The organism is Bacillus cereus group sp. BfR-BA-01522 (assembly GCF_022662635.1).
Classification (GTDB): Bacteria; Bacillota; Bacilli; order Bacillales; family Bacillaceae_G; genus Bacillus_A; species Bacillus_A cytotoxicus.
The window spans coordinates 57672-115342 of the sequence record NZ_JAKUDY010000008.1 but is presented as its reverse complement, the minus strand read 5'-3'; the positions used below and the strand labels follow the sequence as shown (position 1 = coordinate 115342).

Here is a 57671-nt window from a genome sequence, read left to right as displayed (position 1 = left end):
ATGCTAATTTTACGCGGGGTACAATCAGCAGCACTTGTGAACTTAGTAACGACAATTGCGAAATTAGTGCCTGTATTTGTATTTATTATGGTAGGAATTTTCGTTTTTCATTTTGATATTTTCTTAGACGGCTTTTGGGGACAAGCTGGTTCTTTTTCTTGGGGAGCGGTAGGTAGCCAAGTGAAGAGTACAATGCTTGTCACACTTTGGGTATTTATTGGTGTTGAAGGAGCTGTTGTTCTATCAAGCCGCGCTAAAAATAGAAGTGATGTTGGAAAAGCGACAGTTATTGGATTAATTGGTACATTGATTATTTATATTTTAATTACATTGTTATCCCTAGGACTCATGAAACAAGCAGATGTAGCAAATTTGAGAAATCCAGCTATGGCATATTTATTTGAAAGTATAGTTGGAAAATGGGGGGCAGTCTTTATTAATTTAGGTTTAGTCATTTCTGTATTGGGTGCTTGGTTAGGTTGGACATTACTTGCATCCGAAATTCCATACTTAGCTGCCAAAGATGGAGTATTTCCGAAATGGTTTGCAAAAGAGAATAAAAACAAAGCTCCTGTGAACTCATTATGGATAACAAATGGGCTCATTCAAATTTTCTTATTAACATTTGTTGTTTCAGATCAAGCATATAACTTTGCTTTCTCTCTTGCATCCTCAGCTATTTTAATTCCGTATGCTTTTTCAGCATTTTATCAACTTAAATATAGTTTGAAATCTAAAGAAAATGATCGTATAAAAAATATAATCATTGGTTTGGTTGCAAGTATTTATGGAGTTTGGTTAGTCTATGCTGCGGGACTAGAATACTTGTTATTAACCATGACTTTATATGCACCTGGTATTTTCATTTTTTACAATGTTCAAAAGCAAACACATCAAAAACAAATATTTACTCGTATAGAGTTAGCATCATCTGTAGCAATTGGTGCATTAGCATTATTTGCAATTTATGGATTAATTACAGGTAGTATTACGTTATAAAAAATGAAATGGAGGGCTGAAATATGAAAAGAAGAAAAATCGTAGTTGCATTAGGAGGAAATGCAATACAATCTGGAAATGCTACTGCTGAGGCTCAGCAGAAAGCACTAGAAAGAACAGCAGAACAACTTGTTAAAATTATGGGAAATAACATTGATATTGTAATTGCACATGGGAATGGTCCACAAGTGGGGAATATTTTATTACAACAAAAAGTAGCAGAAACAGAGAAAACACCGGCGATGCCATTGGATACTTGCGGTGCAATGAGCCAAGGAATGATTGGGTATTGGATGGAAAATGCAATTGAAAAAGCGCTGAAAAAACAAAATATAAAAAAAGAAGTAGCAACAGTAATAACTCGTGTGATTGTTGATGAGAAAGATGAAGCATTTCAAAACCCTACAAAACCAATAGGACCCTTTTATACGGAAGAGGAAGCAAGACACTTAATGAAGGAAACAAAAGCTGTATTTAAGGAAGATGCCGGAAGAGGATGGAGACGAGTTGTTCCGTCACCAAAGCCTGTGAGCATTCATGAACATAAAGTAATCAATTCATTAGTAGAAGCTGGGAATATCGTAATCGCTGTTGGTGGTGGTGGGATCCCAGTAATTGAATCTGAAGAAGGATTGAGAGGAACGGAGGCTGTTATTGATAAGGATTTTGCTGCTCAAAAGCTAGCTGAACTAGTAGGTGCGGACACTCTCATCATTTTAACCGCAGTTGATTATGTATACATAAATTATAATCAACCAAATCAGAAGAGACTAGAATCGATTGGAGTGGATGAATTAAAAAAATATATAGAGGAACAGCAATTTGCACCAGGAAGTATGCTTCCGAAAATTGAAGCAGCTATTCATTTTGTTAATGCAGGCCCAGGACGAAAAACAATTATTACTTCTTTAGACAAAATATATGAAGCATTGGAAGAGAAAGCAGGTACTATTATTTCTCAACAAGAAGCATGTGTATGTGTAAGGTAGCTTATTTAAGATAAGACTGCAAATACCATACGAATTTCGTATTAACCGTAGGAACTGCGGGGGTAGCCTACTGAATAACCGATGGGTACATCGGTGTTCGTAGGAATCCTCCACTTCAAGCGTTAGCTAAGTGGGGGAGTTCAAAGCTAGTAAGTAAAAAGAATGAAGCGGTTCGCTTCATTCTTTTTACTTACTAATAATCTTTCGTAATCAATGTTCATAAAGTATTCATTATGAAATTAAGAGATGTGGATGGGTTATGATAAAATTTACTTGAATGCGCTTTCTTGATGTTTTAATACCATGTATAGCAAGAAAGAGGGATTTCTTATGAATAGGCGGAATGTGGTTAAAGATTTAAAGCAGTTTGAATTATTTTCTCATGTAACAGACAAAAAGTTAAAAGGTTTAACGGAATTTATTTATTGGCGCACCTATAAGAAAGGACAATTTTTATTTTTAGAAGGAGATTCAAGAGAACGAATTTACCTTATGTTAGATGGTTTTGTAAAGTTAGAACGAGTAAATCAAAGTGGAAATTTATTATATGAAGACTATGTAAAGAGATATTCTATTTTTCCTTATAGTGGTATGTTTACTGATAAAGGATACAGCTATACGGCAGAAGCTATAACTGATGTCGATGTGTATTATATTCCGACAGTAATTTTTGAAGATATGGTGAAGGCAAATCGAACACAATTAATGCACATTGTTCAGCAGTTATCCTCAATATTAAAGTTGAATGAAAATCGTGTGCAAAACATTACGATTCCTAATGCACAAGATCGTGTTATTCAAACATTAAATTATTTAATGCATGACTTAGGCGAACCAAACGGTGAAGAAATTGTAATCCCTTGTCCACTGACAACAATTGAAATTTCTAAAATATCTGGAACATCTCGAGAGACAGTTAGCAGCGTATTAAAACAATTGAAAAATGACCGTATTGTTACCGTGTTAGGTAAAAAAATTACAATACATAATCCTACTTATTTTGAAGAAAGCGCTATGTGAAAAATACAATAATGAATGTGAGAGAAAAGAAGCATTGAGACATAAAGATGTATCAATGCTTTTATCATTTTAATTGTACATGAATGAATATATATTTATGAGGCATTTCTATAAAAAGATTGTATATTCCGATAATATTGGCTAAAATCGATAATAAAAACAAAGGAGAAGAAAGAATGATCCGTATTGAATATGATCGATTGCTTGCTATATTTTATAGTGTCGGGGTATTACTAGTGTTAAAATTTCCAAACGATAACGAACTAGTAGGAGAGAAATTATTTCATTCATATGGACTTCCAGTAGATACATATATTTATATGAATTATAAAATTTCAAATGTATGGGTTACATCTTGTGTATTACAAGGGCTTTCTTTTTTACTTTTTATGAAGTGGATGGAAAAGAATCATTCTAACTGGTTAAAAAGATTTCATAAAATGAAAAGTGGATGTATAGGAGTAATAATGTGTATATTGCCATTCACATTTAATCAACTCATTCAAACTCTTGATAAAACTTGGTACTATGCGGGGAAAACAGGGTTAGAGGCAATTGAATATAAAAAGGAAGATAGTGAATGCAAGATAGAGAAAAGAGGAGAGAAACGAGAGAAAAATTGTGTAGTTACTTTAAAGAATTATCGCAATTATGCACAAGCATTACAACTTGTGTTGCATCAAGATACAGAACAAAATATCGAAGGTTATCACGTACCAACACCTATTTATTTACAGCGGCATGAAACAAAACAATTTAAATTTCAAATTCCAGTTTCATTAGATGAAAATGTAGTGGGAAATACAATACCAAATATCGAATTGAAGTTATTACATGACAAAAAGACAGCACATAATTGACAGAATGAGTAGAAGAAATGAGAAGAAGAGGTAGTCATCCAAAATGTTGAGAGAAATCAAACATAAATTGGATGGCTTTTTTTATTTAGTGAGAACAAAAGGAGATAGATAAGGGATAGCCTGTAAATTTGCAAAAAAAAATAGGCAAAAATAAAAGGGTATTGTTTTTGAGAGAAAAGAGGATATTGAATAGTAAGATGAAAATTATCGTTGCAAACTTGATATATTTTGTTATGATAGTGTTACGAAAACGTTTGCATAAAAAAAGAGGGATATAGAAGGAGAGCGCTATTATGAATAAAATATGGTGGAAAGAAGCTGTCGCTTATCAAATTTACCCACGTAGCTTTATGGATTCAAATGGTGATGGTATTGGAGATTTACAAGGTATTATAGCAAAGCTTGATTATTTAAAAGATTTAGGGATAGATGTTATTTGGATTTGTCCAATGTATAAATCACCAAACGATGATAATGGTTATGATATTAGTGACTATCGCGAAATTATGGATGAGTTCGGTACAATGGCAGACTTTGATGCATTACTAGAAGAAGTGCATAAGCGCGGTATGAAATTAATTATTGATTTGGTTATTAATCATACAAGTGATGAACATCCTTGGTTTATTGAATCGCGATCATCTAAGGATAATCCAAAACGCGATTGGTATATTTGGCGTGATGGTAAGGATGGAAAAGAGCCGAATAACTGGGAAAGTATTTTTAATGGTTCTGCTTGGGAATATGATGAGACAACAGACCAATATTACTTACACATATTCTCACGGAAACAGCCGGATTTAAATTGGGAGAATAAAGAGGTTCGCGAAGCTTTATATGAGACAGTGAACTGGTGGTTAGATAAGGGAATAGATGGATTTCGTGTTGATGCGATTAGTCATATTAAGAAAGAAGAAGGACTAAAAGACATGCCAAATCCCAAAGGGTTACCTTATGTATCTTCTTTTGATAAACATATGAATGTGAATGGTATTCAGCCGTTATTAGAGGAACTAAAAGAGAATACATTTGCAAAATACGATATTATGACTGTTGGAGAAGCGAATGGTGTCAAAATTGAAGATGCAGATCTTTGGGTTGGAGAGGAAAACGGTAAATTCAATATGGTATTTCAATTTGAACATTTAAGTTTATGGGATGCTGAAAAGAAAAAAGAACTTGATGTTGTAGAGTTGAAGAAAGTGTTAACAAAATGGCAAAAAGGTTTAGAAAATAAAGGGTGGAACGCACTTTATATTGAAAACCATGATAAGCCACGTATTGTATCGACTTGGGGAGACGATCAGCAATATTGGCGTGAAAGTGCAACAGCTTTAGGAGCGATGTATTTCTTTATGCATGGAACGCCATTTATTTATCAAGGGCAAGAGATTGGGATGACAAATGTTCAGTTTCCTAATATCGATGATTATGACGATGTAGCTATTAAAAATTTATACCGTGAGAAAATTGCACAAGGTGTATCGCATCAAGAAATGATGGAAATTATATGGGCATCTTGTCGCGATAATTCGCGTACACCTATGCAGTGGAGTAGCGAAGAAAATGCAGGTTTTACAACAGGAACACCTTGGTTTGGAATCAATCCAAATTATAAAGAAATCAATGTCCAAAAGCAGCAAGAAGAACCCAATTCTATTTTGAATTTTTATAAGAAAATGATTGCTCTAAAAAAGGCACATGCTGTTTTCAATTACGGTACGTATGATTTATTATTAGAGGATGATCCGCAAATTTATGCATACACGCGTACATTACAAGATGAAAAAATAATTGTGATTACCAATCTGTCAAGCAAGGAAGCTATCTATCATAAGAATTCATACACGTTAGAAAGCAATCGATTGCTTTTAAGTAACTATGAAATTTCTGAAGATGAAGGAAATAAGAAAATCATCTTAAATCCTTATGAAGCAAGAATTTATCGTATTTCTTAAAAAAATGGTGCTCTCGTAGCATCTTTTTTTGTTTAGAAAAAACTTTTTATTGCAATGCGAAAGCGCTTTTATTAAAATTAATTTATGAAAACGTTTGCGTCAATTCTCTGTTTGGAATTGTTTTCATATATGTAGAGAAATTCTATGTTGTCTTATTAGGAAACTGGTAAACAAAGGGAGGAAAAAACAGATGAAAATTACGTCTTTTGATTTTTGGCAGAAGTTTGGGAAAGCGTTGTTAGTTGTTGTAGCAGTTATGCCAGCTGCAGGTTTAATGATTTCTATTGGTAAGCTAATCGGTATGGCTGCTGGAGATGTAAATGCTGTACATATGATTGCTAGAGTTATGGAAGACATTGGTTGGGCGATTATTACAAACTTGCATATTTTATTTGCAGTAGCAATTGGGGGATCGTGGGCAAAGGACCGCGCAGGCGGTGCGTTTGCAGCGCTGTTAGCATTTGTGTTAACAAACCGGATTACGGGAGCTATATTTGGTGTTAACACTGAAATGTTAGCGGATTCAAAAGCGGAAGTTTCTTCATTATTAGCTGGAGATTTACTTGTAAAAGATTATTTCACTTCTATACTTGGTGCACCAGCGCTCAATATGGGAGTATTCGTAGGGATTATTACAGGGTTTTTAGGTGCCACTTTATATAATAAATATTATAACTATAATAAATTACCACAGGCATTAGCATTTTTTAATGGGAAACGTTTTGTACCATTTGTTGTAATTGTTTGGTCTACCATTACGGCAATTGTTTTATCACTTTTATGGCCGTTCATCCAAAGTGGATTAAATGAGTTCGGACGCTGGATTGCGGCATCGAAAGACAGTGCACCAGTTGTCGCGCCATTCGTATACGGGACATTAGAGCGTCTGTTATTGCCGTTTGGATTACATCATATGTTAACGATTCCGATGAACTATACAGAACTTGGTGGGACATATACAATGTTAACGGGTTCGAAAGTTGGTCAAGTGGTTGCAGGACAAGACCCGCTATGGTTGGCATGGGTTACAGATTTAAATAATTTATTAACAAATGGGGATACAAAAGCATATAACGATTTGTTAAATAATGTAGTGCCAGCTCGTTTTAAAGTAGGACAAGTAATTGGATCGACAGCATCACTAATTGGGATTGCATTTGCAATGTTTTACAATGTTGATAAAGACAAACGTGCAAAATATAAGCCGATGTTCTTTTCAGCAGCATTAGCGGTATTTTTAACAGGTGTTACAGAGCCGATTGAATTTATGTTTATGTTCATCGCTCCATTATTATATATAGTGTATGCAATTACAACAGGTCTTGCATTTGCATTGGCAGATCTTATTAATTTACGAGTACATGCATTTGGATTTATTGAATTAATGACTCGTACACCAATGATGGTTCATGCAGGGTTAACAAGAGACTTAATTCATTTTGTGATTGTTTCAGTAATGTTCTTTATTTTAAACTTTACCGTATTTCATTTCTTAATTAAAAAGTTTAATTTACCAACTCCAGGGCGTGCGGGTAATTATATTGATAATGAAGATGATTCTTCAGAACAAATAGCAAATGGAAAAGAAGGGTCTTTAGCAACAAAAGTTATTGACCTTCTAGGTGGAAAGGATAATATTGCAGATGTAGATGCTTGTATGACACGTTTACGTGTGACAGTGAAAGATTTAAGTGTCGTTGCACCAGAAACAGATTGGAAACAAAATGGGGCATTAGGGCTTATTGTAAAAGATAAAGGTGTGCAAGCTGTATACGGTCCAAAAGCAGATGTATTAAAATCAGATATTCAAGACATGTTAGGTGCATAAGAAATGAAAGTATTAACTTTAAATTGTCATTCTTGGCAAGAAGAGAATCAATTAGAAAAAATAAAATACCTTGCTAAGACGATTCAAGAAGAAAATTACGATGTAATTGCTTTACAAGAGGTAAGCCAATCTATAAAAGCTCAAAGTGTATATGGTAACAAAAAGAAGGATAACTTTGGTCTTATATTGCTTGCAGAGCTTAAACAGTTAGGTTTAGAAAATTACAGTATGGTTTGGGACTTCGCGCATATTGGCTATGACATATATGAAGAAGGTTCAGCCATTATAACGAAGCATCCGATTATAAAACGAGGTTCTTTCTTCGTATCAGAAAGTAAGGATACAACGTATTGGAAAACACGTAAGATTGTTTATGCAACAATTTTTTATCAAGGGAAAAACATAACCTTTTATTCTTGTCACCTTGGTTGGTGGAATGATGAGGAAGAACCATTCCGAGAACAAGTGAATCGTTTCATGGAGCACATTGATGATCATGAGCTTTCATTCTTAATGGGTGATTTTAATAATAATGCTCATTTAAGAGGAGAAGGATATGATTATATGATACAAAATAATTTTTACGATACATACGCATTAGCGATGGAGAAAGATGAAGGAACAACCGTACAAGGGAAAATTGCTGGCTGGGACGAAAATAAGCAAAACTTGCGGATTGATCTAGTGTTAAGTAACAAACCAGTAAAGGTTTTTTCTTCAAAAGTTATTTTTAATGGTATGAATCGGAAGATCATTTCAGATCATTTTGGAGTAGAAGTTCAATTGAACGTATAATAGAAGAAATCCTCATAGTGCTGCAGAAGCTATGAGGATGTTTTTGAAAAATACAAGTATTTCCAAGAGAAAATACTTGTATTTTTTATGACATTTCCTATATATTTGTTATTAATGAATGTAAAACCAATTTGGTCATTTTGTATGTATTCTTTTGCTTACTTCGTTATATAATGAAGTAAGCAAAAGAATAGATTGGAAAAATCGAGTATTTTCGTTTAATTCGGGTGGTGGAAAATGATATAATTGCAAAATGCATGTATCGTTTTTGGAATAAGGAAAAATATATAATTAGGTGATTGCTTATATGAAACAAATATGGCGTATTTATACGACAGATGTACGGAATGTAGCTAAACATTGGGCTGCGATTGTTATTGTACTAGGATTAATGATTTTGCCATCGTTATATGCATGGTTTAACATTAAGGCTTCTTGGGATCCATACGGGAATACAAACGAGGTGCCAATTGCAGTTTCTAACCAAGATGCTGGTTCGAATATAAGGGGGAAAGATATTAACATCGGGGACGAAATTGTCAATTCACTCAAGAAAAACAAAAATCTAGGTTGGAAGTTTGTTGATGAGAAACAAGCAATCTACGGGGTTGAACATGGAGATTACTATGCAAGTATTACAATTCCAAAAGATTTCTCTGAAAAAATTGCGACGGTTATTAGTGATAATCCGCAAAAACCAGAACTAGATTATTTCGTAAACGAAAAAGTAAATGCGATTGCACCGAAAATTACAGCAAAAGGTGCATCAGGTATTACAGAAGAAATTAGTAAGAACTTTGTTAAAACAGCAAACGGAGAGATTTTTAAAATTTTCAATAGCCTTGGAATCGATTTAGAAACAAACTTGCCAAGTATTGAAAAAGTAAAAGATCTTGTATTTAAGTTAGAAGCGCAATTTCCAAAAATGAATAAACTTATGGATACAGCACTAGATGATGCAACTAGAGCGCAAGATATTGTAAAAGTAGCGCAAGAGGATCTGCCAGTTGTACAGAGCGTTATTAATGATGGGCAGGAAACTTTGAACAACTTAGATAAATTCTTTGCACGAAATGATGAGACATTACAGAATGCACCAGGAACAATAAAGAGAGATTTAACGGCTCTAAAAAGCGGAATGGATGGTGCAGCGGCTATAACAGATTTCTTAATGGGACCTGGGGCGAATTTGAATATTCCTGATATTTCTCAGTTACCTACGCTGCCGGACCTTCCAAAAATTAATGATGAAGGTTACAAAAATATAGCAAGAAACATTAATCAAACAGTGAATAGTGTTTTAAACTCAGCACGTACAGGTACTGCATATGCACAGAGTGTGATGGATGGGTTACAAAATGGAAGTATTGATCCTGAAATAGCAAAGAAAAATATCACTACTATTTCTAATAATCTCCAGACTCATATAGACAATCTTTCTTCAATCATTACCATGATGTCTACACTTCAGCAGAATGCAACAACTGATTTTGGTAAGAAGTTTTTCGGTGATAGAGTAGCACATTTAACAGCTATTCGAGAAGGACAGCAAGATTTGAACAATCGATTTAAACGTCTTAATGACTTAATTAGTTCAGGACAAGAAGTAAAACAAGATGTGAGAGATGCAATTAATCAAAAATTAGACGCAACAAACGCTTTAATTGATCAAGCGGAAAAGGATTATAATGAAACGTTTGTAGCGGATTATAAAAAAGCAGTCAGTACTTTGGAGCAGACTAGTGATAAAGTGAATGAAGAGTATAATAAGGTAAGACAGCAATATGAACAAACTAAATCTATCCTTCAAAAAGCAAAAGAAGACTTTGAAAATAAAGGGATTAATGGATTAGATTCAACAAAAGTAGCTTTAAATAGTTTAAACAGTCAATTCCAAGCAGCTTCAAATATGATTACTGATATGATACCTGTCTTAGAGAGTGCGAATAAAGTTTTTGCTGATGTCAATAGTGATAAAAACTTTAATAATCAAATTGCGAAGCTGAAAAAAGCACAAAGTCTTCTACAAAAAGGTATAAAATTAACTGATAAAGGAATTGAAGCGATTAATAAAGGACAACAACCTGCGAAAGATATTATTGAAAGTATTAATGAAGTATCCAAAAATACTTCAGCACAATTAGGTGATATTTTAGCAAGGTACGATTCCGAAATCGTTCCAAACTTCAATGCAGCAATTGCACGTACAAAAGAGATGTCAAAAAATACATCTAAAATTTTAAGTGATGCGAATAAAAAGCTTCCAGATGTGAAGAAGTTGCTAGAAGACTCCTCAAAAGGATTGGTAGAAGGCACAAAGAAACTGAAAGATATTAAAGCGCAGATGCCAGCTACTCAGCAAAAAATAAAGGAACTAGCAGATAAAATTCGTCAGTTTGAATCGGAAGAGGATATAAAAGATATTATTCGTTTATTGAAAAATGATGTTGAAAAGCAAAGTGATTTCTTTGCAAATCCTGTGAAATTAAAAGAAAATAAATTATTTGCAATGCCAAACTATGGCTCAGCAATGTCACCGTTTTATACAGTGCTTGCATTATGGGTAGGAGCATTGTTAATGGTTTCATTATTAACAGTAGAAGTGCATGAACCGGGGACGGAATATAAGAGTCATGAAATTTATTTTGGACGCTTCTTAACGTTTTTAACGATAGGGCTTGCACAAGCGTTTATTGTATCGATGGGAGATATGTTCTTACTTGGTACGTACGTAGTTGATAAATTCTGGTTTGTGGTATTCAGTTTATTTAGCAGTGCAGTCTTTGTTTGCATCGTATACTCTCTCGTTTCTGTTTTCGGAAACGTTGGGAAATCAATGGCAATCATTTTACTCGTACTACAAGTAGCTGGGTCGGGAGGAACGTTCCCAATTCAAATGTTACCGAAATTCTTCCAAGCAATGTATCCATTCTTGCCGTTCACATATGCGATTAGTGCAATTCGTGAAACAGTAGGTGGAATGCTTTGGGATATTGTCATTAGAGATTTACTTGTATTGAGTGTGTTCGTTGTAATCATGTTAACTCTTGCATTATTACTGAAAACACCAATTAATAAATCAAGTGAAAAGTTTGTTGAGAATGCAAAAGGAAGTAAAATTATTCACTAATTATAAAGGTTTCTACCGAATTTGGTAGGAACCTTTTGTTTGATTAATATGGCGTTTTAGAAATGATAAAGTAATCGAAAAATGTATAGCAGTTTTAAATTTTTTTGTTGAGTGTTTTACGATTATCACAGGGCAATATTGAGACCATGTTCCAGCGCGGTGTTGTAAATAAGATTGGAAATCAAACGATTAGAAATATTTTTCTAGCTAATGCTACTTCATACTATAGATTCAGTTCCCATATCCTTTTTCTAAACTGACTTTCACTGTTTCACCTTAATCGAAAAAAGCATTGTCCATCAAAACTTTTGATGGACAATGCTTTTTTCATTTAATCAAATTTCAATTTCTTTAATGCTTCTGCTAATGCATTATTTAATGGCTCTGCTTCTTTTTGCTGCTGTTTCATATATTTTTGAACGAAACGTTTATCTGCTTTGTTACCAGATTCTTTTTTGCGGCGTTCTTGGAAGGTAGATAGCTTCTCACGGTAGCCGCATCTACATGCAAAGATTTGACCAGCCCCCTCACCACGTAGCTCTAATTTTTTCTTACATTGCGGGCAACGGGCATTTGTTATGCGGGATACATTTTTACGGTGACCACATTCACGGTCTTGGCATACGAGCATTTTTCCTTTTTTGCCGTTTACCTCTAGCATTGGTTTACCGCAGTCTGGACAAGACTTCGTAGAAATGTTGTCATGTTTATATTTTTTATTACTCGATTTAATTTCAGAAACAATCTCTTTCGTATAGTTCTTCATTTCTGAAATGAATACTTCTTTTTTCAGTTTCCCCTTTGCAATTGCCTCAAGTTTTTGTTCCCACTCACCAGTTAGTGTAGGTGATTTTAATTCTTCTGGTACTAAATCAAGTAATTGACGACCTTTTGAGGTAATATGAATATCTTTACCACGTTTTTCAATTAAGAAAGAGTTGAAAAGTTTGTCGATAATATCTGCACGTGTCGCTACAGTACCTAATCCACCAGTCGATTTTAACGTATCAGCAAGTTGTTTATTTTGCGTATCCATATATTTTGTAGGGTTCTCCATTGCTGAAAGTAAAGTTGCTTCATTAAATCGTGCAGGTGGTTTTGTTTGACCTGATGTTTGCGTAATTAACTTTATAGTTAATGTATCACCTTTTTCAATACGAGGTAGAAGTTGTTCTTTTACGTCATCAGTTACATCATCATCTTCAAAGTGGTTTTCATATACTTCTTTCCAACCAGCATGTAAAATTGTTTTTCCGCGCGCAATGAACGTTTCATTCCCAATTTTTGTGCGTAATGTTAGTTGTTCGTATTCAAATGCTGGGAATAAAACAGCTAAGAAACGTTTTACAACTAAATCATAAATTTTACGTTCTTTATCAGTGAACGCAGAGAAATTAACATATCCCTCTGTTGGAATAATTGCGTGATGATCACTTACTTTACTATTATCAACAAATGATTTATTAGATTTTATCGGCTTATTTAAAATCTTATGTGCTAAAGAGCGATAGTCTCCTACACCGCATGCTTTTAGACGCTCTGGAAGTGTTCCAACGATATCAGATGAAATGTAGCGTGAATCCGTACGAGGATACGTTAGCACTTTATGCTGTTCATACAATTTCTGCATAATGTTTAATGTTTCTTTTGCAGAGTAACCGAACTTTTTATTTGCATCACGTTGCAATTCAGTTAAATCATAAAGGCCAGGAGAGAATGATTTCTTCTGTTTTTTATCAATTTCCACAACAGTAGCATTTTGTTTATCTAAGCTTTTTACGATACCATCAATTTTTTCTTTATTAAAACTACGACTATTTCCTTTTGCATCTTGCCAAGTTAGTTTTAAATTATTCGTTGTTTGAGCTTCGATACCGTAGTATGTTTGAGCTTTAAAGTTTTTGATTTCATCTTCACGACTCGCAATAATAGCTACAGTTGGTGTTTGCACACGCCCACAGTTTAATTGAGCATTGAATTTTGTTGTTAATGCACGAGTAGCATTTAAGCCGATATACCAATCAGCTTCAGAACGAGCAACGGCTGAGGCGTATAAATTATCATAAGTTTTACCTGGTTTTAAATTACGAAAACCATCTTTAATTGCTTTGTCTGTTACAGAAGAAATCCATAAACGTTTAATGGGTTTCTTCACTTTTGCTTTTTCAATAATCCAACGGGCAACCAATTCTCCCTCTCTTCCTGCATCAGTAGCCACAATTATCTCATTAACATCATTTCGACTAAGTTGATGTTTCACAGCATGAAACTGTTTTCCCGTTTGTTTTATAACAACTAATTTCATACGTTCTGGAAGCATAGGAAGATCTTCAAGATTCCATGTTTTATACTTATTATCATAAGCCTCAGGGTCTGCAAGTGTCACTAAGTGTCCAAGAGCCCAAGTCACGATATATTTATCCCCTTCTAAAAATCCATTTCCTTTTTTTGTACACTTTAATACTTTTGCGATATCCCGTGCAACTGATGGTTTCTCAGCAATTACTACACTCTTTGCCATGTATTCAAACTCCTTTACTAACTATATACCGTATAATATACCACAGTTTTCAAGAAGAACAGTAAGGAACACCTTCTATTTGGTAGTTATAATTGACATAGCTTCTTTAAGAATCTCTACTTCTTGTCTTAATTTCTTATTTTCTTTATAAACCTTATGAAACTGCTTTGGAGTCACTATCATTTGCTGTTTGGAATAGAGCTTCATCTGTTTATCCCGCTATTTTCTCACTTCAAGAATGGGAGGGAAGCAAGGAAGATAAGGATGAGGGCTGCCCGTAGCAGCTTGATTGGTGGGGATAATCGGTAGAGTATGGGGGATTTCGATTGCTTACAACTTCACTGCATTATAAGTTATACGTTGACATCGCAAATGAAATTCATTATCATTAAAAAGAGGTTACCATAACGTTGCCGAAACGTCAGATGAATCCGATTGATACATCTAAAAAAGGTTGGATTATGACGAATAGTTCGCGGCAAGAAATGGAAGCGTTTGCTAGAATTATGATTTCTATCATTCTATAAATAGGTGAGGGGGATAAAATGATAGGATTATAATCTGTTTGAAATCAAGTGATGGCGACAGAACATAATCTGTACCATGAAAACATTATGAAAAAAAGATATTTATTTATCATGCTTATTGTTTTATCGGTTGCATCTATTTTTATTGGTGTAAAAGATGTGAGTCTAACAGATGTTTTGCATTGGAATCAAGAGAAAATGCAAATTGTATTTATCAGTAGATTACCACGTCTCATTAGTATTATTGTTGCTGGTGTCAGTTTAAGTATAAGTGGTTTAATTATGCAGCAACTGAGCAGAAATAAGTTTGTATCTCCAACAACTGCGGGAACGATGGATAGTGCAAAGTTGGGCGTTTTAGTCTCCTTAATGTTATTTACGACAGCAAGCCCGCTTGAAAAAATGTTTATCGCATTTATTTTTGCGCTAGCTGGTACATTTTTGTTTATGCAAATTTTAAAGCGAATTAAATTTAAAGATGCCATTTTTATTCCGCTTGTTGGAATTATGTTTGGAAACATTATTAGTTCCATTACAACATTTTTTGCTTATAAATATGATTTAATTCAAAATATTAATTCGTGGCTACAAGGTGACTTTTCAATGATTATGAAGGGGAGATATGAGATTTTATATTTCAGTATTCCGCTTGTAATCATCGCCTTTTTATATGCAAATCGTTTTACCGTTGCTGGAATGGGGGAAGATTTTGCTGCGAATTTAGGAATGAATTACAATCGAGTGCTAAATATTGGGCTTATTATCGTTTCTCTCATCTCTGCATTAGTTGTTTTAACTGTTGGGATGATTCCATTTTTAGGACTTATTATTCCAAATATCGTTTCAATTTATCGCGGAGATCATTTGAAAAATAGTTTACCTCATACTGCCTTGTTAGGAGCTGTTTTTGTACTAGCTTGCGATATACTTGGTAGGGTCGTAATTTATCCGTATGAAATTTCGATTGGTCTTACAGTAGGAGTGATCGGAAGCGGAATCTTCCTTTATTTATTAATGAGGAGAAACGCATATGCAACATAGAAAACAAAAGAATTATAAGTTGATGTTGGCAGTACTTGCCGTTGTATCCGTAATAGCCATTGGAATCTTTTTATTCATTAACTTAAATATGAACACACTAGATTATGCTTTACCAAGAAGAGCGAAGAAATTGTTAGCAATGATCATAACAGGTGGAGCTATTGCGTTTTCATCTATGATCTTCCAAACGATTAGTAATAACCGTATTTTAACACCGAGTGTGATTGGGTTAGATTCGCTTTACATGTTTATTCAAACTTTTGTTGTGTTTTTATTTGGGTCACAGCATTTTGCTATGATGAATACAAATGCGAACTTTCTTATATCCGTTAGTTTAATGGTGATTTTTTCACTGTTTCTTTATAAATTTTTATTTAAAAGAGAAGGAAATAATATTTATTTCTTACTCTTAATCGGATTAATATTCGGGACATTCTTTCAAAGTTTGTCTTCTTTTATGCAAGTGCTTATTGATCCGAATGAGTTTCAAATTGTGCAAGGAAAAATGTTTGCCAGTATTAACAACGTGAAAACAGAGTTACTTGCAGTATCCGTTATTGGGATTATAGTAGTGGTTGCTTACGTATATAAAGAGTTGAAACTATTAGACGTATTATCACTTGGAAGAGAAGAGGCAATTAACTTAGGCGTAGATTATGACAAAGTCGTAAAAAAACTTTTAATTGTTATCGCAATTTTAGTTTCTATTTCTACAGCGCTAGTTGGTCCAATTACATTTTTAGGATTACTTGTAGTAAACGTTGCGCGTGAATTCTTGTACACATATAAACACAAATATTTAATTATGGGTTCTATCTTTATTAGTATTATCGCTCTAGTAGGTGGACAATTGATTGTTGAAAGAGTATTTGAATTTAATACAACTTTAAGCGTCATTGTAAACTTTGTTGGGGGCGTATACTTCATTTATCTTCTATTGAAGGAGAGTAAATCATGGTAGAAGTAAGAAATATATCAAAACAATATGGAAGCAAAAATGTTGTTGAAGATGTTTCGATTAAAATTGCAAAAGGAAAAATCACATCTTTCATCGGTCCGAATGGGGCAGGAAAAAGTACAGTGCTTTCCATGATTAGCAGATTATTAAAAAAAGATGCTGGTGAAATTTATATAGAGGATAAAGAAATTAGTGAGTGGAATAGTAATGAGCTTGCAAAAAAAATTTCTATTTTAAAGCAAACGAATCACATTAATTTGCGTCTCACGATTCGCGAACTAGTCAGCTTTGGTAGATTCCCATATTCACAAGGAAACTTGACCAAGGAAGATGAGAAACATATTGAGGAAGCAATTCGTTATATGGAGCTTGAGGATATTCAGCATAAATATTTAGACCAACTAAGTGGTGGGCAAAGACAACGGGCGTATATCGCTATGGTGATTGCTCAAAATACGGAATATATTTTGCTAGATGAGCCACTTAACAATTTAGATATGAAGCATTCTGTACAAATTATGAAAGTACTGAGACGCTTAGTTGAAGAACTAGGGAAAACAGTTGTAATTGTAATTCATGATATTAATTTTGCTTCTTGTTATTCTGATCATATTGTTGCTTTGAAAGATGGAAAGGTCATGAAAGAAGGGCCAACAAATGAAATTATTAATCCAGCAGTCTTAAAGGGGATTTATGATATGGACATCCACATTGAAGAAATAGCTGGAAATAATATTTGTATTTATTTTTCATAAGAGGAAGTTATTTTTGATTGTGCAAATGCACGATCAATTAAAATAATTTAAAAAAACTTATAGAGGTGATTGAAATGAAAAAGTTAGCGATGCTACTATTAACTTTCATGCTTGCTATCATGGCTGTAGCATGTAGCAATAATGCTTCTACTGATAAAAAGACAGAAGCTAGTGAAAGTAAAGCGAAAGAAATTACAATCAAGCATAAGTTAGGGGAAACAAAAGTTAAAACAAATCCGAAAAAAGTTGTAGTATTTGACTTTGGTTCATTAGACACTTTAGATAAATTAGGCGTTGATGTGGCTGGTGTACCACAGAAAAATATCCCATCGTATCTTTCAAAATATAAAGATAAAAAATATACAAATGTTGGTGGCTTAAAAGAGCCAGATTTCGAAAAAATTAACGAAATGAATCCAGATTTAATTATCATTTCTGGAAGACAAGCTGATTCATACAAAGAATTTGAAAAAATTGCTCCAACAATTTATGTAGAGTTAAATACAAAAGATTACATGAAATCATTTAAAGAAAACGTTGAAACATTAGCAAAAATCTTCGGTAAAGAAGAACAAGCGAAAAAAGAAATTGCAGCAGTTGAAAAAGACGTAGCAGCATTAAATGAAAAAGCTAAGAAGAGCGATAAAAAAGGGTTAGTTATTTTAGCGAATGATGGTCAAGTAAGTGCATATGGGCCACAATCTCGCTTCGGTATTATCCATGATGTATTTGGGATAACTCCTGTTGACCCAAATATTAAAGCTGATACACATGGTAACAAAGTTTCATTCGAATATATTTTAGAGAAAAACCCAGGTTACTTATTTGTAGTAGATAGAGGTGCTGTTGTTGGCGGTAAATCTTCTGCAAAACAAGTAGTGGAAAACGAAATTGTTAGCAAAACAAATGCTGTGAAAGATGGCAATGTAGTTTATTTAGATCCAAACTACTGGTACCTATCTGGTGGCGGGCTTGAGTCTGTATCAGAAATGGTAAAAGAAGTATCTAAAGCTTTAAAATAATAAAATGAAAAACAGCGATAGGAGCGCATCCTATCGCTGTTTTTCTATACATACTGATTCGGTATAAAGCAATATAAAGACGAATGCTCTCTTTTCACTTCACCTTTCATATAAGAAAGGAAAGAACTTGTTATTTTACTAGAATAAGAGTAGACTTTGAAGTAGATGAATAAGAAAGCACATGGGAGTTTGCGGATGCAGACTGAGAGTACGGCTAATCTGTCGTTGACCATTAGAACCTGTTGGATAATGCCAGCGTAGGGAGAGTGTAAAAAAACACATGTTCAGGCACTTTGCATACGCGAAGTGTCTTTTTGTGTATCTCCCATTACGGAAACGAGGAGGAGATGAAACAATGCATATAACAGAAATTGCTAAAGTGGTGGAACAAGTAAGAAAAACGAATCCACTTGTGCATAATATTACAAATGTAGTTGTAACGAACTTTACAGCAAATGGCTTGCTAGCGTTAGGGGCATCACCAGTCATGGCATATGCAAAAGAAGAAGTAGCAGAGATGGCTAGCATTGCAGGAGCACTCGTTTTAAATATGGGTACGCTCCGGCCAGATGAAGTTGAAGCAATGCTCATTGCTGGAAAAGCAGCGAATCAACAGCATGTCCCAGTATTATTTGATCCAGTTGGGGCAGGAGCAACTTTGTATCGAACAGAAGTGGCAAGACATATACCAAATGAAATAAAGTTAGCGATGATCCGCGGAAATGCAGCGGAAATTGCGAATGTTATTCATGAAAAATGGGAAATCAAAGGTGTGGATGCTGGAACTGGAAATGGTGATTCTGTAGCAATTGCAACAAAAGCAGCGAACAAACTAGGTACAGTCGCGGTAATTACAGGAAAAGAAGATATTGTCACAGATGGTAAGCGAACCGTTATAATTCGTAACGGTCATCCAATTTTAACAAAGGTGACAGGAACAGGTTGTTTATTAACTTCAGTAATGGGAGCATTTGTGGCAGTTGAACAAGATTATGTAAAAGCAGCGGTTGCTGCATTAACGTTTTATGGAGTAGCAGCGGAGATTGCTGCGAGTAAAACAGTAGATCAGGGACCAGGCAGTTTCCAAGTAGAATTCTTAAATCAATTAGCAAATGTTACCGTAAGCGATATTGAACAATATGGAAAAGCAGAAGAAGTTCGTTAGGGAGATGAGAGAGATGGCACGCATTGAAACAGAAAAGATGTCTCAGTTATTACAAGTATATTTTATTATGGGGAGCAATAACTGTCACAAGGGTCCATTACAAGTAATGAAAGAAGCACTAGATGGTGGCATTACCCTTTTTCAATTTCGGGAAAAAGGAGAAGGAGCTCTAACTGGAGAGAAAAGAGTCCAATTTGCCAAACAGTTACAAGCGCTATGTAGGGAGTATCGAGTTCCTTTTATTGTGAATGATGATGTGGATTTAGCGCTTAAGCTGGATGCAGACGGTGTTCATGTTGGACAAGATGATGAAGGAATTGAAGTTGTCCGTGAAAAAATGGGCGATAAAATTGTTGGAGTGTCTGCTCATACAATAGAAGAAGCGCATTTTGCCATTGCAAATGGTGCGGATTATTTAGGAATAGGCCCTATTTTTCCAACAAACACAAAAAAAGATACAAAAGCAGTTCAAGGATTAAATGGATTACGTTATTTTCGGGAAAAAGGTATTAATATACCGATAGTTGGAATCGGTGGAATTACAATCGAAAATGCTTCTTCAGTAATAGAAGCAGGAGCAGATGGTGTTTCGGTTATTTCAGCCATTAGTTTGGCGAGTTCAGCCTTTGACAGTGCGAAAGCATTCGTGCATCAAGTGAAGAAGTAAAGATGGGGATTGAACGGTTGTGTTCTCATCTTACATGAGAAAACGATGGAGTTAATGGAAGTATTTAAAACATATAATGTGGAGTGCAAATGTATTGTAAGAGAAGGATTAGGGAACTTTTTTCCAGATGATTTTCCAAAGTTATTAGCAGAGGCAAGTCAATATATATTGGAGCCTAGTATAGAGTAGAAGAGTTTAGTTGGAGGATTGTATAAAACAAAGGTACTAGTTTAAACAAACGTTTGATTAAATGGAAAAAAAGCGCATGACTTATAGAATAAGTCATGCGCTTTTTTGTTAAAACATAATCGAAATAAGTAACATTCCGATACCGATAGAAGCAAAGGTTGCAATGAGACCAGGAATCATAAAACTATGATTTAGTACATATTTACCAATACGTGTTGTGCCTGTACGGTCAAAGTTAATTGCAGCAACGATTGTTCCATAATTTGGAATGAAGAAGTAACCATTTACTGCAGGGAACATTGCAATAAGAAGTGCTGGTGAAATACCAAGCGATAAGCCAAGTGGCATAAGAGCACGTACAGTAGCTGCTTGGCTATACAATAAGATAGATAGAACAAATAGTGCAATAGCGAATAACCATGGTGCACTTGTTACTAAATGTTGAATAGATCCTTGAATGAAAGTTAAGTTACCATTAAAGAACGTGTCGCCCATCCAAGCGATACCAAAAATAGCAACAACAGCTGTAGCACCAGCCTTAAAAACGTTACCAGATACAATGCTTTCTACATTTGGTTTACATAAAATAATAATAAGAGCGGCAATTGTTAACATAACCATTTCAATTGCATTTGGCATCGATAGGTGAACGAATTTTCCATCGATTATCCAGCCTGGTCGCAGTGCTTCAAATGAACCAAGGAGAACAACGAAAACAGTTGCGAATAAGAAGAGGATAACAGATAATTTCGCTCCTTTTGTACCGACGAACTCTTTCTTTTCTTCTAATTTTGGAATCATACCTTCTTTTAATCGTTTTAAATACTCAGGGTCATCTTTTAACTCTTTTCCCATTTTACTTGCAACGAAAGCTGCTAGCATACAAGCAATAAAAGTAGATGGAATGCTTACCTTTAAAATATCAAATAAAGTAATTTTATAATCAGCTAGCATTGCTAGAAGTGCAACAGTTGCTGCTGAGATAGGACTAGCTGTAATGGCTTGTTGGGAAGCAATTACGGCGATTGACATCGGGCGTTCAGGGCGAACTCCTGATTCACGTGATACTTCTGCGATAACAGGAAGGACAGAATAGGCAACATGGCCTGTTCCGGCACATAATGTAAATAAATAAGTAACAATAGGTGCGAAAAATGTAATACGCTTTGGATTTTTTCGCAATGCTTTTTCCGCAAGATGGACAAGGTAGTCCATTCCTCCTGCTGCCTGTAGGGCACCAGCAGCTGTAATGACTGCTAAGATCATTAGCATAACGTCAATTGGAGGTGCTGTAGGTTGTAGGTGAAAGATAAATACAAGTATTGCCATACCAACTCCACCCATCACTCCTAAGCCAACTCCACCAAGGCGTGCGCCAATGAAAATACAGAGTAGTAGGGTAAGAAATTGTAACCAAAACATAATAAACTACCTCCAGAAATTTAATGGGTTGATATTTTTGAATAATTTAATTTAATTGAAAAACTAGAAAGAATCCAAGAAAACCCCTTATTTCTAAACATTTTTTATTATATAACATATAAAAAGGAACATTCATTCTTTTCGTGAAAGTATTTTGAAAAAATGATATATCGTTATTTTTTAATAAGTAGACATTTTGATTATGATGTTGTAACCTGTGAAAGGGAATATTTAATTCTCATAAAACCCCCATATTATTCAACTCATTGGGCGAGAAAGGCAAACTCGTGGAAACATAAGGCTGCAAAACTGTAGGGCTTAAGGTCAAGAGAAGGCGAAGCTAGTCAGTTACCGAATAGATTGGATTGGTTTTGACCAATTTTTGATATTGGTCTTTTTTTATTTACGTACCTTTAAATGAGAAATAATATCAATTTAGGGGCTAAAACATTATATTATTTAACTATACAAAAAATAAGGAGGAAGTGCTTTTATGAGGAAATATTGGCATAAGTTATCGTTTTTACAGAAAAATGTATTGCTGACTGTCTTGGTCATTTTTACGCTTGTTGGAAGTATGGCGGTATTAAGTCTTAACATGTTCCAAGATAGCATGATGAATTTATTTGAAAAACAGTCAATTGAAACAGGAGATATTGTATTAAATGAACTGGATCAGAATTTGATTAGAGAGGTTGCAGAAGATCCTACAACTCAAAGAGTGAAGAAAGAAAGAATTACAGAGCAGCTCGATAAAGTAGCAAAAGATTTGAAAAGTGTTGGGCAAGTATATATTACAGGTGCAAAAACAAATGAAAAAGATGCGCCACAAATTGTCGGATTGAATACGGAATTAGCTAAATCTGTAACTGTGAAACCAGGTGATTATTTCGATATGCCTGCTCATTGGATGAATGCATACCATAAGGTAATGGATAGAAAGAAAGCACAAATGACAGAAGTATATGAAGATCAGCTTGGTTCATGGGTAACAATATTAGAGCCAATTATGGATAAAGAAAAAAATATTATTGCAGTTGTAGCAGCGGATGTAGATGCATCGATTGTTCCGAGTACAAAACAACAATTTATCATACAAGGTTTAATCTTTATGAGTATATCATTAGTGCTTGCTATTGGAATTCAATTCTTTATTGTTCGTAGTTCTTTAGCACCATTACAAGAGTTGCGTGAAGGATTACGGAAAGTAGGAGATGGCGATTTAAATATTCAATTAAGGGAACGATCAGATGACATTGGAATTATTAATGCTTATTTCAACACGACAATACAAAAATTTAAAGCGATTATTGATAAAGTAAAGCAGACAGCAGAACAAGTTTCTTCTTCTTCACAAGAGTTATCTGCAAGTACAGAAGAAAACAATATGGCAGTTCAGGAGATTGCAAGTTCTATAGAAGGATTAAATGAAGGAGCACAGTCTCAAGAGGCTTCCGTACAAAAATGTTTGCATATTGTAAATGAGATGGGCAGTAGTCTTGAGGGAATTACGGGTGCTGCGAAGCATGTTACAAGTGCATCTGAAAGCATGGAGCAACATTCTTTAGAAGGAAATGAAGTTATCTCTCAAATTGTGAAACAAATGAATTTAATTCAAAGTGCGGTTCAAGATTTATCTTCTATTATCTATTCGTTGGAAAATCGTTCTAAACAAATTAGCGATATTGTAACAGTAATTACAGGCATCTCAAACCAGACAAACTTACTTGCTCTAAATGCCTCTATTGAAGCGTCGCGAGCTGGAGAAGCTGGTAGAGGATTTGCAGTGGTAGCAGATGAAGTGCGTAAATTAGCGGAGCAGACAGAGGCATCAGCTAAAGATATTGCCAAATTGATTGGAGAAACACAAGCAGAAACAGAAGAAGCTGTAGTTTCGATGCAAAAAGGTTCAAAAGAAGTTGAATCAGGAATTGAGCTTGTTCATAGTAGCGGTGAGTTCTTTAACAAAATTTTAAAATCAGCGCAGTCTGTTACAAGTCAAGTGAAAGCAGTTTCAGGTACTTCAAGTGATGTTTTACAAAAAAGTCAAGGAATCGTGCAGGTTGTGAATCATTTATCTCAGATTGCTAAGACATATGCAGAAAGTAGTAATCACGTAGAAGAAAGTATGAAGGAGCAAGAGATGACTGTTCAAGAAATTGCTGAGCTAGCAACATCTTTAAGTTGGCTTGCTCAAGAGTTACAAGAATTGATTGGTGAATTTAAAAGCGAATAGAGCATAAACAAGGTGTAGATGGTAAGGGAAGTGAATGACATGGAAGCAGTATTAACAAATTCTTATAATGAAACAATCAAAGAGTCTCTAGAAAGAATAAACGGAAAAAGTAGAATTCCTATGGATTTCCGAAATCTAGAGGGAGAAGTAGATACAAAAACAATATTGTTTCCAATAACAATTAATATGGTTGATCTGTTAGGAGCAAGTATAATGTGGTTACATCATATTGCTAATGAGAAACATATAATTGTTTTGTATCATGAAAGGGAAAAACTATTTCCTATTGTGATTGAAATCTCTCCTTTCCTTTCTTATAAAAAGTTAAAAGAACAGATCGTTGAGCAAATAGGTCAAATTCAAGCGATGGATGAGACAGACATACAAGAATTACAAAAGCATGATAATCTATTTGGAATGGCACCTATTATTGTTGGTCAAACATACTATCATTCACAGGAGAATGATATATTACAGTTTGTCCTTAATGAAGAGAAGCAAGGTGTAGAAGTGATATTTAATGGTTTGATTTGGAAGGAAAAGACGATTGCTCGCTATATGAGGCAAATAGAGGGAGTATTCATACATGCCTTACAGAATAGAGATGAACACGTTGGGAATTTCCGAATTATTACAGATGAAGAGATAGCACTCTATAATGAGATAAATAACACGAAAGCAACATATCCAGAAAAAAGCATTGTTGAGATGTTTTATAAAACGGTTAAGCAATTTCCGAATCGTATTGCATTATCTTCTAAAGAAGGTGCTTTAACGTATCAAGAATTGAATCAAAGAAGTAATCAAATAGCTCACATGTTAATACAAAATGGTGTGCAACCAGGAGATTATGTGGGGATTTTTATGAAACGCAGTATCGACACAGTGATAAGTATATTAGCTGTGTTGAAGGCTAATGCGGCATATGTTCCAATTGATCCAGATTATCCGGAGAGTAGAATTGAGTACATTATTCAAGATAGTAAAGCGAAAGTTATTTTAACAAAAGAAACAGAGATTACATCTAAAGGTATTCAAGCAATCTCAATCTATGATAGTGAGAATTATTTGGTTAATGATGTGAAGCTTCCTATCAATTGTGATGATATAGCATATATGATTTATACATCAGGATCGACAGGGAATCCGAAAGGAACAATGTTAGCTCATCGAGGTGTTGTCAATCTATGTACTTGGATGCAACGACAGTATAAATTAACAGAAGAGGATGTATTTGCACAGTTTCCTTCATTTAGCTTTGATGCTTCTGTATGGGAATTATTTGCTGCTTTATTTTGCGGAGGCACCTTATATGTATTATTAGAAGAAGAACGCTTATCGGTAGAAGCATTTGCAAATGCAATCCATAGAGTAAAAGCAACTTCTATTTTAGCGTTAGCAACAGTTTTTGTAAGACAAGTAGCAACCTATTTAGAAGATGAAGAGATATATAAGCTGAGTTCATTGAAACGGATTGCAATTGGAGGAGAGATGTTACCGATCGAGGTGATTAAATTATGGAGAGAAAGAATTGGAACAAATATTGAAATTCATAATGTATATGGACCGACAGAGTGTACAGTCGTAACAACAACTTACCCGATTCCGAGTCAGTTGGATGAGAACATTGTAAGTGTTCCAATTGGTAAGCCGTGTGCAAATTATCAAATTATGATATTGGATGAGAATATGAGGCTTTGTCCAATTGGTGTACCTGGCGAACTGCATATAGAATCAGTAGGACTAGCAAAAGGATATTTTAATAAACCGGAAAAAACAGTAGAAGCATTTGTTCCAAACCCATTCAACCCTATTGTTAATATATATAAAACTGGAGATATCGTTAGACTCTTAGAAGACGGGAATATTGAATTTTTACATAGAAAAGATGATCAAGTGAAAATTAGAGGACACCGTATTGAGTTAGGAGAAATTCAAAATCAAATTTCTCAAAATTATAATGTAAAAGAAAATATTGTGTTTGCTAAGAAAAGTAAAGAAGGAAGTCAATATTTGATTGCTTTTTATACAACTTTAACAAAAAAAGAGATGCCAGAACTCATTTACAAATTACAAGAGCAGTTACCAGATTATATGATTCCGTCTAAGTTAATTTATATTGATGAACTACCGCTTACACCAAATAAGAAAATAGATGTTAAGAAACTAGGGCAACTAGAAGAAGAGTATGAGCCGACTCGCCTACAAGAATATGTTGCACCATCTACTGAAGCAGAGAAGATTATCGCACAGGCTTGGACAGAAGTATTAGGAGTTTCCAAAATTGGTGTACATGATGATTTCTTTACCATTGGTGGGCATTCATTAAAAGTATTACGTATTTTAACATTGTTAAAAGAAGATTTTCCGCATTTAACAATTCAAGACTTCTTTAAGGAAAAGACAGTGTATAAGTTAGCGCGAATACAAAGGGAGTTAACCCTAGAAGAAAATGTATTTCATGAATATAAATGGATACATGAACCAGAGGCTATTCAGTATACGGAAGGAATAACTAATAACCGGATTTCCAATGTCTTTTTAACAGGAGCAACAGGTTATTTAGGATCACATATCCTATATGAATTATTGCAGCAAACCTCAGCTCATATTTATTGTTTAGTAAGACCTAAAAAAGATGTAGAGCAAAGAATTATGGAAACTTTAACAGGATATTTTCATGATATTCCAAATGAAGCTCTGGCACGTATAACAGCTATTCCTGGTGACCTTGGTGAAGAATACTTTGGACTTAGTAAGGAAGAGTTTATAGCGATACGTTCTAAAGTTGATACAGTCGTTCACTGCGGGGCAGACGTAAGACATTTTGGGGATGTAAAGCAATTTGAAAATGTAAATATTCAAGGGACAAAGCGCATGCTTGCATTAGCCGATGAAGGAGCAGCATTCCATTTTATTTCTACGATTAGTATTCCAATCGATTTAGCAGTAGAACAATGGGATATGTATAAAAAACGCGGTGATTTTGAGTATCATGTAGAGTTAGAGAATGTGTATTCCAATAGTAAACTACAGGCAGAAAATCTTGTTCGTGAAGCAATGAGTCGTGGCATGAGAGGGAATATTTATCGCGCTGGTAATTTAACATGCCATTCCGAAACGGGAGTATTTCAACAAAATATTGAAGGAAATGCATTTTATCGCCTCATTAAAACGATGTTATTAATTGGACAAGCACCAAACGTGAAGTGGAAAGTGGACTTTGCTCCAATTGATTTTGCAAGTAAATCAATTGTGACGTATATGCAAGATCCTCAAATTATAGGTGAAACATTGCATATTTGTCATCCAGATCCGATTGATTTTGTACATTTTGTGCAGTTAATGATAGAATGCGGGCATCATTTAGAAATTGTTCCTCTTTCGCAATATGTAGATTCAGGGTTACAGTTAGCGAAAGAGGATGAGGAGATAGCAGAATTGATTGCTTCACAAGTAGCTGGCGATGGAGCGCAGCAGTCTGAATTTGTAATAGGTACAAAAAGAACAAATGAATGGATAAAGAAAAAGAAAATTGCAGTGCCAATAATTGACCAACAGTTTATTCAGAAGCTATTAGCACATGGAGAACAAGTGGGGTATTTTCCAAACGTAGAAAAATAACAGACAAGATGTACCATGCTTTTGTTTGTTCAATAAAATAAATCATGCTACAATGAAAACGAATTAAGGACCGGGGAGCCAAGTGGCTGAGAGGATGTAAAGGAACATCGACCCTCAACCTGATCTGGATAATGCCAGCGTAGGGAGTTGCTTAAGGGAATGTAGCATATGTTATTTTATAATAACTTGCATACAAGGCTTTCCTACGTCATAGTGGGAAAGCCTTTTCTTGTTTTTAACATATTATTTTGCAAAGGGGATTTTAGCATGTCACAACAAGTTACAATTTCATTTTCAGTGGTACCACAAGCAAAAACAAAAGATTTATATGCGGTCGTGGATAAGGCAATTGCAGTTGTCCAACAATCAGGTGTTCGTTATGAAGTAGGTGCGATGGAAACAACGATGGAAGGAGATTTAAATGAACTTCTTGATATTATAAAACGTGCACAACAAGCTTGTGTAGATGCTGGAGCAGAAGAAGTGATTACCTCTATTAAAATCCACTATCGTCCAAGCACAGGTGTAACAATTGATGAAAAAGTATGGAAGTATCGTGATGAATATGAAAAAACAGAAGCGATCTAATTTCGCAATTACAACAGTTTGGCTGATTCTTCTCATTGCGATATGGGAAGGATCTGTTTCATTATTTCACATTGAACCATGGATATTGCCAAAACCTTCTACGATTATACAAGAATTAATTGGCATGAAAGGGCTATTACTTCCAAATATAACAAAGACGTTGCAAGAAGTGATAAGCGGTTTGTTTTTTGCAATTCTACTTGGAACAAGTATTGCTATTATGATGGATGTTATCCCGATTTTTCGCCTTCTTATGAATCCGTTACTTGTTATTTCACAAACTATTCCAATTGTTGTGCTTGCACCTCTATTTATCATTTGGTTTGGATATGGAATGCTACCAAAGGTGATGGTTGTTATTCTTGTTTGTTTCTTCCCAATTGCCCTTAGTATTTTAGAAGGATTTCAAACGGTAGATAAAAATATGCTCAAATTATTACAAACAATGCGTGCATCAAAATGGCAAATGTATCAAAAAGTAAAATTTCCTGCTGTGCTTCCATATTTTTTCTCAGGGTTAAAAATTGCTGTTACATATAGTGTGATGGGGGCAATTATTGGGGAATGGCTTGGTGCAAGTGAAGGATTAGGGGTTATGTTAACCCGTGCAACAAAGTCGTTTTTAACTGCTCGTGTATTTGGTATAGCGGCTATGATTGTAATCGTCACGTTATTTTTATATTTTATCGTAGAGTGTATGGCCAGAATAACAGCACCATGGATATATAGAAAGGAAGACAGAAAATGAAAAAGAGCTTAAAAGTCATGTTAGCAACACTGTTTGCAGTAAGTGTTGTCGGCTGTAATACAGCGAAGAAAGAAGAGAGCAGTGACAAAGAGAAAAAAGTAAAAGTTGTTTTAGATTGGTTTCCGAATACAAACCATACTGGTTTATATGTGGCAAAAACAAAAGATTATTATAAGAAACAAGGTTTAGATGTAGAAGTTATTCAGCCTGGTGATAATGTATCAGCAGAGCAAATGATTGCTTCTGGAAAAGCTGATTTTGGTGTGAGCTATCAAGAAAATGTTACATCGGCACGTGTGGAAGGGATTCCAGTTGTATCAATTGGAGCAATTATTCAACATAACACATCGGCATTTGCTTCTTTAAAAAAAGATAATATTACTTCACCAAAAGATTTTGAAGGAAAGCGTTATGGAGGATGGGGAGCACCAGCAGAGGAAGCAACTTTAAAAACCATTATGGATAAACATCAAGCCGACTTTAGTAAAGTAGAAAAAATTGTGCTTGGACAAACAGATTTCTTCAAATCAATTGGTCGTGATGCTGATTTTGAATGGATTTATTATGGCTGGGATGGAATTGAAGCGAAACGTCAAGGAAAAGAATTAAATACAATAATGGTAAAAGATTTAGATCCAGCACTAGACTTTTATAGCCCTGTTCTTATCACAAGTGAAAAGAACATAAAGCGAAATAAAGATGTTGTGAAAAAGTTTATGAGTGCAACAGCAGAAGGATATCATTTTGCAATTCAGGAGCCAAAACAAGCAGCTGATATTTTAATCAAGAATGTTCCAGATATTAATAAAGAGTTAGTGCAAGAAAGTCAAAAGTGGTTAAGTACAAAATATCAAGATGATGCAAAAGCGTGGGGAGTACAGAAGGAAGAAGTTTGGACAAATTACATGAATTTCTTATACGATAATAAGGTAATCAAAAAGAAAATTGATGTAAAAGATGCCTTTACAAATGAATTCCTTCCAAGTGAAACATGAGTGGATTACGAATAAAAGATGTTGTGAAAGCATTCGGTGGTAAAAATGTATTAGAGAATATTCATGCTTCTATACAAGAAGGTGAATTTGTATCCTTTGTAGGCCCGAGCGGTTGTGGGAAAAGTACATTGCTTAATATGATTGCCAGTGTGGAAGATACAACTAGCGGTGAGATTACGTATCATGATGAGCTTGTACAAACACAAGATTGTGTAAGTTATATGCCGCAGCAAGATTTATTGCTTCCGTGGCGTTCAGCTTTACAAAATATTGTGTTGCCATTAGAAATTGAGGGAAAGAAGTCTAAGAAAGAACGTTTAGCAGAGGGGATGGAAGCATTAAAACAATTTGGATTGTTTGAATATGCAGATCATTATCCCGACTCATTATCTGGAGGAATGAGGCAGCGGATTAGCTTTCTTCGTACGTATTTATGTGAGAAACCTATTATGTTACTTGATGAACCGTTCGGAAAATTAGATGCCTTTACAAAAATGGAAGTGCATCGCTGGCTGTTAGATTCTTGGCATCAAGAGAAACAAACAATTGTAATGGTAACGCACGACTTAGACGAAGCGATACTATTATCTGACCGTGTATTCATCTTATCGCAAAGACCAGCAACTATTGTAGGGGAAGTACACGTTCATTTACCCCGTCCGCGAACAATGGATATGTTAACATCTGTGGAATTAAAAGAAGATAAAACAGAAATTTTAAAGACATTAGCTCCGTATATGAAGAAATAAAGAAAGCCTCTGAATGTGAGATGTTCAGAGGCTTGTTATTTTTTAGAGAAATAGAAGTTCAGCAAAAGAAAAACATTCACATTTATAGTGAATGCCTTTTCCCTGTGATTAACATGATTTTGGAGAACTCTTACATGAGAATTATATGAAGAAGCACGCTTATGGTGCACATATAAGCGTGCTTTTTCTATCATATTGTCTATTTTATAACTATTTATAGATGCCTTTCCCTAACAGGCTACTATCTTTGTTTATATGTACAGATAGCTTAAATTAGAACAACGATTGTCCCTATGACTACAGGATAATGTGGTGAATAAAGAAAAACAAGAGATTTAAAAGGAAATTCATGTAAACTTCAATCGAACTTCACATAAACTTCATATCCGAAACTTAATATAAGGATTATTTGTTTTTGTCTAAAAAGAAAGGTTCCCATACTAAATGAAAGGAATCTGGAAGAGGAATTATTATATAGAGTGAAACTTTAATCAGTGGGAGTTTTACTCCTCTAAAATAGCGGAATACAATAAGGTGAGAACGTATGAAGAAAGGGTCTGTTTTGAAATAGATTTATAACGAGACAGGGACATGGTAAATATACGAATAACTTCAACTGATTAGAGTACATAACAAACCGAGGAAAGGTATTATGAAAATAAGACTCCCCCATCAGGGATTCTTAGAAAGAGGGATGGGGGAAGTTCAATAAATAGAAAGTAAGTTCAAACTAATTTGTTTGTATAACTGGATTTAACATATCTGCTACAGTTCCTGTTCCGACACCGCCAATTGTAACAGAGCCACCCGGAGGAATTTCACTATTCCAGCCAGCATTTGTTATGACATAATGATCCTTTTCTTTACGAATTAGTTTCGAATCCCAAAATTGCGTTAAATTTCCATTGTAATCGAATTCTAAATTCCAGTTTTTAATAGGTGTCGTTCCAGTATTTTTAATTGTAATAGAGAAATTATAACCATTGCCCCAATTGGAAGTAACTGCAAATATCACATTCTCAGCACCGTCTGGGGGCGAAGTATTGCTGTCATCTGTTTTAACAGTAATAGAAGAAGGCTGTGATTGGTTCCCAGCGGCATCTTTTGCAATGATAGAGAAAACATATTCTGTGTTTGGTGCTAAACTTTTAATTGTGATGTTATTTGTTGTTGTTGTCCATTTCTCCTTTTCAGAACGAACTTCATATTCGGTAACACCGACATTATCAGTAGATGCTGTCCAACTTAGTTGTACGAAGTTGGCATTTTTGTTGGTCACAACAATATTTTTTACAGTTGTTGGGGGTTCGTTATCCTTTTGCTGAATAGGTCCTCCTAATAGTTCCGTGACTAATGTATCAAGTAACTTTGGACCATTACAGTCATATTTTGAGCTCTTACGACAATCTCCACTTAATTCCCAAAACATTGCCCCGCCTAAATCTTTTGCTTTTATATAATCTGTTTTATGCTTCATAGATTCATTGTCGTCATAGCTAATAAATGTTCCTGTATTTTCGTTGTATAAGTATGGCACTTTAGCGTTGTCATTCCAGTAACGGACAAAACCATTTTTGTTTACATAGTTTGCTGCTAGGTCACCATAATCATATATCCCTGTATCACCGGTAGAATAATCATCCCAAGTACCTTTAGAGGCTAGCTTTCCATCGTTACCTGGTGTACATGGCTGATATTGTCCATTGTTATCTTTCCCACAACTTTTCCAACCGCGACCATAAAAAGGAACACCTAGTACAATTTTATCTGCTGGGACACCTTCATTTTTATAAATTTCTACTGCACCATCTACATAATATTTTGTATCAGCTGCTGGATCCTGAGGATCTTTATATAGTGCAGCATTATGATTGGAAGTAGCTTCCCATCCTCCATGAAAGTCATATGTCATAATATTAATCCAATCTACAATTTGGGAAATCTTTTTAAGCTCTGTATGGTCAGCGTAGCGCTGGCTTGCACCTGAAGCAATTGTTAATAAGTAGGATTTTCCATCTTCAGAGCTAGCTTTATCGAGTGCATTTCGAACATCTTGGAGAAGTAGTGTGAAATTTTGTTTATCTTCGGGACGGTAACTCCCTCCTGGAATTGTTTCAACGCCTGGGTATTCCCAATCTAAATCTACACCATCAAAACCATATTCTCGAATAAAGGCGACAGTAGATTCGGCAAATACTTTTCTCGTTTTTTCATCAGCAGCCATGTCTGAAAAGCGATTAGACCAAGTCCATCCCCCAACGGATATAAGCGTTTTTAAATGTGGATATTTTGCCTTTAATCGCTTTAATTCTCCAAAATTCCCGCAGCGAGCATATTTATCACAATCTTCCCATGTTGTTCCGGAACCAGGAAAGGATTTATTAACATCAGCCCATGGTTCGCCTAATACAAGCGTACCGTCTGGAACATCTTTATTTTGTAGTGGGACGCTAGATTCTTTACATGGCCAAGTTTGTTTATTTGGGTTATCTGGGTGTGTAGAAGGATTGCCGTGTCTGCTATTCCAACAAATATCAGCAAATGCATAGTTTAAATGAGTGAGCTTAGAAGCATCTATATCGGCAACTTGATAGTTGCGGCCATAGATCCCCCACGAAGGGAAATATCCAACGATTTTTTTGCTTGTTGATGACGAATCTGCTAATGCGAAATTTGGAGCTATAAAGTTTGTAAGAAAAAGAGGCAAGAAGAGTAGTAGAGACAGAAGCAAGAGTGAACATTTTTTAATCTTCATTATCATTTCTCCTTTCAAAATTGAAATAGGTGTAATGGCAAAATTGCCGATTAACGAAAACAAACAGACATCACGAGGTCTATACAAGTAACAGGGGGTAATTTCATCGTAGCAAACACCATATTGAGTGTAAACGTTTTATTGCTTGGAAAAAGGTTTTCTCAATATAAAGGAGTGCAGTAAGCGAAGTATGCATACAGTAGGAAGAATAAAACTTAAAAATAAAGGGATTTAGAGAATCATTTGAGAAAGAATTGTTTAGAGAAGAGGCGTTATGAAATGGAAATTCTTTGTATGTTCCTGTAACATAATAGGAAAAGGATGTAAGGAGGGGAGAGTGTGGATGTTTTCTTGCATATTGCTGAGGAAAAAATTCAGCAAGCAATTCATAATGGTGATCTTAATGATTTATCTGGGAAGGGAAAACCACTGCAATTAGAAGATCTTTCAATGGTACCTTCAGAACTTAGAATGAGTTATAAAATTTTGAAGAATGCGCATATGATTCCTCCGGAGATGGAGTTACAAAAGGAGATATTAAAAATAGAGGATTTGATTGCGTGTTGTTATGATGAGTCAGAAACGAAAAAGTTAAAAGCAGAGTTAACGGAAAAAACACTTCGCTTTCAACAGTTAATGGAAAAAAGAAAAATAAAAGGAAGTTCGGCTTTTCGTATGTATCAAAATCAAATCCTTCATAAATTACGGTAAGAGAGCAAGAAATGAAAATGTAGTGAGGTGTAATAGAAAGGAGGGATTGAAATGGGATTTGCAATCGCAGCATTGCTATTTTTCATTTTAATCGGAATGCTTGTAAAAACAGTTCGCTCAAATAATAAAAAAGTAAACCTACATAAAACAGGAAATGGGGACAATTCATCTACTCATATTTCACCTCCCCTCGCTTTATTTGCAGGATCTGATAGCGGGACTTCACATGATAGCGGTAGCTCCCATGATTGTGGAAGTTCTTTCGGAGGCGATGGCTGCTGCGGTGGTGGAGACTGTTAGAAATACGCTCTTTTATGAGTATGTTTCTTTTTAAACAAACGTTTGATTAATTAAGATGAACTGCTATGAAATCGGTGAAACAAATGTTTATCCTGTATATTTACTAGATCATAAATAGAAACATAGAATCGATTCATTAGCTTTAAAAAATATTTTTTCTGAATTTAGGAAATATCACCTTGTAATGAAGATTTTATATTTGTTATCATTAGACTGAACGGTCGGTTTTTTGGAGGGGAATATGCGAAAAAGTGCAGAAGAAATAAAAAAAGAAATTGCATACAAAGCAGAAGAATTATTTTCGCAAAAAGGTTACGCTGCAACATCTATGGAAGAAATTTGCGAAATTACAGAGCGCAGTAAAGGAAGCATTTATTATCATTTCAAAAGTAAAGAAGAACTATTTTTATTTGTGGTCAAACAACATACGTATGATTGGATTGAGAAGTGGAATGTGAAAGAAAAGCAATATCATACGAGTACTGAAAAACTATATGGTCTTGCGGAATTTCATGTAGAAGATACACAACACCCGATTTTTAGTGCGGTAGAAGAGTTTTCTACAAGCCAAGTGGTGAGTAAAGAAGTACTAGATGAAATGCTTACTTTAGCAAGAGCATCATATGGTGTATTTGAAAAATTAATTGAGGAAGGAATCCAATCTGGGGAATTTCGTCAGGATAATATTCGTGATCTTATGTATATTGTAAATGGTTTATTGTCTGGGCTTGGTGTGCTTTATTATGAACTTGATCCTATAGAGATGAAACGAGTTTATAAAAAAGCAATTGATGTATTGTTACAAGGAATGGCAGCTGATTCTTAAATCAGTAGTCTTTCTCTTATAAAAATAGACCGAACGGTCGGTTTATAAGGAGGTTCAAATGAAAAATTTATTTAGTAATCGCGCTTTTTTATTAGTCACGATATCCGATATTTTGCAACAACTTGCTATTTGGATAAGAAATATGGCACTTTTATATTTTGTTATGGAAAGGACGAACAACGATCCTATCTCAGTTTCATTATTATCGGTTATGGAGTATGCACCTATTTTTATTTTTTCATTTGTCGGCGGTGCACTAGCTGATCGGTGGAATCCGAACCGAACAATGGTAGCTGGCGATATGTTAAGTGTATGTTCCATTATAGGTATTATTGTATTGTTAAAAATGGATTATTGGCAGGCCATATTTTTTGCAACGCTTGTCTCAGCGATTGTTGGACAATTTTCTCAGCCTTCATCATCAAAAATTTTTAAGCGTTATGTAGAAGAAAAATATGTTTCAAATGCGATTGCATTCAATCAAACGTTACAGTCATTGTTTCTCATTTTTGGTCCAGTTATAGGGTCTGTTGTTTATACACAATTAGGGGTGTTTACAGCGTTATATAGCTTAATTGGACTCTTTTTGTTATCTGCCCTGGCATTGTCCTTTTTACCAATATGGATTGAAAAAGAGGAAAAAGTAGAGCGTACATTAGGAAGCGATATAAAAGAAGGGTGGAAATTCGTTCTTCAAACGAAAAATGTAAGCATGATTACAGTTGCTTTTGCGATTATCGGTTTAGCGGTTGGATTAACGAATCCATTAGAAGTTTTTCTCGTTATTGAACGATTAGGATTAAATAAGGAAGCTGTTCAATATTTAGCAGTTGCCGATGGAATAGGAATGCTAATTGGAGGTGGTGTTGCTGCTATATTTGCTTCCAAGGTACATCCGAAGAAAATGTTTGTGTTTGGTATGTTTGTATTAGCTCTATCATTTCTCGTAGAGGGAGTATCAACATCATTTTGGTTGACTAGCTTCATGAGGTTTGGAACGGGCATTTGTTTAGCTTGTGTTAATATTGTTGTTGGCACACTTATGATTCAGCTTGTACCAGAAAATATGGTTGGGCGTGTAAATGGTACCATTCTTCCAATTTTTATGGGAGCTATGCTAATGGGGAATGCATTTGCTGGAGGAGTGAAAGAAGTGACTTCAATCATCGTTGTCTTTTGTATAGCAATGCTACTTAGTTTAATGGCAATTTTACCTATTTTACGTATGAATATAGGTAGTGCGAAAGTGACAAATCAAATGGAAAGTACAAAGCAAAATGGTGTTAAAAGCTTTAAATAAAAAGGGGGGATTTACACCCTTTTTATTTAGAACTTTTCGATAACTATATAGACAAAGGATATATTGATATTACAATGATAATTTGCAGACTAGGAGAAAGAATGGAAAAGTTAAATTTACAACTTGTATATGAAATACAATATTCGGAGCAGTAGCTAAAAAGTATAGAGATTGATATACTTCCGCTAAGTTAACATTAATTTACTTATTAGTACCACTCCTAGGTTCTTTAAAAAAGTTAGATGCAATGCAACAAACTATTCCAGTAATTAGAATACTATATTTCACCATTTTACTTGTATGCTCAAATAAATTAATTCCATTAAGTATTACAAGACCCCAAAACACTTGAGTCGCTCCAAAACCTAATAATATTCTTCCTGTTTGAGAAAATTTTCTCACAGTCTCCCAGTTTCCTGATATATGTAAATTGCATCGTGAAAACTAAAAATGAATGTTTAAAAATAAACTTTCTGCAAGTTTATGGGTTATTGGTATGCAATTGTATGAGTTAAGTCGCAGCTTGTTGAAGATTAGGAACGGATCAGCAGTAAGAGAAAAAATAAAGTTAGTGTAGTATGTTTGTAGTAGAAGTAAGTTTAGTGGTGCTTGTGTTTATATGATTGACGTGCAAATGCATTTGTTTCATTTTGCTTTTTACAGGCGCATCGTTCGTTTTAAACAAACGTTTGATTAGTTCGTTTGCACATAGCGTAGAATGAGTCATATTGTGAAATGGAGAAGAAACAGAAAGTGAAAAATAAAAGAAAGCTAGCATTCTGTTTTTATAGCTGCAAGATGAGTTTTCGTTATTAAACTTGCTGTTAAAATTGGAATGATTCATACGCTTCGAACGTGGTTCGAAAGTATATTTTCAAACTAAAAAATGCCACTTTTTTCATTATAATGTTTCTAATTTTGGCGTTGGTGGTGTAACGGAAGTAGTGTGTTCAGGTACGCGTGTTAGTATGAAGCCCCCTAGAATAAATAAAACCGTAATACTTAATACACCTGTATTTGTTTTTCCAGTTAATTGGGTTGTAACACCGACGAGTACGGGACCGATAATTGCAGCAAATTTACCAAAAATGTTATAAAATCCAAAGAACTCATTTGCGGCGTCTTTCGGTACTAATTTAGCAAAATAGGAACGGCTTAATGCTTGAATTCCTCCTTGAGAAGTTGCGACAAGCATAGCAAGAATCCAAAAGTCTAACGTTGTTTTTAGAAAATAAGCATATATGCAAATGATAATATAGATGATGATGCCGACATATAACATTTTTCTTCCTGTAAACATTGCAGAGAGTTTTCCGTATAGTAAAGCGAATGGACAAGCTACAATTTGTGTGACAAATAAAATGATAAGGAGATTTGTTGCACTAATACCAAGATCTGTTCCATAAGCTGTCGACATAGTAATAATCGTATCCACTCCATCGATATAGAAAAAGTAAGCGAGTAGGAATATAAAGACGGTTCGATATTGTTTTATGTTTTTAAAAGTATTTGTTAAACGCTTAAAACTCATAACAATCGGTTTTGATTCTCTTTCAATATAGTGTCTTTGTTCTACATTCTTTAGCATGGGAATTGTAAATAGTCCCCACCAAAGAGCTGTAATCGCAAAAGAAATTTGACTCGCTATGCCTGCTGATAAGGGAATGATTCCTTTTTGTGATAACATAATAAGAGCAATACAACCGATAAAGGGGATGGTGCTTCCGATATAGCCTAGTGCAAATCCGCGCGTTGAAATTTGGTCCATTCGCTCTTCTGATGTAACATCGACTAAAAATGCATCATAAAAGATATTTGCACCAGCAAATCCGATTAAAGCGAACATATAACAAATGAGTAATAGATACCATTGTGAAGTAGGAACGATAGCTAGCATACTTGTAAATAGAATGCCCAGACTGAAAAAGAAGATGAAAAAGCGCTTCTTAAATCCTTTATAATCGGCAACGGTGCCAAGTATTGGCGCAAGTATAGAAATGAGGAGTGTAGAGATAGAGTTTGCATATCCCCAAAATGCTGTTGAAGTTGCACCGGATAAACCAGCTTCTTTTGCCGCAGATTTAAAGTAAATAGGAAAGAGTGCGGTTGTAATGACAAGTGAATATACTGAATTGGCCCAGTCATACAATATCCAGCTTTTTTCTTGCCTAGATATTTTTTTCATAAAGTGTTCCTCCTTAGTATGTTCTAATAGTAGTGTACAAAAACATAACAGATAAAAAGAGAAACAGAGATGAATTTTACATAATTTTTACATATACACATTTTTCTTTACAATTGTAGTAAATCCTCTATTACAGTTCCATCCGTTTTGCCAAGGTGTAATCCAAGTAAGCGTGCAATGGTAGGGCCCTCATCAATAAGTCGCATATATGGAATGACAACTCCTTGTCGAATTCCTTTTCCACCCGCTATAAAGATTGTTTCATAGTTTGGTTTTGTAGGAGAATAACCATGTGTACCGAATGTATACTTTTTATTAGAAATTACATCGTTCTTTGTAATTTCTTTTATAAAATCTCCGGTGTAACTTTCAGTGAAATAATAATCTTCCTGAGCTTCTAGCATAAAAAGACAATTGCCATCAGCGCCATATTCTTTTGCCGCTTCATCATGAAGAATAAATTCAATTCCATTTTGTTTATTTTGAAGAAGGGTCTCAAGAAGATGTTGAACAGTTTGAATCGTTTGTATATCATTTTTATCTTTTACATACACGTAAGCTGAACCGTCACAACTTTGACAATATGCTTTCCAATGTGTGAGTTTGCCCCTTTGATTAATAGAAATGAGTCCTTTTTGATGAAAGAGAACGTTTAATTGAATTGCTTTACTTTCATTTAGAGCACTGTGATCACCGAGTGCGATAATGGTACTTTCTTCGTATATCCCACTTGCTTGTAAAGCCTTTGTTATTTTTCCTAACCGCTCATCGTGCCGTTTGATAGCCGCCTCTGTTTCAGGAGAACGAAATCCGTGATAATGGCGTTGCGTGTCTAAATCTGTAAAATGGACAAACATCACATTAGGTTTTTTCGTTTGAATCGTATAAACAGCGGAAGCAAGAACGAAATCATCGAGTTCTGGTTGCGATAATCCTTTTCTAATATGACCAAAACGATGGTTAAGTTCGAGCTGATAAAGCAGACTGCCGCTAAATAATGAAACTAAAATTTGATTTTGCCATGGTCTATTTGGAAAGATTTCTGGTAGGTTATAGTCTATTTTCGCTCTTCCCGTAACGGGCCATAGAAGTGCTGCTGTCGTTAAATTTGCTTTTCGTGCTTCGTCATATAATGTTGTTCCTTTAATGGAACGCCGATACCAATGCCAATCTGGTGATTCTCGCCCTGGTTGAAGTAAAGTATTGCACACAACGCCATGTTTACTAGGATAGTTGCCAGTTACAATCGTAGCGTGGCTTGGGTATGTTAACGAAGGATAAATTGTTTCCACCTTTTTGGCGATTGCTCCTCGCTGCATAAGAGATTGAAAATGGGGAAGCTCTTGTAATATAGGAAAATCTAAGGCTGATAAACAATCGAAAGATAAAATGATGACATGATTCGTTACTGCTGTATTCATTATCGTGTACACCTCCTCAAGATTTCATTTGTTTTTATACTCCTATTAAAAGGAGATTACAAAGATGGTATGAACAAATTCAAATATTTACTTTCAGAAAAATCAAACATAAAATAAGGATACGAAAGTAAATGAAAGGAGGAATGAAATGGATGGATTTGAAGTCTTTTATATCATTGGAGCGATGACCATTGTTATCGTATTTACTGTTTCGTTTTTGTTAAAAAAATTGTTTCCAGCAAAATCATTTGATATTATATTTGCACTTGTCGTAATCCTTCTTTGCATAGCTTTTTTGTTAGTCACAATTTTCGTTATTGGTAGTTGGGAAGGACTGGGATATGGTATAGCATGTTTCTTTATATTATTGGGAACACTTATTGGTATGATTGCTCATCAATTTTTTAAGCTTTTTCGAAATACATCTGTATAGATTAAGTATAAACGTAGAAGAGAATGAAAAGAATATAAAAAAATTAAGAAAATTAACTATTGTTTTAAAAAATAATTTATATTATGATGATAGGAAAATTTATCTTGTTATAACGATGAAAAAGGACTAGTACATATCTCATCTTTTTCTCAGAGAGGGAATCCATTGGCTGAAAGATTCTTAAAAAGGCGATATGGAACCTACCTTTGCGTTCTGCATATGCGGCGGGAAATTCCCGTTATCAAAAAAGAGAGCATGTACAACTTTTGTGCATGAATCAGGGTGGTAACGCCGGCAAAAGCTCGGTCCCTATTTCGGGACGCGGGCTTTTTTTTATGTTTTAAAGGAGGGGAAAATATGAAAAAAGAACAAGTGCAAGCCATTACAAAGATGGAGGAAGATTTTGCTCAGTGGTATACCGATATTGTGAAGAAAGCAGAACTGGTTGATTATTCAAGTGTAAAAGGTTGTATGATTTTACGTCCATATGGATATGCATTATGGGAGAATATACAAAAAGTGCTGGATGAAAAATTAAAAGCATCCGGTCATGAAAATGTGTATATGCCAATGTTTATTCCAGAAAACTTACTTCAAAAAGAAAAGGATCATGTGGAAGGCTTTGCACCTGAAGTAGCATGGGTTACACATGGAGGAGATGAGAAGTTAGGGGAAAGACTTTGTGTGCGTCCAACATCTGAAACATTATTTTGTGAGCATTTTTCAAAAATTGTTCAGTCTTATAATGATTTACCTAAATTATATAATCAGTGGTGTTCAGTTGTCCGTTGGGAAAAAACGACGAGACCATTTCTTCGCACAACTGAATTTTTATGGCAAGAAGGTCATACAATTCATGAAACGGCAGAGGAATCGCAAAGGGAAACTTTAAATATTTTGAATGTATATGCTTCATTTTGTGAAGAGTATTTAGCAATTCCAGTCATTAAAGGGAAGAAAACGGAAAAGGAAAAATTTGCAGGAGCAAAAGCGACGTATACAATTGAAAGTTTAATGCACGATGGGAAAGCACTTCAAACAGGAACATCTCATAATTTTGGTACAAATTTCTCTGAAGCATTTGAGATTAAATATTTAGATCGGAATGGAAAATGGCAATATGTACATCAAACATCTTGGGGCGTATCCACAAGAATGATTGGGGGGCTTATTATGGTTTATAGTGATAATAATGGACTTGTTATACCGCCAAAAGTTGCACCAGTGCAGGTGATGATTGTGCCAATTGTTCAGCATAAAGAAGGGATATTGGAAAAAGTAGCAGAGTTAAAAGAGCGAATTCAACAAGTTGCACGTGTAAGAATAGATGCGAGTAGTAAAACACCAGGATGGAAGTTTAATGAGTATGAAATGAAAGGTGTGCCAATTCGTTTAGAAGTTGGTCCAAAAGATATCGAAAAAAATCAAGTAGTACTTGTTAGACGAGATACGAAGGAGAAAGAATGTGTATCAATGGATCAATTAGAAGAGCGGATTGTATTGGTACTTAATGAAATTCATAATTTCTTATTTCAGAAAGCAAAGGCATTTCGTAATGCAAACACATACAGCGTTACAAGTTTTGATGAAATGAAGCAAGTAGCTAATGCAAAGCAAGGGTTTATTAAAGCGATGTGGTGCGGCGACCTTACATGTGAAGAGAAATTAAAAGAAGAGGTAGGCGTGACATCGCGTTGCATACCATTTGAACAAGAGCAGTTAGCGGAAGAATGTGTATGCTGTAACAAAAAAGCGAACAATTTAGTCTATTGGGGAAAAGCATATTAATGTATGTGACTTAGTCTGGAAAAGAATCTTACGTGTAGAATGAAGATCCTTTTTTTATATGAATTTCGATTCGTTATAATTAAGTATAGAAAAGTAAGGGTACTGGGAGATGAAAGAAAATGAAACATTATATTGCAGTTGATATTGGTGGTACACAAATGAAATATGGAGTGGTGTCAGAAGAGGGAACAGTGCTAGTACATCATGCAGTTCCGACAGAAATCCATTTAGGTGGGGAGCAGATTGTTCAAAAAATGATTCATTTATCTCATCATTTAATGAAACTTCACGATATCTCTGGCATCGGCATTAGTACAGCTGGAATTGTCGATATTCATAAAGGAATTATAACAGGCGGAATAGATCATATACCAAATTATGCGGGCATTCCAATTATTGAGAGATTACAAAATATATTGAATGTCCCTGTATCTATAGAGAATGATGTAAATTGTGCAGCATTAGGAGAAAAATGGAAGGGGGCCGGACAGCAAAGAGCAAACTTTATTATGCTTACGCTAGGTACAGGAATTGGTGGTGCAATTATCATTGGTGAGAAATTGTATCGTGGTCATTCATTTAGTGCGGGCGAATGGGGGAATATGCGAATAGAAGGGGAAAGATTTGAAGAAGTTGCATCTATTTCAGGATTAATTCGCCTTGTAAAGCAATATAAAAGTGGCGGTCAGTGGGATGGGAAAAGAATCTTTGAACTATACGATAAGAAGGATAAAGAAGCAACGCAAGCTGTTCAAAAATTTTTTCAGCATTTAGCGATTGGAATTAGTAACCTTGCTTACATTTTTAACCCAGAAGCAATCATTATTGGGGGAGGGATTACCGCAAGAGGGAACGTCTTTTTAGAAGAAGTGAAAAAAGAAGTAAAAGAATACTTGAATAGAGAGAGTTATGAAAACTGTGAGATTGAGCTTGCGCAACATGGTAATCATGCTGGAATGATTGGAGCAATTTACCATTTATTACATCCATCTAAATAAATAATACAAATGTTTTCATAATAATTGAAAATTTATTCTTTTTTTCAATCGACAAGAAATGCTACAATATAAGAGAAGAATACAATATTTTCCCTTTTCGGGAGAATATCTTGTAGAAAGGAAGAAACTTCATGCCTATTATTTTAGAAAAAGGACAGAAGATTGATTTAACGAAGGGACAACCAAAAGTAGCAAAACTACAGGTTGGTTTAGGATGGGATCCTGTGGGACAATCAGGTGGATTTCTCTCTTCCTTATTTGGCAGTAAACCAAACATCGATTGTGATGCATCAGTAGTTATGCTAGAAAACGATCGTTTTGTGAATAAGAATGATCTCGTTTATTTTGGGAATAAGCTTTCTGCTTGTGGGAGTATTATTCATTCAGGTGATAATTTAACAGGTGAAGGAGAAGGCGATGACGAAACAATTTTCGTAGAATTGCATAAAGTTCCAAGTCGTATTAATCGTTTAGTGTTTGTTGTAAACATTTATGATTGTGTGAATCGTCGTCAAGACTTTGGAATGATTCAGAATGCGTATATTCGTATTCAAAATCCGCAAACGCGTGAAGAATTAGCACGTTACAATTTATCTGAAAATTACGGTGGGAAAACGACATTAATTGCAGGTGAAATGTATCGATACGGAAATGAGTGGAAGTTCTCTGCGATTGGGGAAGGCACACAAGATAAAAATTTAAGTGAGATTGTATCTCGTTATCAGTAATTGAGTTTAAGGAGGAAGAATAAATGGCATCTATTTCATTAAAAAAAGGACAAAAGGTTGATTTAACAAAAACAAATCCAGGATTATCTAAAGTACTTGTAGGTCTTGGATGGGACACAAATCGTTATGATGGACAACATGATTTTGATTTAGATGTTAGCGTTTTTCTAGTAGGGGCAAATGGAAAAGTTTCCGGAGCGGAAGACTTTGTATTCTATAACAATCCAAAGGGCGCAAATGGTTCCGTACAACATTTAGGAGATAATCGTACAGGCGAAGGAGACGGCGATGATGAAGTAATTAAAGTAGATTTAAAGAATGTTCCTGCAAGTATTGAGCGCATTTGCTTTACAATTACTATTTATGAAGGAGAAGGTCGCAACCAAAACTTTGGACAAGTATCTAACTCTTTCGTACGCATTATAGATGAAGAAAAGAACGCTGAATTAATCCGCTATGACTTAGGAGAAGATTTCTCGATTGAGACAGCGGTTGTTGTTGGCGAGTTATATCGTCATGCTGGCGAATGGAAGTTTAATGCGATAGGAAGTGGATTCCAAGGTGGATTAGGTGCATTATGTAATAACTTTGGATTAGATGTAGAGTAATTAGGTTCATATATATAGAATGACAATAGAGGTGAAGATAGATGGCGATCCAGTTGCAAAAGGGACAGAAAATCGATTTGAGTAAGACAAGCCCTGGTCTAAAAAAAGCAATAATCGGCCTTGGGTGGGATATTAAGGCGTATGATGGTGGATCTGATTATGATTTAGATGCATCAGCCTTTTTACTAGATGCACATGGAAAATGTACGAAAGAAACAGATTTTATTTTCTATAACAACTTGCAGTCTCCTTGTGGATCTGTTTTACATACAGGTGACAACCGTACAGGTGAAGGAGAAGGCGATGATGAGCAACTTATTGTAGACTTAACAAAAGTTCCAGCGGATGTTCAAAAAATAGCTTTTACAGTTACAATTTATGATGCGGAAAGTCGGAATCAAAACTTTGGACAAGTCGCAAATGCGTTTGTTCGTTTAGTAAATGAAGAAACAAATGAAGAAATTTTACGTTTTGATTTAGGAGAAGATTTTTCCATTGAAACAGCAGTTGTTTTTTGTGAATTATATCGTCATAATGGACAATGGAAGTTTAATGCGGTAGGAAGTGGATTCCAAGGGGGATTAGGTGCGCTTGTAAGAGCGTATGGCTTGGATGCATAAGAAGGAAACGAACTTCGTTTCCTTCTTTTTGCCCTTTCTATAAATCTAGCAAAGAATAGGGGATAATGGTAAGATGAGCGTTTTACAAGGAATCCTTGATACGTATGCCCAATTTTTTGATTTGGACATGTGGATTAGAGTATTACAAGATCCAGTATCTTGGGGCTTAATTGGTACACTTGTTGTACTTGAAGGATTATTATCTGCTGATAATGCACTTGTGTTAGCTGTAATGGTAAAACACTTGCCGGAAAAGAAGCGTAAAAAAGCATTATTTTATGGTTTAATTGGTGCATATGTGTTCCGATTTATTGCAATTGGAATCGGGATGTTCTTAATTAAATTATGGTGGGTGAAAGTACTTGGAGCCCTTTACCTTGCATGGCTTTCTATCAAGTACTTTATTGACAAACGCAAAGGTGAGAGTGAAGAAGAAGAAGCTCATGGTATGAACCAAAATAGCGTTCTCTTTAGAATATTTGGTGTATTCTGGGGAACAGTTGTCATGGTTGAGCTTATGGATATTGCATTTTCAGTAGATAGCGTTCTTGCAGCTTTTGGTGTATCCAATGAAGTTTGGATTCTATTATTAGGTGGAATGCTGGGTATTTTAATGATGCGTGGTATTGCAGGTGTATTTTTAAGATTATTAGAACGTGTTCCTGAACTTGAATCGACAGCGTATATTTTAATTTTAATTATTGCAGCGAAGATGTTACTATCTGTGATTCATATTGAAGTACCGCACTGGTTATTCTTTATGATTTTAGTGATCGCATTTAGTGCAACATTTATTTTGCATTATATGCGAAAAGGACAAGCCAGAGAGGAAGTTGCGGCTACGAAGGAAGACGATAAATAATTGACTTGGGTTTGCTCGTTATACGAGCGCCCATTTTTTATAATTAAAAATGGTATAATAAAGAAATAAATGAATGAATCTTTTTTAACAGCAAATGTTTTTGGAGGTGAACCTTCGTGTTTTCGCGTTTTACACTTCATCCACACCCTTTAAAAGAAGAAGCTCATTTACAGCTATTCGAAACAATTTTAGAAAAACGTCCGCAATATGAGTTAACAGAAAATGAAATGAGATTTAGCTATATAGCCTGTCGTATTCTTGGAGTTCCTAATGATGTCGATGAGTATTTTAATGAATTATATGATTATAGTGAAACAAAAGGAATTCATGTATTGTATGAACAAAATTTAGATAAAGTCATTGATTCTGAAAAACTTCGTCAGATTCAAGAGATATTTGCTGTGCATCAAGAAGCGCCAAATGGTCTTACTGTGAATCGGCTTGTTGCACACTTATCGGGGAAACAATTGTTACCAAAAGTAGAGAATCCAGATTTACAGTACTATATACATAGTACTTTTATTTCTATATTGAAATTATATGAGAAGCAACATAATCAATCATTAAAAACAGAAGGATTTCGTCGCTTCTTAATTGATATAATCAAATTAAGTGAGAATTATATAGCTAAGTGGTTCTCTACAATTCACTATAAAAAACAAATGCCACGTATTATTTGGTATGGTGATGCAAAAGAGAGCCGCATCTACTTTTTATATTTTCTTATTATGCTTGGATGTGACGTTTTATATTATCATCCAGAAGGAAAAGATGTTTTGGAAAGTATTGATGAAGAGGGGCGAACTTTTGTATTCTCTCATCCAGGACGCATTTCATTGGAGCCATTTCCAGACCGCCGCCGTGAGCGCGTTGCAACAGTGGCATATCAAGCATCGAAGGAAATTGAACAAGTGCTTCATCATGATAATTCACTCTTATATAGACCGTGGCAATTCCGCATGTATACACCCGTAGCACGTACACTCAAGACAACATACGATGAACTTTTCATTCTTACAAAAGAAAAGGCATTTGTCCGCCCGACATTTTTTGTAGAGAATAAACATATTTATATTCCTTCTCTATTTGCGAAAATATCAGGGGTTTCCAAAAGTGAAAAAGAATATTTTCAGCGATTAAAAGCTGTTACATCGTTTGATAATAGTCTATTAATTAATAGATTTCCATTTACAAAAGAACAAAAAGCTAACTTTCAATTTCATTATCGAGATGCATTAGATCGAGCCGGGAAATTACATCCAGATCAAATTATGAATAGTCATTGGTGGCCACATAAGCGCCTGCCTGAAGGACTGCAACATGGTATCGCAGAAGCTATTATTCATACATGCGAAAGCGATCTATTTAAACCAATTGGAAAAGAAACAAAACAAGATGTTGCATTATATGTTTTTGCGCAACTTTCTCAAATTCCACCTCATATTTTAGAACTTCTTGAGAAATTCGATTATTCACAAGAGGTGCCAAAAATTGTTATATTTAACAATGAGAAGAGTGGGGAATTAACACGTTCTGACGCAGTGTTATTGTTATTTTTAAACCAAATTGGGATTGATGTACTACACTTCAATCCAACAGGAAGAAATGATATTGAGCCCTATATTGCAGAAGCAGCATTTGATTCCCATTGGCTTGAGGAAGTGAATTTCAATCTTGAATTTCATGGTGCATCAGCTTATAAGAATTTATCTCAAACAATTAAAGGGCTATTTCGTCCATTTTTATAAGGAAAAGGAGAAATGTATATGAAGAATCCAGTTATACTTGATTCTAAAACAGAATTAACGGAACAAACGGCACAAGATGTGCGCATGCAACTTAGACAGGATCCAGAAGTTCAACGAATTTATAATGCCATTGATATTAAAGATCAGCTGGAATTAATTGAGCTTGGTAAAGAGCCTTCAATGGAAATTTCTCGCTTTGCCGATCAAATTTTACATACAATGTCATTAGCGAAGGTCGAAGATTCCGGTGATTTACTGAAACAACTTGGTAAAATTATGGATAAATTTGATAGTAAAGATTTTGCGGAAGAAAAAGGTGGATTTTTCTCTCGTATGTTTAAAAAAGCAGATAAATTGATTGAACAAATCTTTAGTAAATATCAAACAATGGGGCGCGAAATTGACAAAGTATATGTGGAAATTACGAAATATCAAGATGAAATGAAAAAATCAATCGGTACGCTAGACGGTTTATATGATCAAAATTTAAAGTACTATTTAGACTTAGAGAAGTACGTGGTCGCAGGCGAAATGTTGTTAGAACGTTTAAATACAGAATTAATTCCTATGTATGAAGAACGGGTGCAAAATAACGACCAATTAGCAGGAATCGAGTTAGAATCTCTTAGAAACTCTGTTGAAATTTTAGAGCAGCGTATCGATGATTTGGAAAAAGCTCGTATGGTTGCATTGTTAACAGCACCACAAATTCGGATGATTCAACGTGGTAATAATAAATTAATTGGGAAAATCAATACAGCCTTCATTACTACAATCCCAATCTTCAAAAATGGAATTATTCAAGCTGTAAATGCAAAGCGTCAAAAACTAGTTGCGGATTCAATGGCCGAATTGGATCGTCGTACAAATGAGCTTCTTAAGAAAAATGCCCAAAATATTGCAACACAAAGTGTAGAGGTTGCGAGGTTATCTGGGTCTTCGAGTATTAAAATGGAGACGTTAGAAGAAACTTGGAATATTATTTCAAGGGGCATGCAAGAAACACGGCAAATTGAAGAACAAAATAAGCGGGAACGTGAAGAAGGGCGTAAGCGTATGGCTGAGCTTACAGAGAATATTAAAAAAGAATTGCGAGGATAAACAAAAAGCGATGAGAAACTTAACTCATCGCTTTTTCACTTTTCTTGAATAATTTTATTACTTCGTTAACGATAAGAGGAATCATGCTTAGAAAAAGTACAAATCCCCAATCTTTTAATGTTAAAGGGTGTACGCCAAATAGATTTGCAAGAGGTGAAATAGAGATGATACACACTTGTATAGCGACACCGATTAGCAGTGAGAAAACTAAATATTTATTTGTAAAGAGTCCAATTGAAAAAATAGATTTCGTACGTGATCGCAAGTTAAATGAATGAACAAGTTGAGAAAAACTTAATACAACAAAAGCCATTGTTTGTGCATGCAATAAAGCATCTTCATGAATATAAGCTGGAAAAAGATTTGTATCACCTGTATAGAGCTTTGTACCAACAATAAAGGCGATTAAAGTCATCATTCCAATTACCATACCATTTAGAACAAGAAAAGGGATGCTTCCGCTAAATAAACTTTCTTTTGCCCTGTGAGGTTTCTCTTTCATTACTTCAAGGTCTTCAGGATCAACACCGAACGATAAAGCAGGAAGTGTATCAGTGATTAAATTGACCCAAAGAATATGAATAGGACGCAGCGGTGTCGCCCATCCAAGTAATATAGCTAAAAAAAGTGCAATAATTTCCCCGAAGTTACAAGAAAGAAGAAAAAGAATTGCTTTTTTATGTTGCAATAAATGTTTCGGTCTTCTTCAACGGCTTTCACAATGGAAGAAAAATTATCGTCTGTTAATACCATATCAGCTGCGCCTTTAGCAACATCTGTTCCTGTGATTCCCATCGCCACCCCAATATCGGCTTGTTTTAAAGAAGGAGCGTCATTTGCACTGTCAACAGTCATAGAGACGATATTTCCTTTTGCACGCAGAGCTTTAACAATTTTTACTTTATGTTCTGGAGAGACGCGGGCAAAAGCATGTAAATGATGTATTTTATTATAAGCACCTTCAGTAAAAAAACATGTAGTGATATGCGTGAGGAAATAATCTACGATGAGGTTCTATCTTCATTGTATCGTACTTTGGCTTTGGGGGATGCGGAATAAAGTGATTTCATGAATTTGTTGGAATTCTATAAAATAAGCTGTGAAGAAATATTCTTCACAGCTTGTCTTCGCTATTTTTTCATTAATGTACCTAATTCTTCTGTAATAGCTTGCATTTCACTAATACTGAATGTTTCACGTTTCATAACATGATCGTAAATGTCGCGTAAATCTTCGTACATATCTTCGTCAAAGTTCGCAGCTTTCATGGCACCTGCATTGACCATACGTAATTTTTCTTTAATGGCTTCTACCATATGTTCAACATTTTCTTGTGACTTTACGGATAAATCCACCGAAGTGTCCCCCTTTAAAATAACATAAGATTATCTTAACATTTTTTATCATTTTCGTTAATGAAACTTTTCAATCCTATTAAATTAGTAGGAATTTCCTTTATAATTAATCATTGGTTGTTTATACTATATGTATATAAGAAAGCAACAAGAAGGGAAGAACAAATGTGATTCAAGTATTGTTTGTTTGTCTTGGAAACATTTGTCGGTCACCTATGGCAGAGGCGATTTTTAGAAAACTTGTTAGAAACGAAGGGTTAGAAAATGAGATTCAAATTGATTCTGCTGGGACAGGAGATTGGCATATTGGACAGCCGCCTCATAAAGGAACGCAAAAAATTTTAACAGAAAATGAAGTCTCTTTTGAAGGAATTAAAGCACGTCAAATAGAAAAAGAAGACTTAACAAAGTTTGATTATATTATTGCCATGGACAATAGGAATATAGTGGATTTAGAAAAAATCGGTAAATGTGGAGGCTATATTGGTAGACTGTCCGATTTTGTTCCAGATAGTGGCTGGACAGATGTTCCTGACCCTTATTTTACAGGGAACTTTCAAGAAGTATACGACCTTGTAACAGAAGGGTGCGCAAAGTTATTAACATTCATTCGCAATGAGCAAGGAATATGAGTGAGTTTAGAAAGACATACTTTCTAACATAAGAAAAAGAAAGGGTGAAGGAATATGGCAAAAAAGAATAATATAGCTCGAAATATTGCAATTGGGGTAGCAGCAGGTGTAGCAATTTCTATGTTAAAAAAAGAAAATCGTGAAAAGGTAAAACAAACAGCAGAAAAAGCAAAAACAAAGATGATTGAAATTGGTGAGAATGCGAAAATAAAAGAAAAAATGCAAACTGTTACAGATAAAGGGCGCGAGCTTGCTGATTTTAATGTAGTAAAAGCTAAAGTAGCAGAAATAAAGAAGTTAACGCCGACTGTTGTGGATACAATAAAGGAAACGAAAGAAATCTTTACTAAGAAAAAAATCCATTCAGAAGAGAAGCCGGAAACAATTGAAATTCAGGCTGCTCCTGTAAAAGCTAAAGAGTTAAAAGCGGAAGAAGAGCCAGTGGTAGCTCAAGACGGTGGTATGAAAGAAGCACGTGAGTTACTTATGAAGGACTCTCAGACAGAGGAAAAGAAAACAGAAGCATATGTGGAATTAAAAGAGAATAAAGAAGAGAAGAAAAGTGTTTAAGGACAAATGAAAAAAATTCTAGAAAAAGCAAGAGGAAATCGTGTCTATTCGTTTGGAAAAGATTTATATGATCGAACGATGCGAGATGATGTAGCGGGCTTAGCAGCACAGCTCGCTTATTTCTTCTTGCTTGCTATTTTTCCTGGGCTTGTTTTTGTAATCACGCTTCTTGGATTTATTGACCTTCAAACAGAGAATGTGCTCAACTTATTGGAGCCTTATGTGCCTGAAGAGGCAATGAACTTAATTGAAGTAAATGTAGATCAAGTAATAAATAATCAAAATGGTGGATTACTATCATTTGGTTTATTATCAATGCTATGGTTTGCTTCAAATGGTGTAAATGCAGTGATGAATGCATTTAATCGTGCTTATGATGTAAAGGAAACGCGCTCTTTCATTGTAACAAGAGCTTTGTCTATTGTATTTACACTGGCGATGATTTTTATGATCGTTTTCGCCTTAATTGTGCCTGTTTTTGGACAAGTAATTGGAGCCGCTGTGTTTAAAGTGCTCGGTTTATCAGAAAGTTTTTCTTTCGTATGGAGTATTATACGATTAGTAGCGAGCTTTTTAGTTTTATTCGCTTTATTTAGCTTCTTATATACATTTGCACCTGATCGCAAATTAAAAAGAAGAGAAGTTATATCCGGAGCATTATTTGCAACAGTTGGATGGATTGTCGTATCGTACTCATTTGCCTATTATGTAGACAAGTTTGCAAATTATGCCAATACATATGGTGGCCTTGGTGGTATTATCATTTTGATGTTGTGGTTCTATTTGACTGCTTGGGTCATTTTACTAGGTGGAGAAATTAATGGATTACTTTACTTTTACCGTACTAATGACAATAATTCCCGGAATGAAAAGTAGCCCCTTGTTCCATAATAAAAAGGAATAGGGGGGATTATGATGAGTAATAATAAAAAGAATCATAATAACAAAAATAATGGGAAACAAAAAAGTAGTTCACATCCGAAGCATAAAACGAGCGGTAGTGCGAATGGACAGAATGGTTACCATTAAAATAAACGGGTTCTCTCAGAGGACCCGTTTATTTATTGCCTTTTAATAATCGTAAGCCATTAAGGATGACGAGAATGGTACTTCCTTCATGCCCGATTACGCCGAATGGAAGAGCTAAAAGTTGTAAAAAGTTAGAGCAAATAAGCATAGCAATGACGGTTAAAGAAAAGATAACGTTTTGTTTTACAATACGATTCATTCGTTTTGATAACCGGATGGCTTGAGCGAGACGAGATAATTCATTTTTCATGAGAACTACGTCGGCAGTTTCTAAAGCGACATCTGTTCCTTCTCCCATTGCCACTCCAATGCTGGCAGTCGCTAATGCAGGAGCATCATTAATGCCATCTCCAACCATTGCTACGGTTCCATATTTTTCTTTTAGTTGTTTCACTGTTTCTACTTTCGTTTCCGGTAAACAGGATGCGTAATACTCTTTTATATTACTTTCTGTTGCGATCGCCTTAGCTGTTTGTTCATGATCTCCAGTAATCATAATGGCTTCCACACCAATGCTTTGTAAATCACGAATAGCTGCAATTGTTTCTTGTCGAAGCGTATCTTTTAAAGCAATAAGTCCAAGAATGCATTCATCATCACGAATATAGACAACCGTTTTACCTTCTTGTTCCAGTATAGTAGAAATACCGTTATGGAATGTTTTTGTATCTTCACCTATAAAATCTGCTTTTCCGATTTTATAAGCTTTGTTTGCCACTATTCCTTTTAATCCAAATCCAGTGACATCTTCTACATTTTCTGGTTTGTAGAGTGTAATGTCATATGTTTGTTTAGCATATTTAACAATTGCTTCTGCTAAAGGATGGGTAGAATGACTTTCAATTGCTGCTATGATAGAAATCAATTCTTTTTTTGCTATTCCTTCGCGCACATATATGTCGGTGACGATTGGCTTACCTTGTGTTAATGTTCCTGTTTTGTCAAAAGCAATTGCTTTAACAGAAGCAAGGCGTTCTAAATGAATACCACCTTTAAACAAAATACCGTTTCTTGCACCATTAGAGATTGCTGATAAAGTTGCTGGTGTAATAGCAGCAACAAGCGCACAAGGAGAGGCAACGACAAGTAAAATCATTGCACGATAAAATGTTTCATTCCAGCTCCAATCTAATAAAAAGTGAGGAACAAACATCATAAGAGCAACAATAAACAATACGCCTTTTACATATGTTCCTTCAAATTTTTCAATAAATAGTTGTGACGGTGATTTTTCACTTTGTGCATTTTGAACGAGGCGGATGATTTTTTGGAACAATGTTTGATCGCTACGTTTTGTAATATTTACTTCAATTGCACCACGTAAATTGACAGTTCCCGCAAATACTTCATCACCCAATTTTTTTTCATTTGGAATTGGTTCACCAGTAATCGCTGCCTCATCAATATTGGTCTCACCTTTATGGATGATGCCATCAGCAGGAACGCGCTCACCCGGCTTAATTAAGATCGTATCATTCACTTGTAATTGTTCCACAGGAATGCGTTCTTCGTTGCCATTTGAAATGCGCAAGGCTTCCTCAGGTTGTAAGTCCAAAAGTGCTGAAATTTCTTTGTGACTTTTGTTTAACGTGTAAGATTCCAAAGCACCACTTAAGGCAAATATAAATATGAGGATAGCGCCCTCTGTCCAGTATCCAATAATAGCAGCGCCGATAGCAGCAAAGAGCATTAACATTTCTACATTTAATTCCTTCTCAGCAATCGTATCTTCAATGCCTTCCTTTGCTTTGGCATACCCTCCAATTATATAGGCTAAAATGTAAAAGGTTACGCCAACTGTTGCCATTTCATTTTTTGTGAATAACCAGCCAGTTAAAATGAAAATACCTGATAGGATTGCAAAGATGAGTTCATAATGGTCTTGCAATGTTTTCAACCAAGATAAGGGAGATACATTTTTTGTTGGTGGTAATGTTTTTACTTCTGAGTTCATCCTTATTCACTCCTTCTAAATTCTTATTGAGAAAAAGAATCAAAATCGAAATCCTTATAAAACGACGAAAGCTGCCATCCATACGGATAGCAGCACTTTTTACAGAAATTAATTTTAATAGTTATTATGTTGTAATTGCTATATATTATATCACATGTTTTCTTTTTATGATACGTTTTTACTTATACAAAAAATTGAAAAACTTGTGTTTTTTCTTTTTCTTTGATATATATGAATATTGTTTGTAAAAAGATCGGGAAGGAAGACAACAAGTGAAGACAGAGAAATTTTTTACTCATCCGATCGGTGTATGTATCGCTGCTATAGCGGCGACATTTTTATGGGGAAGCGCCTTTCCCTTTATTAAATTAAGTTATGCCGAACTCGGAATTCAGCCGCATGAAGTAGGAGAGCAAATTTTATTTGCTGGTTATCGCTTTTTCTTATCAGGAGTAATCCTTTTATTCTTTTTTAAAGCGTTAGGAAAGGATATGTACTTCAAAAAAGAAACAACAAAGCAAGTAGTACAAATCGGGTTATTTCAAACGTTTTTGCAATATGTATGTTTTTATATCGGCATAAGTTACAGTTCTGGTATTGAAGGCGCCATTATTTCAGGAACATCTTCGTTTTTTCAAATTTTAATTGCGCATTTCTTGTATAAAGATGATGCGCTCAATATAAGAAAAATAATTGGTGTTTCCATTGGTTTTTGCGGTGTAATTTTAGTGAATGTACCAAGTGATGGAAGTTTTACATTCCATTTTGGAATCGGGAGTGTATTACTTCTTGGAGCAGCGATGATGTATTCATATGGGAATATACTTGCTAAAGAAGGTAGTAAAACATTAGATGTTGGATATATGACAGCATATCAAATGATTTTCGGATCCATTGGGTTATTGTGTATTGGTATATTTCAAGTTGGATTTATGCCGTTTATATTTACTACTAAGGCCTTTTTTATGTTCCTTTATTTATCATTCTTATCGGCGGCAGGCTTTTGTATATGGAATACAGTTATGAAATATAACAAAGTAGGAAAAGTGTCGATGTATATGTTCTTTATCCCTATGTTTGGCGTATTGTTATCTAGTATGATGTTAGGAGAAGCAATCCATTCGTTTGTATTATATGGGCTAGCTTGTGTTGCAGCAGGGATTATTGTCGTAAATCGTACACCTAAGGAACAAGAGATAAAGAAAGAAAGTAGCGTAGAAAAGTCATGAGGAGAGTCGATACTAAAATGTTATAAAAATTCCTTGTTATTGTAGCAGAAGAAAAAAATAATATATGATCGATTCGAAATGAGATATTGACTAATCGACAAATCTCGTCCCCTCACCGCTACGAAAACATAGAGAAAGAGCTCGTTCAAAAGCGATAATTTTGAACGGGTTCTTTTCTATTTGACGAAAAAACAGGAAAAAAGATATTATATCACGAAAAAAGATAAAGAGAACGCTATTTTTATGTAGAAGAGAGTATTGGATGAGACAATTAGAAGATTTTGTCCTTATGTTATGTAAAAGCAAAATGAGAAAATGAGCACATGTTCATGATTGGAGTTTATACGTTGGAAAATGAAAGAATATGTGTCATTCATTGAGGAGAACGTATTATGAATGAAATTTATCTTTTATTAACTGGACAAATTATTTTTTTTGTTATTGGTGCGATTTATGCCATTGTGCAAACAAATCAAGTGCAGGAGAATAGACCGCTACCATTAGCTGTTCGCTTAGTACTTAGTTTTTCCTTAACTGTGAGTGCGATATGGATGTTACTGCAAGATCCTTCTATTGAATATCGTCGATGGATTGCAATTGGGATGACCTTGTCTACAGTAGGTGATTTATTTATGGCTGGGCTTATTCCGTTTGGTCATCGATTAATAGGGGGAATGATTACTTTTGCAATTGCGCATTGTTTTTATGTAACAGCATTTTTGCAAGCAGGTATTTCATGGATTGGTTTTGGAATAGGGCTATTTGTATATGGTTTCTTGTTAGTCTTTGGGTGGTTCTTTTTTATTCGGAATCCAAATCAAGATAGGTTATTTACTCTTGGAGCACTTATTTATGGAGTATGGGTGGGAGGTATGGCTTGTTTTGCATTCGCATTAGATGATACAGCTCATACTATGTGGTGGTTACCGGCGCTTGGTGGATTTTTATTTGTGATTTCTGATTTTATTATTGGAGTTACAGAGATAGGTGCAAGAAAGATAAAATATGACCCACTTTTTGTGTGGTTAACATATGTTGCTGCACAAATGTGTATTATTTATGCGGGAATATAAAGAAGAAGGACTGCGAGTGAAGTAGTCCTTTTTGTAGCGAGATACCGAATTATAAGGAATATAGAAACAAATATGGATGGGGGAGAAAGGGGAAGGAGATGGAAAAGAAAAAACATTTTCGTGAATTGTTTGAAGTATTTGCGATTGCATGTTTACTAGCTTTTTTAGCAAAAGTGTTTTTATTTTTTCCGACCACTGTAAATGGGGCATCAATGAGACCGGCTTTGGAAGATGGTGATAAGGTCATTATTAATAAATTAGCAAAGAGATTTGAAAGCTATGATAGGGAAGATATTATTGTAGTGAAGACAGATAATTTTTATGTGAAGAGAGTGATTGGATTACCGGGAGATGTAATTGAGATGAAAAATGATCAATTATATATTAATCATCAAGTGCATAGTGAACCGTATTTAGAGAAAAATCGAAAACATGCTAAGCAACTCCTTGTTCATTTAACAGAAGACTTTGGGCCAATTACTGTACCAAAAAATAAAATCTTTGTTATGGGAGATAATCGTTTAATTAGTAGAGACAGTCGGAATGGTTTAGGGTTTATTGATAAGAAGCAAGTATTAGGGACACTGGTTGCTATTTATTATCCTTTTCATCATATGAAAATTATATAGAAATGATAGAAAGAATCCCCCAAACAATTC

At 34.9% G+C, this 57671-nt stretch carries 48 protein-coding genes, 1 pseudogene, 3 riboswitches and 1 other annotated feature (1 of these 53 only partly in view); of the genes and pseudogenes, 40 read left to right on the top strand and 9 right to left on the bottom strand.

Annotation, left to right across the window (positions count from 1 at the left end):
- The 8 genes from arcD to MR059_RS13440 all read left to right on the top strand — a co-directional run.
- Positions 1-999, top strand: partial view of an arginine-ornithine antiporter gene (arcD, locus tag MR059_RS13475; protein WP_011983466.1) — the 3' portion only. Its footprint begins 417 nt before the window's first position; 999 of the gene's 1416 nt are visible here — the last part of the coding sequence; its start codon lies beyond the left edge, outside the window; the stop codon is at positions 997-999.
- A gap of 23 nt (positions 1000-1022) precedes the next feature.
- Complete coding sequence (gene arcC / locus MR059_RS13470) at positions 1023-1988, top strand: carbamate kinase (RefSeq protein WP_011983467.1); 966 nt, start codon at positions 1023-1025, stop codon at positions 1986-1988.
- Between the two features lie 330 nt (positions 1989-2318).
- Positions 2319-3008, top strand: a complete 690-nt coding sequence (locus tag MR059_RS13465; RefSeq protein ID WP_011983468.1) for a Crp/Fnr family transcriptional regulator — start codon at positions 2319-2321, stop codon at positions 3006-3008.
- A 176-nt stretch (positions 3009-3184) separates the two neighbouring features.
- Positions 3185-3868 (top strand): hypothetical protein, encoded by a 684-nt coding sequence (locus MR059_RS13460; RefSeq protein ID WP_011983469.1) that lies wholly within the window; start codon positions 3185-3187, stop codon positions 3866-3868.
- 293 nt (positions 3869-4161) lie between these two features.
- Positions 4162-5826 (top strand): glycoside hydrolase family 13 protein, encoded by a 1665-nt coding sequence (locus tag MR059_RS13455; RefSeq protein ID WP_011983470.1) that lies wholly within the window; start codon positions 4162-4164, stop codon positions 5824-5826.
- A 190-nt stretch (positions 5827-6016) separates the two neighbouring features.
- A complete protein-coding gene (locus tag MR059_RS13450) occupies positions 6017-7654 on the top strand; it encodes a PTS transporter subunit IIBC (protein ID WP_011983471.1) in 1638 nt (545 codons plus the stop codon).
- Between the two features lie 3 nt (positions 7655-7657).
- The gene (locus tag MR059_RS13445) at positions 7658-8449 is read left to right on the top strand and encodes an endonuclease/exonuclease/phosphatase family protein (RefSeq protein ID WP_011983472.1); all 792 of its coding nucleotides are present in this window, start codon (positions 7658-7660) and stop codon (positions 8447-8449) included.
- A gap of 307 nt (positions 8450-8756) precedes the next feature.
- Positions 8757-11579 (top strand): YhgE/Pip domain-containing protein, encoded by a 2823-nt coding sequence (locus MR059_RS13440; protein ID WP_242161871.1) that lies wholly within the window; start codon positions 8757-8759, stop codon positions 11577-11579.
- A gap of 331 nt (positions 11580-11910) precedes the next feature.
- Here the strand turns inward: MR059_RS13440 and MR059_RS13435 are convergent, their stop codons facing one another.
- On the bottom strand, positions 11911-14100 hold the full coding sequence (locus tag MR059_RS13435; RefSeq protein ID WP_011983474.1) for a DNA topoisomerase III: 2190 nt from the start codon (positions 14098-14100) through the stop codon (positions 11911-11913).
- A 614-nt stretch (positions 14101-14714) separates the two neighbouring features.
- On the opposite strand from MR059_RS13435, the gene MR059_RS13430 reads away from it, so the two are divergent.
- The 7 genes from MR059_RS13430 to MR059_RS13400 all read left to right on the top strand — a co-directional run bounded on the left by MR059_RS13430 (position 14715) and on the right by MR059_RS13400 (position 20424).
- Positions 14715-15668 carry an ABC transporter permease gene (locus tag MR059_RS13430; RefSeq protein ID WP_048724317.1) on the top strand — a complete coding sequence of 318 codons (954 nt, stop codon included), beginning with the start codon at positions 14715-14717 and terminating at the stop codon, positions 15666-15668.
- Positions 15658-16629 (top strand): iron chelate uptake ABC transporter family permease subunit, encoded by a 972-nt coding sequence (locus MR059_RS13425; protein ID WP_011983476.1) that lies wholly within the window; start codon positions 15658-15660, stop codon positions 16627-16629. Before MR059_RS13430 ends, MR059_RS13425 begins: the two co-directional genes overlap by 11 nt.
- Positions 16623-17381, top strand: coding sequence for an iron ABC transporter ATP-binding protein (locus tag MR059_RS13420; RefSeq protein ID WP_011983477.1), 759 nt, complete (start codon positions 16623-16625; stop codon positions 17379-17381). The genes MR059_RS13425 and MR059_RS13420 overlap by 7 nt, the downstream gene beginning before the upstream one ends.
- A 74-nt stretch (positions 17382-17455) precedes the next feature.
- Entirely contained in the window at positions 17456-18403 is a 948-nt protein-coding gene (locus MR059_RS13415; protein WP_011983478.1) for a siderophore ABC transporter substrate-binding protein, read from the top strand.
- A 171-nt stretch (positions 18404-18574) separates the two neighbouring features.
- Positions 18575-18684, top strand: a riboswitch (TPP riboswitch).
- Positions 18685-18758: 74 nt separating this feature from the next.
- A complete protein-coding gene (thiM, locus tag MR059_RS13410; RefSeq protein ID WP_011983479.1) occupies positions 18759-19568 on the top strand; it encodes a hydroxyethylthiazole kinase in 810 nt (269 codons plus the stop codon).
- A 13-nt stretch (positions 19569-19581) separates the two neighbouring features.
- Positions 19582-20235 carry a thiamine phosphate synthase gene (gene thiE / locus MR059_RS13405; protein ID WP_011983480.1) on the top strand — a complete coding sequence of 218 codons (654 nt, stop codon included), beginning with the start codon at positions 19582-19584 and terminating at the stop codon, positions 20233-20235.
- Positions 20236-20280: 45 nt separating this feature from the next.
- Positions 20281-20424: a hypothetical protein gene (locus MR059_RS13400; protein WP_157671232.1), complete on the top strand. Its 144-nt coding sequence runs from the start codon at positions 20281-20283 to the stop codon at positions 20422-20424.
- Positions 20425-20532: 108 nt separating this feature from the next.
- On the opposite strand, the gene MR059_RS13395 is transcribed toward MR059_RS13400, so the two are convergent.
- Positions 20533-21846 (bottom strand): anaerobic C4-dicarboxylate transporter family protein, encoded by a 1314-nt coding sequence (locus MR059_RS13395; protein ID WP_011983482.1) that lies wholly within the window; start codon positions 21844-21846, stop codon positions 20533-20535.
- A 268-nt stretch (positions 21847-22114) separates the two neighbouring features.
- Positions 22115-22202: riboswitch (cyclic di-GMP riboswitch) on the top strand.
- 137 nt (positions 22203-22339) lie between these two features.
- On the opposite strand from MR059_RS13395, the gene MR059_RS13390 reads away from it, so the two are divergent.
- From MR059_RS13390 to MR059_RS13365, 6 genes are all read left to right on the top strand, one after another.
- Complete coding sequence (locus tag MR059_RS13390) at positions 22340-24082, top strand: methyl-accepting chemotaxis protein (protein WP_011983483.1); 1743 nt, start codon at positions 22340-22342, stop codon at positions 24080-24082.
- 39 nt (positions 24083-24121) lie between these two features.
- A complete protein-coding gene (locus tag MR059_RS13385) occupies positions 24122-27706 on the top strand; it encodes a non-ribosomal peptide synthetase family protein (RefSeq protein WP_011983484.1) in 3585 nt (1194 codons plus the stop codon).
- 61 nt (positions 27707-27767) lie between these two features.
- A riboswitch (TPP riboswitch) is annotated at positions 27768-27869 on the top strand.
- Between the two features lie 104 nt (positions 27870-27973).
- Positions 27974-28294 carry an MTH1187 family thiamine-binding protein gene (locus MR059_RS13380; protein WP_087094394.1) on the top strand — a complete coding sequence of 107 codons (321 nt, stop codon included), beginning with the start codon at positions 27974-27976 and terminating at the stop codon, positions 28292-28294.
- Positions 28266-29042 (top strand): ABC transporter permease, encoded by a 777-nt coding sequence (locus MR059_RS13375; RefSeq protein ID WP_242161875.1) that lies wholly within the window; start codon positions 28266-28268, stop codon positions 29040-29042. The genes MR059_RS13380 and MR059_RS13375 overlap by 29 nt, the downstream gene beginning before the upstream one ends.
- Positions 29039-30037: an ABC transporter substrate-binding protein gene (locus MR059_RS13370; RefSeq protein ID WP_011983487.1), complete on the top strand. Its 999-nt coding sequence runs from the start codon at positions 29039-29041 to the stop codon at positions 30035-30037. Before MR059_RS13375 ends, MR059_RS13370 begins: the two co-directional genes overlap by 4 nt.
- Positions 30034-30786 (top strand): ABC transporter ATP-binding protein, encoded by a 753-nt coding sequence (locus MR059_RS13365; RefSeq protein WP_011983488.1) that lies wholly within the window; start codon positions 30034-30036, stop codon positions 30784-30786. Before MR059_RS13370 ends, MR059_RS13365 begins: the two co-directional genes overlap by 4 nt.
- Positions 30787-31516: 730 nt before the next feature.
- Here the strand turns inward: MR059_RS13365 and MR059_RS13360 are convergent.
- Positions 31517-33541: a glycosyl hydrolase family 18 protein gene (locus MR059_RS13360; RefSeq protein WP_242161870.1), complete on the bottom strand. Its 2025-nt coding sequence runs from the start codon at positions 33539-33541 to the stop codon at positions 31517-31519.
- Between the two features lie 339 nt (positions 33542-33880).
- Between MR059_RS13360 and MR059_RS13355 the strand changes: the two genes are divergently transcribed.
- The 4 genes from MR059_RS13355 to MR059_RS13340 all read left to right on the top strand — a co-directional run bounded on the left by MR059_RS13355 (position 33881) and on the right by MR059_RS13340 (position 36678).
- Complete coding sequence (locus MR059_RS13355) at positions 33881-34252, top strand: DnaJ family domain-containing protein (RefSeq protein WP_011983490.1); 372 nt, start codon at positions 33881-33883, stop codon at positions 34250-34252.
- A gap of 51 nt (positions 34253-34303) precedes the next feature.
- Positions 34304-34552, top strand: a complete 249-nt coding sequence (locus MR059_RS13350; protein ID WP_011983491.1) for a hypothetical protein — start codon at positions 34304-34306, stop codon at positions 34550-34552.
- Between the two features lie 241 nt (positions 34553-34793).
- Positions 34794-35378, top strand: a complete 585-nt coding sequence (locus MR059_RS13345) for a TetR/AcrR family transcriptional regulator (RefSeq protein ID WP_011983492.1) — start codon at positions 34794-34796, stop codon at positions 35376-35378.
- A gap of 58 nt (positions 35379-35436) precedes the next feature.
- The gene (locus MR059_RS13340; RefSeq protein ID WP_011983493.1) at positions 35437-36678 is read left to right on the top strand and encodes an MFS transporter; all 1242 of its coding nucleotides are present in this window, start codon (positions 35437-35439) and stop codon (positions 36676-36678) included.
- A gap of 201 nt (positions 36679-36879) precedes the next feature.
- Here MR059_RS13340 and MR059_RS13335 read toward each other — a convergent pair whose 3' ends face one another.
- The 3 genes from MR059_RS13335 to MR059_RS13320 form a co-directional block, all read right to left on the bottom strand.
- On the bottom strand, positions 36880-37080 hold the full coding sequence (locus tag MR059_RS13335) for a hypothetical protein (RefSeq protein WP_242161869.1): 201 nt from the start codon (positions 37078-37080) through the stop codon (positions 36880-36882).
- A 499-nt stretch (positions 37081-37579) separates the two neighbouring features.
- Positions 37580-38863 (bottom strand): MFS transporter, encoded by a 1284-nt coding sequence (locus MR059_RS13325; protein ID WP_011983494.1) that lies wholly within the window; start codon positions 38861-38863, stop codon positions 37580-37582.
- Between the two features lie 107 nt (positions 38864-38970).
- The gene (locus MR059_RS13320) at positions 38971-40284 is read right to left on the bottom strand and encodes an alkaline phosphatase family protein (RefSeq protein WP_242161868.1); all 1314 of its coding nucleotides are present in this window, start codon (positions 40282-40284) and stop codon (positions 38971-38973) included.
- Positions 40285-40432: 148 nt separating this feature from the next.
- Here MR059_RS13320 and MR059_RS13315 point away from each other — a divergent pair, with 148 nt between their 5' ends.
- From MR059_RS13315 to MR059_RS13275, 9 genes are all read left to right on the top strand, one after another.
- Positions 40433-40717 carry a YesK-like family protein gene (locus tag MR059_RS13315; protein WP_011983496.1) on the top strand — a complete coding sequence of 95 codons (285 nt, stop codon included), beginning with the start codon at positions 40433-40435 and terminating at the stop codon, positions 40715-40717.
- 106 nt (positions 40718-40823) lie between these two features.
- Positions 40824-41031 (top strand) — a binding site (T-box leader).
- A 43-nt stretch (positions 41032-41074) separates the two neighbouring features.
- Positions 41075-42505, top strand: coding sequence for a proline--tRNA ligase (gene proS, locus MR059_RS13310; RefSeq protein ID WP_242161867.1), 1431 nt, complete (start codon positions 41075-41077; stop codon positions 42503-42505).
- A 119-nt stretch (positions 42506-42624) separates the two neighbouring features.
- Positions 42625-43503, top strand: coding sequence for an ROK family protein (locus MR059_RS13305; RefSeq protein WP_011983498.1), 879 nt, complete (start codon positions 42625-42627; stop codon positions 43501-43503).
- A gap of 131 nt (positions 43504-43634) precedes the next feature.
- Complete coding sequence (locus MR059_RS13300) at positions 43635-44231, top strand: TerD family protein (protein ID WP_011983499.1); 597 nt, start codon at positions 43635-43637, stop codon at positions 44229-44231.
- A 23-nt stretch (positions 44232-44254) separates the two neighbouring features.
- A complete protein-coding gene (locus tag MR059_RS13295; protein WP_011983500.1) occupies positions 44255-44839 on the top strand; it encodes a TerD family protein in 585 nt (194 codons plus the stop codon).
- 41 nt (positions 44840-44880) lie between these two features.
- Positions 44881-45459, top strand: a complete 579-nt coding sequence (locus MR059_RS13290) for a TerD family protein (RefSeq protein ID WP_011983501.1) — start codon at positions 44881-44883, stop codon at positions 45457-45459.
- A gap of 73 nt (positions 45460-45532) precedes the next feature.
- Positions 45533-46321: a TerC family protein gene (locus MR059_RS13285; protein WP_011983502.1), complete on the top strand. Its 789-nt coding sequence runs from the start codon at positions 45533-45535 to the stop codon at positions 46319-46321.
- Positions 46322-46437: 116 nt separating this feature from the next.
- Entirely contained in the window at positions 46438-48069 is a 1632-nt protein-coding gene (locus tag MR059_RS13280; RefSeq protein WP_242161866.1) for a YceG family protein, read from the top strand.
- Between the two features lie 18 nt (positions 48070-48087).
- Positions 48088-49170, top strand: coding sequence for a toxic anion resistance protein (locus tag MR059_RS13275; RefSeq protein ID WP_011983504.1), 1083 nt, complete (start codon positions 48088-48090; stop codon positions 49168-49170).
- Between the two features lie 19 nt (positions 49171-49189).
- On the opposite strand, the pseudogene MR059_RS13270 reads toward MR059_RS13275, so the two are convergent.
- Both MR059_RS13270 and MR059_RS13265 read right to left on the bottom strand, forming a co-directional pair.
- A pseudogene (locus MR059_RS13270) lies at positions 49190-50121 on the bottom strand (HAD-IC family P-type ATPase); the annotation flags it as partial.
- A 179-nt stretch (positions 50122-50300) separates the two neighbouring features.
- The gene (locus MR059_RS13265) at positions 50301-50525 is read right to left on the bottom strand and encodes a DUF1128 domain-containing protein (protein ID WP_011983505.1); all 225 of its coding nucleotides are present in this window, start codon (positions 50523-50525) and stop codon (positions 50301-50303) included.
- Positions 50526-50692: 167 nt separating this feature from the next.
- Between MR059_RS13265 and MR059_RS13260 the strand changes: the two genes are divergently transcribed.
- From MR059_RS13260 to MR059_RS13250, 3 genes are read left to right on the top strand one after another with little or no spacing between them, the layout of a single operon-like run.
- A complete protein-coding gene (locus MR059_RS13260) occupies positions 50693-51157 on the top strand; it encodes a low molecular weight protein-tyrosine-phosphatase (RefSeq protein ID WP_011983507.1) in 465 nt (154 codons plus the stop codon).
- A 54-nt stretch (positions 51158-51211) separates the two neighbouring features.
- Positions 51212-51727: a DUF4075 domain-containing protein gene (locus MR059_RS13255; protein WP_011983508.1), complete on the top strand. Its 516-nt coding sequence runs from the start codon at positions 51212-51214 to the stop codon at positions 51725-51727.
- Between the two features lie 6 nt (positions 51728-51733).
- On the top strand, positions 51734-52603 hold the full coding sequence (locus tag MR059_RS13250; RefSeq protein ID WP_011983509.1) for a YihY/virulence factor BrkB family protein: 870 nt from the start codon (positions 51734-51736) through the stop codon (positions 52601-52603).
- 181 nt (positions 52604-52784) lie between these two features.
- Here MR059_RS13250 and MR059_RS13245 read toward each other — a convergent pair whose 3' ends face one another.
- Entirely contained in the window at positions 52785-54710 is a 1926-nt protein-coding gene (locus tag MR059_RS13245; protein ID WP_087094411.1) for a heavy metal translocating P-type ATPase, read from the bottom strand.
- A 272-nt stretch (positions 54711-54982) separates the two neighbouring features.
- Between MR059_RS13245 and MR059_RS13240 the strand changes: the two genes are divergently transcribed.
- From MR059_RS13240 to lepB, 3 genes are all read left to right on the top strand, one after another.
- Positions 54983-55939, top strand: a complete 957-nt coding sequence (locus tag MR059_RS13240; RefSeq protein WP_242161865.1) for a DMT family transporter — start codon at positions 54983-54985, stop codon at positions 55937-55939.
- A 392-nt stretch (positions 55940-56331) separates the two neighbouring features.
- On the top strand, positions 56332-57012 hold the full coding sequence (locus MR059_RS13235) for a lysoplasmalogenase (protein ID WP_011983513.1): 681 nt from the start codon (positions 56332-56334) through the stop codon (positions 57010-57012).
- A 98-nt stretch (positions 57013-57110) separates the two neighbouring features.
- Positions 57111-57641 carry a signal peptidase I gene (lepB, locus tag MR059_RS13230; protein ID WP_011983514.1) on the top strand — a complete coding sequence of 177 codons (531 nt, stop codon included), beginning with the start codon at positions 57111-57113 and terminating at the stop codon, positions 57639-57641.
- Positions 57642-57671: the final 30 nt, after the last annotated feature.

Excerpts from the sequence above, each read along its gene's own strand:
- arcC (WP_011983467.1), top strand. The coding sequence starts at position 1,023 with ATGAAAAGAAGAAAAATCGTAGTTGCATTAGGAGGAAATGCAATACAA.
- MR059_RS13465 (WP_011983468.1), top strand. The coding sequence starts at position 2,319 with ATGAATAGGCGGAATGTGGTTAAAGATTTAAAGCAGTTTGAATTATTT.
- MR059_RS13460 (WP_011983469.1), top strand. The coding sequence starts at position 3,185 with ATGATCCGTATTGAATATGATCGATTGCTTGCTATATTTTATAGTGTC.
- MR059_RS13455 (WP_011983470.1), top strand. The coding sequence starts at position 4,162 with ATGAATAAAATATGGTGGAAAGAAGCTGTCGCTTATCAAATTTACCCA.
- MR059_RS13450 (WP_011983471.1), top strand. The coding sequence starts at position 6,017 with ATGAAAATTACGTCTTTTGATTTTTGGCAGAAGTTTGGGAAAGCGTTG.
- MR059_RS13445 (WP_011983472.1), top strand. The coding sequence starts at position 7,658 with ATGAAAGTATTAACTTTAAATTGTCATTCTTGGCAAGAAGAGAATCAA.
- MR059_RS13440 (WP_242161871.1), top strand. The coding sequence starts at position 8,757 with ATGAAACAAATATGGCGTATTTATACGACAGATGTACGGAATGTAGCT.
- MR059_RS13435 (WP_011983474.1), bottom strand. The coding sequence starts at position 14,100 with ATGGCAAAGAGTGTAGTAATTGCTGAGAAACCATCAGTTGCACGGGAT.
- MR059_RS13430 (WP_048724317.1), top strand. The coding sequence starts at position 14,715 with ATGAAAAAAAGATATTTATTTATCATGCTTATTGTTTTATCGGTTGCA.
- MR059_RS13425 (WP_011983476.1), top strand. The coding sequence starts at position 15,658 with ATGCAACATAGAAAACAAAAGAATTATAAGTTGATGTTGGCAGTACTT.
- MR059_RS13420 (WP_011983477.1), top strand. The coding sequence starts at position 16,623 with ATGGTAGAAGTAAGAAATATATCAAAACAATATGGAAGCAAAAATGTT.
- MR059_RS13415 (WP_011983478.1), top strand. The coding sequence starts at position 17,456 with ATGAAAAAGTTAGCGATGCTACTATTAACTTTCATGCTTGCTATCATG.
- thiM (WP_011983479.1), top strand. The coding sequence starts at position 18,759 with ATGCATATAACAGAAATTGCTAAAGTGGTGGAACAAGTAAGAAAAACG.
- thiE (WP_011983480.1), top strand. The coding sequence starts at position 19,582 with ATGGCACGCATTGAAACAGAAAAGATGTCTCAGTTATTACAAGTATAT.
- MR059_RS13400 (WP_157671232.1), top strand. The coding sequence starts at position 20,281 with ATGGAGTTAATGGAAGTATTTAAAACATATAATGTGGAGTGCAAATGT.
- MR059_RS13395 (WP_011983482.1), bottom strand. The coding sequence starts at position 21,846 with ATGTTTTGGTTACAATTTCTTACCCTACTACTCTGTATTTTCATTGGC.
- MR059_RS13390 (WP_011983483.1), top strand. The coding sequence starts at position 22,340 with ATGAGGAAATATTGGCATAAGTTATCGTTTTTACAGAAAAATGTATTG.
- MR059_RS13385 (WP_011983484.1), top strand. The coding sequence starts at position 24,122 with ATGGAAGCAGTATTAACAAATTCTTATAATGAAACAATCAAAGAGTCT.
- MR059_RS13380 (WP_087094394.1), top strand. The coding sequence starts at position 27,974 with ATGTCACAACAAGTTACAATTTCATTTTCAGTGGTACCACAAGCAAAA.
- MR059_RS13375 (WP_242161875.1), top strand. The coding sequence starts at position 28,266 with ATGAATATGAAAAAACAGAAGCGATCTAATTTCGCAATTACAACAGTT.
- MR059_RS13370 (WP_011983487.1), top strand. The coding sequence starts at position 29,039 with ATGAAAAAGAGCTTAAAAGTCATGTTAGCAACACTGTTTGCAGTAAGT.
- MR059_RS13365 (WP_011983488.1), top strand. The coding sequence starts at position 30,034 with ATGAGTGGATTACGAATAAAAGATGTTGTGAAAGCATTCGGTGGTAAA.
- MR059_RS13360 (WP_242161870.1), bottom strand. The coding sequence starts at position 33,541 with ATGAAGATTAAAAAATGTTCACTCTTGCTTCTGTCTCTACTACTCTTC.
- MR059_RS13350 (WP_011983491.1), top strand. The coding sequence starts at position 34,304 with ATGGGATTTGCAATCGCAGCATTGCTATTTTTCATTTTAATCGGAATG.
- MR059_RS13345 (WP_011983492.1), top strand. The coding sequence starts at position 34,794 with ATGCGAAAAAGTGCAGAAGAAATAAAAAAAGAAATTGCATACAAAGCA.
- MR059_RS13340 (WP_011983493.1), top strand. The coding sequence starts at position 35,437 with ATGAAAAATTTATTTAGTAATCGCGCTTTTTTATTAGTCACGATATCC.
- MR059_RS13325 (WP_011983494.1), bottom strand. The coding sequence starts at position 38,863 with ATGAAAAAAATATCTAGGCAAGAAAAAAGCTGGATATTGTATGACTGG.
- MR059_RS13320 (WP_242161868.1), bottom strand. The coding sequence starts at position 40,284 with ATGAATACAGCAGTAACGAATCATGTCATCATTTTATCTTTCGATTGT.
- MR059_RS13315 (WP_011983496.1), top strand. The coding sequence starts at position 40,433 with ATGGATGGATTTGAAGTCTTTTATATCATTGGAGCGATGACCATTGTT.
- proS (WP_242161867.1), top strand. The coding sequence starts at position 41,075 with ATGAAAAAAGAACAAGTGCAAGCCATTACAAAGATGGAGGAAGATTTT.
- MR059_RS13305 (WP_011983498.1), top strand. The coding sequence starts at position 42,625 with ATGAAACATTATATTGCAGTTGATATTGGTGGTACACAAATGAAATAT.
- MR059_RS13300 (WP_011983499.1), top strand. The coding sequence starts at position 43,635 with ATGCCTATTATTTTAGAAAAAGGACAGAAGATTGATTTAACGAAGGGA.
- MR059_RS13295 (WP_011983500.1), top strand. The coding sequence starts at position 44,255 with ATGGCATCTATTTCATTAAAAAAAGGACAAAAGGTTGATTTAACAAAA.
- MR059_RS13290 (WP_011983501.1), top strand. The coding sequence starts at position 44,881 with ATGGCGATCCAGTTGCAAAAGGGACAGAAAATCGATTTGAGTAAGACA.
- MR059_RS13285 (WP_011983502.1), top strand. The coding sequence starts at position 45,533 with ATGAGCGTTTTACAAGGAATCCTTGATACGTATGCCCAATTTTTTGAT.
- MR059_RS13275 (WP_011983504.1), top strand. The coding sequence starts at position 48,088 with ATGAAGAATCCAGTTATACTTGATTCTAAAACAGAATTAACGGAACAA.
- MR059_RS13255 (WP_011983508.1), top strand. The coding sequence starts at position 51,212 with ATGGCAAAAAAGAATAATATAGCTCGAAATATTGCAATTGGGGTAGCA.
- MR059_RS13250 (WP_011983509.1), top strand. The coding sequence starts at position 51,734 with ATGAAAAAAATTCTAGAAAAAGCAAGAGGAAATCGTGTCTATTCGTTT.
- MR059_RS13245 (WP_087094411.1), bottom strand. The coding sequence starts at position 54,710 with ATGAACTCAGAAGTAAAAACATTACCACCAACAAAAAATGTATCTCCC.
- MR059_RS13235 (WP_011983513.1), top strand. The coding sequence starts at position 56,332 with ATGAATGAAATTTATCTTTTATTAACTGGACAAATTATTTTTTTTGTT.
- lepB (WP_011983514.1), top strand. The coding sequence starts at position 57,111 with ATGGAAAAGAAAAAACATTTTCGTGAATTGTTTGAAGTATTTGCGATT.